Annotated in this window: 51 protein-coding genes and 1 pseudogene (1 of these 52 running past the window's edge); 22 read left to right on the forward strand and 30 right to left on the reverse strand. The window is 45.9% G+C overall.

From position 1 onward, the window contains the following. Positions 1-186 precede the first annotated feature (186 nt). From QUA03_RS14760 to QUA03_RS14770, 3 genes are all read right to left on the reverse strand, one after another. Positions 187-1083 carry an alpha/beta hydrolase gene (locus QUA03_RS14760; RefSeq protein ID WP_333213040.1) on the reverse strand — a complete coding sequence of 299 codons (897 nt, stop codon included), beginning with the start codon at positions 1081-1083 and terminating at the stop codon, positions 187-189. Between the two features lie 217 nt (positions 1084-1300). Further along, positions 1301-2743: a D-alanyl-D-alanine carboxypeptidase/D-alanyl-D-alanine endopeptidase gene (gene dacB / locus QUA03_RS14765; protein WP_445304762.1), complete on the reverse strand. Its 1443-nt coding sequence runs from the start codon at positions 2741-2743 to the stop codon at positions 1301-1303. 81 nt (positions 2744-2824) lie between these two features. Next, positions 2825-3151: a (2Fe-2S) ferredoxin domain-containing protein gene (locus tag QUA03_RS14770; RefSeq protein WP_333213042.1), complete on the reverse strand. Its 327-nt coding sequence runs from the start codon at positions 3149-3151 to the stop codon at positions 2825-2827. A 244-nt stretch (positions 3152-3395) separates the two neighbouring features. Here QUA03_RS14770 and QUA03_RS14775 point away from each other — a divergent pair, with 244 nt between their 5' ends. From QUA03_RS14775 to QUA03_RS14785, 3 genes are all read left to right on the forward strand, one after another. Then, positions 3396-3857, forward strand: coding sequence for a CBS domain-containing protein (locus QUA03_RS14775; RefSeq protein WP_333213043.1), 462 nt, complete (start codon positions 3396-3398; stop codon positions 3855-3857). A gap of 120 nt (positions 3858-3977) precedes the next feature. Next, on the forward strand, positions 3978-4652 hold the full coding sequence (nblB, locus tag QUA03_RS14780; RefSeq protein ID WP_333213044.1) for a phycobilisome degradation protein NblB: 675 nt from the start codon (positions 3978-3980) through the stop codon (positions 4650-4652). A gap of 511 nt (positions 4653-5163) precedes the next feature. After that, complete coding sequence (locus QUA03_RS14785) at positions 5164-6465, forward strand: CAP domain-containing protein (RefSeq protein ID WP_333213045.1); 1302 nt, start codon at positions 5164-5166, stop codon at positions 6463-6465. 324 nt (positions 6466-6789) lie between these two features. On the opposite strand, the gene QUA03_RS14790 is transcribed toward QUA03_RS14785, so the two are convergent. Then, on the reverse strand, positions 6790-8511 hold the full coding sequence (locus QUA03_RS14790; protein WP_333213046.1) for a bifunctional diguanylate cyclase/phosphodiesterase: 1722 nt from the start codon (positions 8509-8511) through the stop codon (positions 6790-6792). A 351-nt stretch (positions 8512-8862) separates the two neighbouring features. On the opposite strand from QUA03_RS14790, the gene QUA03_RS14795 reads away from it, so the two are divergent. Continuing rightward, the gene (locus tag QUA03_RS14795) at positions 8863-9393 is read left to right on the forward strand and encodes an adenylate kinase (RefSeq protein ID WP_333213047.1); all 531 of its coding nucleotides are present in this window, start codon (positions 8863-8865) and stop codon (positions 9391-9393) included. Between the two features lie 245 nt (positions 9394-9638). On the opposite strand, the gene murQ is transcribed toward QUA03_RS14795, so the two are convergent. Then, a complete protein-coding gene (murQ, locus tag QUA03_RS14800; RefSeq protein ID WP_333213048.1) occupies positions 9639-10553 on the reverse strand; it encodes an N-acetylmuramic acid 6-phosphate etherase in 915 nt (304 codons plus the stop codon). 189 nt (positions 10554-10742) lie between these two features. After that, positions 10743-11117, reverse strand: coding sequence for a DUF3110 domain-containing protein (locus QUA03_RS14805; RefSeq protein ID WP_333213049.1), 375 nt, complete (start codon positions 11115-11117; stop codon positions 10743-10745). A gap of 491 nt (positions 11118-11608) precedes the next feature. On the opposite strand from QUA03_RS14805, the gene QUA03_RS14810 reads away from it, so the two are divergent. The 5 genes and pseudogenes from QUA03_RS14810 (at position 11609) to QUA03_RS14830 (ending at position 20735) form a co-directional block, all read left to right on the forward strand. Beyond that, on the forward strand, positions 11609-18337 hold the full coding sequence (locus QUA03_RS14810; RefSeq protein ID WP_333213050.1) for a translocation/assembly module TamB domain-containing protein: 6729 nt from the start codon (positions 11609-11611) through the stop codon (positions 18335-18337). A gap of 140 nt (positions 18338-18477) precedes the next feature. Further along, positions 18478-19623: a clostripain-related cysteine peptidase gene (locus QUA03_RS14815; RefSeq protein WP_333213051.1), complete on the forward strand. Its 1146-nt coding sequence runs from the start codon at positions 18478-18480 to the stop codon at positions 19621-19623. Positions 19624-19785: 162 nt separating this feature from the next. Then, on the forward strand, positions 19786-20151 hold the full coding sequence (locus tag QUA03_RS14820; protein ID WP_333213052.1) for a hypothetical protein: 366 nt from the start codon (positions 19786-19788) through the stop codon (positions 20149-20151). Positions 20152-20268: 117 nt separating this feature from the next. Beyond that, positions 20269-20517 (forward strand): annotated as a pseudogene (locus QUA03_RS14825) (Rpn family recombination-promoting nuclease/putative transposase); the annotation flags it as partial. Positions 20518-20579: 62 nt separating this feature from the next. Further along, positions 20580-20735 carry a DUF4351 domain-containing protein gene (locus QUA03_RS14830; protein WP_333213054.1) on the forward strand — a complete coding sequence of 52 codons (156 nt, stop codon included), beginning with the start codon at positions 20580-20582 and terminating at the stop codon, positions 20733-20735. A 68-nt stretch (positions 20736-20803) separates the two neighbouring features. Here QUA03_RS14830 and QUA03_RS14835 read toward each other — a convergent pair whose 3' ends face one another. The 8 genes from QUA03_RS14835 to QUA03_RS14870 all read right to left on the reverse strand — a co-directional run bounded on the left by QUA03_RS14835 (position 20804) and on the right by QUA03_RS14870 (position 25039). Beyond that, positions 20804-21307, reverse strand: a complete 504-nt coding sequence (locus tag QUA03_RS14835) for a DUF2243 domain-containing protein (protein ID WP_333213055.1) — start codon at positions 21305-21307, stop codon at positions 20804-20806. Positions 21308-21325: 18 nt separating this feature from the next. After that, entirely contained in the window at positions 21326-21535 is a 210-nt protein-coding gene (locus QUA03_RS14840; protein WP_333213056.1) for a hypothetical protein, read from the reverse strand. Positions 21536-21560: 25 nt separating this feature from the next. After that, complete coding sequence (locus QUA03_RS14845; protein WP_333213057.1) at positions 21561-22043, reverse strand: type II toxin-antitoxin system HicB family antitoxin; 483 nt, start codon at positions 22041-22043, stop codon at positions 21561-21563. A 274-nt stretch (positions 22044-22317) separates the two neighbouring features. Beyond that, the gene (locus tag QUA03_RS14850; protein WP_333213058.1) at positions 22318-22524 is read right to left on the reverse strand and encodes a YgiT-type zinc finger protein; all 207 of its coding nucleotides are present in this window, start codon (positions 22522-22524) and stop codon (positions 22318-22320) included. 12 nt (positions 22525-22536) lie between these two features. Further along, the gene (locus QUA03_RS14855; RefSeq protein ID WP_333213059.1) at positions 22537-22761 is read right to left on the reverse strand and encodes a hypothetical protein; all 225 of its coding nucleotides are present in this window, start codon (positions 22759-22761) and stop codon (positions 22537-22539) included. A 77-nt stretch (positions 22762-22838) separates the two neighbouring features. Beyond that, positions 22839-23000, reverse strand: a complete 162-nt coding sequence (locus tag QUA03_RS14860; protein ID WP_333213060.1) for a hypothetical protein — start codon at positions 22998-23000, stop codon at positions 22839-22841. 154 nt (positions 23001-23154) lie between these two features. Further along, entirely contained in the window at positions 23155-24621 is a 1467-nt protein-coding gene (locus QUA03_RS14865; protein ID WP_333213061.1) for a GUN4 domain-containing protein, read from the reverse strand. 1 nt (position 24622) lies between these two features. Continuing rightward, complete coding sequence (locus QUA03_RS14870; RefSeq protein ID WP_333213062.1) at positions 24623-25039, reverse strand: Pepco domain-containing protein; 417 nt, start codon at positions 25037-25039, stop codon at positions 24623-24625. 337 nt (positions 25040-25376) lie between these two features. Here QUA03_RS14870 and ispG point away from each other — a divergent pair, with 337 nt between their 5' ends. Both ispG and ctpC read left to right on the forward strand, forming a co-directional pair. After that, a complete protein-coding gene (gene ispG, locus QUA03_RS14875) occupies positions 25377-26597 on the forward strand; it encodes a (E)-4-hydroxy-3-methylbut-2-enyl-diphosphate synthase (RefSeq protein WP_333213063.1) in 1221 nt (406 codons plus the stop codon). Positions 26598-26879: 282 nt separating this feature from the next. Beyond that, the gene (gene ctpC / locus QUA03_RS14880; RefSeq protein WP_333213064.1) at positions 26880-28235 is read left to right on the forward strand and encodes a carboxyl-terminal processing protease CtpC; all 1356 of its coding nucleotides are present in this window, start codon (positions 26880-26882) and stop codon (positions 28233-28235) included. A 491-nt stretch (positions 28236-28726) separates the two neighbouring features. Here ctpC and QUA03_RS14885 read toward each other — a convergent pair whose 3' ends face one another. Beyond that, entirely contained in the window at positions 28727-28933 is a 207-nt protein-coding gene (locus QUA03_RS14885) for a DDE transposase family protein (protein ID WP_333213065.1), read from the reverse strand. Between the two features lie 301 nt (positions 28934-29234). Between QUA03_RS14885 and QUA03_RS14890 the strand changes: the two genes are divergently transcribed. Beyond that, a complete protein-coding gene (locus tag QUA03_RS14890; RefSeq protein ID WP_333213066.1) occupies positions 29235-31859 on the forward strand; it encodes a heavy metal translocating P-type ATPase in 2625 nt (874 codons plus the stop codon). A gap of 197 nt (positions 31860-32056) precedes the next feature. On the opposite strand, the gene QUA03_RS14895 is transcribed toward QUA03_RS14890, so the two are convergent. Beyond that, positions 32057-32404, reverse strand: a complete 348-nt coding sequence (locus QUA03_RS14895; protein WP_190659999.1) for a hypothetical protein — start codon at positions 32402-32404, stop codon at positions 32057-32059. Positions 32405-32509: 105 nt separating this feature from the next. Here QUA03_RS14895 and tmk point away from each other — a divergent pair, with 105 nt between their 5' ends. The 4 genes from tmk to QUA03_RS14915 all read left to right on the forward strand — a co-directional run bounded on the left by tmk (position 32510) and on the right by QUA03_RS14915 (position 36335). After that, on the forward strand, positions 32510-33178 hold the full coding sequence (tmk, locus tag QUA03_RS14900) for a dTMP kinase (RefSeq protein ID WP_333213067.1): 669 nt from the start codon (positions 32510-32512) through the stop codon (positions 33176-33178). Between the two features lie 295 nt (positions 33179-33473). Continuing rightward, positions 33474-34436 carry a DNA polymerase III subunit delta' gene (locus tag QUA03_RS14905; protein WP_333213068.1) on the forward strand — a complete coding sequence of 321 codons (963 nt, stop codon included), beginning with the start codon at positions 33474-33476 and terminating at the stop codon, positions 34434-34436. A gap of 27 nt (positions 34437-34463) precedes the next feature. Beyond that, on the forward strand, positions 34464-34949 hold the full coding sequence (gene msrA, locus QUA03_RS14910) for a peptide-methionine (S)-S-oxide reductase MsrA (protein WP_445304760.1): 486 nt from the start codon (positions 34464-34466) through the stop codon (positions 34947-34949). Between the two features lie 549 nt (positions 34950-35498). Further along, positions 35499-36335 (forward strand): metallophosphoesterase, encoded by an 837-nt coding sequence (locus tag QUA03_RS14915; protein ID WP_333213069.1) that lies wholly within the window; start codon positions 35499-35501, stop codon positions 36333-36335. 249 nt (positions 36336-36584) lie between these two features. On the opposite strand, the gene rppA is transcribed toward QUA03_RS14915, so the two are convergent. From rppA to QUA03_RS14930, 3 genes are all read right to left on the reverse strand, one after another. Beyond that, positions 36585-37271, reverse strand: coding sequence for a two-component system response regulator RppA (gene rppA, locus QUA03_RS14920; RefSeq protein ID WP_333213070.1), 687 nt, complete (start codon positions 37269-37271; stop codon positions 36585-36587). Positions 37272-37329: 58 nt separating this feature from the next. After that, positions 37330-37974: a glutathione S-transferase family protein gene (locus tag QUA03_RS14925; RefSeq protein WP_333213071.1), complete on the reverse strand. Its 645-nt coding sequence runs from the start codon at positions 37972-37974 to the stop codon at positions 37330-37332. 501 nt (positions 37975-38475) lie between these two features. Further along, positions 38476-38733 (reverse strand): hypothetical protein, encoded by a 258-nt coding sequence (locus QUA03_RS14930; RefSeq protein WP_333213072.1) that lies wholly within the window; start codon positions 38731-38733, stop codon positions 38476-38478. Positions 38734-38931: 198 nt separating this feature from the next. Here QUA03_RS14930 and hisG point away from each other — a divergent pair, with 198 nt between their 5' ends. Beyond that, positions 38932-39576 carry an ATP phosphoribosyltransferase gene (hisG, locus tag QUA03_RS14935; protein ID WP_333076539.1) on the forward strand — a complete coding sequence of 215 codons (645 nt, stop codon included), beginning with the start codon at positions 38932-38934 and terminating at the stop codon, positions 39574-39576. Positions 39577-39848: 272 nt separating this feature from the next. Here hisG and QUA03_RS14940 read toward each other — a convergent pair whose 3' ends face one another. The 3 genes from QUA03_RS14940 to QUA03_RS14950 all read right to left on the reverse strand — a co-directional run bounded on the left by QUA03_RS14940 (position 39849) and on the right by QUA03_RS14950 (position 45302). After that, on the reverse strand, positions 39849-41306 hold the full coding sequence (locus QUA03_RS14940) for a response regulator (protein ID WP_333213073.1): 1458 nt from the start codon (positions 41304-41306) through the stop codon (positions 39849-39851). A gap of 226 nt (positions 41307-41532) precedes the next feature. Further along, positions 41533-43746: an ATP-binding protein gene (locus QUA03_RS14945; protein ID WP_333213074.1), complete on the reverse strand. Its 2214-nt coding sequence runs from the start codon at positions 43744-43746 to the stop codon at positions 41533-41535. Positions 43747-44588: 842 nt separating this feature from the next. Beyond that, complete coding sequence (locus tag QUA03_RS14950) at positions 44589-45302, reverse strand: DUF1997 domain-containing protein (protein WP_333213075.1); 714 nt, start codon at positions 45300-45302, stop codon at positions 44589-44591. Between the two features lie 121 nt (positions 45303-45423). On the opposite strand from QUA03_RS14950, the gene QUA03_RS14955 reads away from it, so the two are divergent. Together QUA03_RS14955 and QUA03_RS14960 are read left to right on the forward strand one after the other, a co-directional pair. Then, positions 45424-46083, forward strand: a complete 660-nt coding sequence (locus tag QUA03_RS14955) for an NAD(P)H-binding protein (RefSeq protein WP_333048015.1) — start codon at positions 45424-45426, stop codon at positions 46081-46083. A gap of 429 nt (positions 46084-46512) precedes the next feature. Then, positions 46513-47799 carry a glycoside hydrolase family protein gene (locus tag QUA03_RS14960; protein WP_333213076.1) on the forward strand — a complete coding sequence of 429 codons (1287 nt, stop codon included), beginning with the start codon at positions 46513-46515 and terminating at the stop codon, positions 47797-47799. Positions 47800-47907: 108 nt separating this feature from the next. Here QUA03_RS14960 and QUA03_RS14965 read toward each other — a convergent pair whose 3' ends face one another. Continuing rightward, positions 47908-48300 carry a hypothetical protein gene (locus QUA03_RS14965; protein ID WP_333213077.1) on the reverse strand — a complete coding sequence of 131 codons (393 nt, stop codon included), beginning with the start codon at positions 48298-48300 and terminating at the stop codon, positions 47908-47910. Positions 48301-48565: 265 nt separating this feature from the next. On the opposite strand from QUA03_RS14965, the gene QUA03_RS14970 reads away from it, so the two are divergent. Further along, positions 48566-48766, forward strand: coding sequence for a hypothetical protein (locus tag QUA03_RS14970; protein ID WP_333213078.1), 201 nt, complete (start codon positions 48566-48568; stop codon positions 48764-48766). Positions 48767-49020: 254 nt separating this feature from the next. Here QUA03_RS14970 and QUA03_RS14975 read toward each other — a convergent pair whose 3' ends face one another. Continuing rightward, positions 49021-49269 carry a hypothetical protein gene (locus QUA03_RS14975; protein WP_333213079.1) on the reverse strand — a complete coding sequence of 83 codons (249 nt, stop codon included), beginning with the start codon at positions 49267-49269 and terminating at the stop codon, positions 49021-49023. 171 nt (positions 49270-49440) lie between these two features. Then, on the reverse strand, positions 49441-49785 hold the full coding sequence (locus tag QUA03_RS14980) for a hypothetical protein (protein ID WP_015174589.1): 345 nt from the start codon (positions 49783-49785) through the stop codon (positions 49441-49443). Positions 49786-49991: 206 nt separating this feature from the next. Here QUA03_RS14980 and QUA03_RS14985 point away from each other — a divergent pair, with 206 nt between their 5' ends. Then, positions 49992-51497, forward strand: a complete 1506-nt coding sequence (locus QUA03_RS14985; RefSeq protein WP_333213080.1) for an SGNH/GDSL hydrolase family protein — start codon at positions 49992-49994, stop codon at positions 51495-51497. Positions 51498-51936: 439 nt separating this feature from the next. Here the strand turns inward: QUA03_RS14985 and QUA03_RS14990 are convergent, their stop codons facing one another. The 5 genes from QUA03_RS14990 to QUA03_RS15010 all read right to left on the reverse strand — a co-directional run bounded on the left by QUA03_RS14990 (position 51937) and on the right by QUA03_RS15010 (position 56583). Further along, positions 51937-52746 (reverse strand): MlaE family lipid ABC transporter permease subunit, encoded by an 810-nt coding sequence (locus tag QUA03_RS14990; RefSeq protein ID WP_333213081.1) that lies wholly within the window; start codon positions 52744-52746, stop codon positions 51937-51939. 207 nt (positions 52747-52953) lie between these two features. Continuing rightward, complete coding sequence (locus QUA03_RS14995) at positions 52954-53988, reverse strand: patatin-like phospholipase family protein (protein ID WP_333213082.1); 1035 nt, start codon at positions 53986-53988, stop codon at positions 52954-52956. A 93-nt stretch (positions 53989-54081) separates the two neighbouring features. Beyond that, on the reverse strand, positions 54082-54702 hold the full coding sequence (gene mtnB / locus QUA03_RS15000) for a methylthioribulose 1-phosphate dehydratase (RefSeq protein ID WP_333213083.1): 621 nt from the start codon (positions 54700-54702) through the stop codon (positions 54082-54084). 248 nt (positions 54703-54950) lie between these two features. Further along, positions 54951-55820 (reverse strand): HAD-IB family phosphatase, encoded by an 870-nt coding sequence (locus tag QUA03_RS15005; protein ID WP_333213084.1) that lies wholly within the window; start codon positions 55818-55820, stop codon positions 54951-54953. Next, positions 55753-56583, reverse strand: coding sequence for a Crp/Fnr family transcriptional regulator (locus QUA03_RS15010; RefSeq protein ID WP_445304759.1), 831 nt, complete (start codon positions 56581-56583; stop codon positions 55753-55755). The genes QUA03_RS15005 and QUA03_RS15010 overlap by 68 nt, the downstream gene beginning before the upstream one ends. Before the next feature lie 355 nt (positions 56584-56938). Here QUA03_RS15010 and QUA03_RS15015 point away from each other — a divergent pair, with 355 nt between their 5' ends. After that, positions 56939-57671, forward strand: partial view of a DALR anticodon-binding domain-containing protein gene (locus QUA03_RS15015; RefSeq protein WP_333213085.1) — the 5' portion only. Its footprint extends 248 nt past the window's final position; only the first 733 of its 981 coding nucleotides appear in the window; it begins with the start codon at positions 56939-56941; its stop codon lies off the right edge, out of view.

Consider the following 57671-nt stretch of genomic DNA (forward strand, 5'->3'; position numbering starts at 1 on the left):
CGTCCAAAAAGGACGGGCGGGACGCCCATCCCACAATAACAATTAAAATTGTAAGTTATTTAATTCGCGATCCTAAGTAGGGTGCGTCAGATATTAAGAACGGGCAAGATACCCGTTCCACAAAAATTCAATCTTCTTGTGGAACGGGCATCTTGCCCGTTCTTATGTGCAAGCGTTAATTTTTTTCTATGCCAAAGCCACAGAAGGATAAGAATTTCTCAGAAAACTCAGCAATTCTCGATTCACCGTTTGCGGCGCTTCCTGCTGAATCCAGTGACCACAGTTAGGAACTAATTTTAACTTAAACGGAGCCGTAATTAATCTGTCTAAACCTTCTACAAGTTTGTGGCTCAAAAACGCATCTTCTTCTCCCCAAAGTACCAAAGTAGGCACTGTCACAGGTTCTAATTTCTGCCCCAAATTCCAAAGCCTCTGCGGGTGAAACATCTGCCGATAATAATTGATAGCGGCGGCTAATACTCCCGGCTTTTCTAAAGCAGTCTGATAAATCTTAGTTTCCTCAGCACTAAAAGATCCTTTGCGAACAGCTTGTCCTTGAAAAACATTGTGAACAAAATCTTTCAAGTTTTGCCGGATCAACAATTCCGGAATGCCCGGAACCTGAAATGCCAAAACGTACCAACTGCGACGGATTTGATCTAAATTGCTCGCCATTTCCTGCACGAATCGCTGCGGGTGCGGAGCGTTTAAAATTGCCAAGCGGTTGAGTTGTTCAGGGAATTTTTGAGCTAAGTGCCACGCAATCGCCCCTCCCCAATCATGACCTACAACGTGAGCTTTTGTATAACCGAGGCTCGAAATCAAACCGCGAATATCCGCGCTCAGCGTATCTAAATCATAGCCGCTTTCCGGCTTGTCGGAATCGTTGTAGCCCCGCAAATCCGGCACCACAACCTTGAAATGACGGGCTAAAGCAGGGATTTGATGACGCCAAGAGTACCAAAACTCTGGAAACCCATGCAGGAGGAGAACGAGCTCGCCTTCTCCTTGAGAAACGCAGTGCAGGCGGATGTTATTGGTTTCGACAAAGATGTGTTGCTGTTCGGAATCTAAAGAATTCATAGTTGGAAAGTTAGACTTATTTTCGGGAAGTACAGAACCCGCCGACTGGTAGCAGGCTGAAACGGCCCAATGCTGTTAATTTTTCTACTTTTATTGTAGCTGATTTTCGAGCCCCGCCACTGCAATCTAATTAAACTTAAAACTTGTAGGGTTTTTGGGTGTCCGGTGTTTTAGGTGTAACTACTGAGCTTAACTTTCTCACCTTAAATGTATTGTTTTAACAGCGGCGCAGGCGATTCAATAATAGCACAATTTCGTCCGTTGCCGATCGCATTTTTGCAGTCGATAGGTCAGATTGATTGACGATAATGCTAAACACCAGCGGTTCGTAATTCGGAACTTCGATATATCCCGACAGCGCCGAAACTCCGCTCATAGTTCCTGTTTTTGCTTGCATAATTACGCGATTTGGTGTAGTATTAAAGCGATTTTTCAAAGTGCCGCTCTCACCAGCGATCGGCAGTGACTGGCGGTAAATAGATGCAGTAGGTGAATTGGCCATAAATCTCAAAGTTTGCACCAAGGCTTCTGGAGTAATTAAATTGTGCCGAGACAAGCCGGAACCGTCGGCTAATATGTAGCTGTTTGGATTTACTCCTAATTGAGTTAAAACTGCCTTTACCTCTTTCAAACCGCTTTCACCTGTATCCTCTTGTGGCACAGGCACCTTGTCTGTAACTTTTCCCAGCAATCTCAATAAAACTTCTGCATAAAGATTGTTGCTTTCGCGATTAGTTTCTCTCACCAGTTCCGCCAGCGGCGGCGATTCAACGGTCGCTAATTCTTGATTTAAATTGCTAGAAGCCGATGCAACTAAAGCCTGTTTAACAGGAATTCCCTCAGCCGCCAGGGCTTGTTGAAAATACTGCAAAAAATTATTAGCGGGGTTGACAACTGCGACATAAGCTGATTCAGGTTCTGCACCAACTTTCAACTGTCCGCTGACTCGAATTATAGGTCGATCGAACTCCCGGCCAACTTCAATAAACTCGGATTCGTTTTCGGCGACTGTTACTGAATTGTTCTGAACTTGCCACTGATTTGCCAGCTTTGGTTCGGCAAAAGTAACTTTCAGAGGTTGCCCCAGAGCCTGTGGGGACAATAAAAGGTCGATCGCGTTTTGATTGAAAATTAAACTGTTAATCGGCGCTCCGTAGCCAGCTTGCGCGTCTTCCCATTCCCAATTCGGATTGACTGCACTACCTTGAAAATAGCTGTCATCGCCAATCAACTGGTTAACTTGACTGATTCCCCGCTGCTTCAACTGCTGCGCCAAGGATTTCAACTGAGCCTCAGCAATGCTCGGATCTCCCCTGCCGGCCACGTACAAACTGCCATTTTCGCCGCTGTAAACCGATGTCTTAATCCGAAAATCTGCACCGAGTTTCTGCAAAGCAGCCGCTGTAGTTAGCAGCTTGGCATTTGATGCTGGAATAAAATATTTTTGGGCGTCGCGGCTGTAGAGAGTAGTAGTAGAAGATAGAGGTTGAATCAAAATGCCCCAGCGCGATCGACTAAATTCGGGACGGTTGGCGATCGCATCTACTTGCGCCCCCAATTCCCCCGGACAAATATCCCCAGCAACCGCCGACGTTTGAGCAGCAACCGCCGATGGACGCCCCAGAATTAGGACTAACAAACTAAGCGCAATTCCTTGGATTTTCAAAGTGTCAGTTCCTTAGCAATAACTATTAAAATTAGATGCGCCCGATCTTGGAAGTTTCACGGAATCAAGTCAATATTAATAATAATAACGCGCATGAATTCTCGGATTGAACAGCGCCTCTACAGGTTTTCCCCCTTTGAGGTGCTCTTCCACAATTAACAGTACATCACTCGGTTTAACTCGACAATACCAAATTTCGTCTGGGGTAACTCGTACAGTCGGGCCAGTGGTGCACTGTCCCTGACAGCTACAGGCTTCCACTTTCACCCCGGCAACTTGTTGAGCTTCAAAAGCAGCTAGCACTGCTGCTGAACCATTTTTCAGGCAAGATTGATACTGGCAAACCAATACACAGCGCGCTTCTGGTTGGGAGTCTGGTTCTCTGGCTGGAGATTCTGGCATTGGTAAGGATTTATCCGCTATTTAAGATATCTTAACAATCTTGTCAGGTCGATCGCCCGCTGGAGTCCGGCAAACGGCAGAATTTTATAGTGCGATCGAAAAAACAGCAAAATTCTGGCATTCAAACTTTTTCCTTCTTTACTACCTTCAAACCAATCCTTTCAGCAGAGCTGCCTTTCTTCAGTCTGTGTCACGCTTTGCCTATATGATCGATAAGGAGAGATAACTCAATCAACCGCTAATCATGCCAAAAACAGTAGCCGATGTAATGAGCCGCGAGCCGATTTTGGCGCGACCCGAAATGCCCTTGAACGAAGCGATTAAAATTTTAGCTGATCGACGCATTAGCGGTCTTCCCGTCGTAGATGAGAATGACTTGTTGGTAGGAGTCATCTCCGAAACCGACTTGATGTGGCGGGAAACCGGCGTAACTCCGCCCGCTTATATCATGGTGCTCGACAGCGTAATTTATTTGGAAAATCCCTCTCGTTACGAGCGAGAACTCCACAAAGCTTTAGGACAAACAGTAGGAGAAGCGATGAGTACAGACCCAGTTACCATCGGGCCCGACAAATCTATCCAAGAAGCTGCCAAACTGATGCACGATCGCAGTATCCATCGATTGCCGGTGGTCGATTCGGCGGGCAAAGTAATAGGCATCCTCACTAGGGGAGATATTATCCGATCGATGGCTGCGGAATCTTAATTAACTTTTGCAGTTCCAGGAGTGTATCAGAAAATGAGTCGATCACTCCTTAAATCTCGCTTGCTTTTGGCAATTACCAAATCAAAAATCAAAAATCAAAAATCAAAAATCAAAAATCCGATGAGCATTACCCCTGAGTCTGTCGAACAATTGCTGAATTCCGAGGATTTTGGCGAAAGACTGCGAGCAGTCAACCAACTGCGGCAACTAGAACCCGCGATCGCTTATAAACTGATTCAAATTGCGATCGGCGACAAAAACGTCCGGGTTCGCTACGCAGCAGTCAGCCAATTATCAACCCTCGGCACGCAGAATCTGGCGAACGCTTTAGAGGTACTGCGAAATAGCCTGAACAACGACCCCGAACCCGACGTGCAAGCAGCAGCAGCGGATGCTTTGGGCGCATTGAAATTAACTGATGCTTTAGAAGATTTGCAGCAAGTTTATAGCAGTACCTCTGAATGGCTCGTACAACTGAGCATCGTCGCGGCTTTGGGAGAAATGGGAGATCCGAAAGCCTTTCCGATGTTAGAAAATGCCCTGACTTCTGAAAACGAATTGATCCAAACCATTGCCATCAGCGCATTAGGTGAATTGGGAGATAAACGGGCGCTGCCGCTGCTGCTTCCCTACGCTTCCAATGCAGATTGGCAGATCCGTTACAGAGTCGCCCAAGCTTTGGGGCGGTTGGGCGGTGCAGAAGCACAGACAGCTTTGGAAATTCTCGCCAAAGATGAGGTTGAGCAAGTTGCTCAGGAGGCTAAAGTCGGACAAGAAAATGGTTTGAAATCTTGAGATTGCTTTTGTGATCGCGAACAAGCCTGCGCGGTTGTGAATTTTGAATGAATTTAGAATTTTTTGTGAGGATTCTACTAAAAACTCTGTTCGCGATCGCACACATATTTCAGAAACCCGGTTTCTTCCTATATTTCTTGTTCCTCTCTGCAAAACTCCTAGAAACCGGGTTTCTAGCCAGCCAGCCAGCGGGCTGGTTGCGTAGCGTAAACCTTACTGATCAGGAAAAATCTAAAATCTAAAATCTAAAATCTAAAATTGTATTGATGCCACGGGCGATCGCACATTCCTTTGAAACTCTCCTTAAATTCGAGCGTACTCTTCCCTTTCCCAATCAGAGCCAGCCTCTTGACATCCACACTTTGACAACAGCTATAATCAAAATAGATACAGCAGCGGCAGGGATTAACACAATTATTGAATTGTGTCCAGCCACCGATCGGGGAAACTATCGTTAAGACGGTAAGCCATCTACCAGCAAAACCAAGTCTTAAAACTGTTGATCATCCCCATGCTTGAACAATTACCAAATTCAGGTTCTCAGTCCTCGGACATTTTAACAGGAGAGCGATCTGCCTCTCAAATTGCCCCAACTTCAACCACCAATCAAAACTTTATTTATAGAGTTTTAGAACTTACAAACATCGAACGCGGCAAATTGAGTTTATCACCGCTAACCTTAAATACTCAGTTACTAAATGCGGCGGAAAATCACAGCCAAAACATGGCACTGCAAGACTTCTTTTCGCATACCGGAAAAGATGGTTCGTCATTCACCAGTCGCATTACTACAACGGGCTATCAATTCTCAGCGGCAGCAGAAAATATTGCTGCGGGTTCTTCTACACCCGAACAAGTTGTATCCTCTTGGATGAACAGCAGCGGCCACCGGGCTAACATTCTTAACCCGAATCTCAAAGAAATTGGGATTGGTTACTATTTCTTAGCCGACGATACTGGCACAGAAAATTTCAATCACTATTGGACGCAAGTTTTTGCGACTTCTCTTGACGGTAGTGTCAATCCCGCACCGACACCTACTCCCACACCTACACCGACACCTACTCCCACACCTACTCCCAACACATTGGTATCGATTACTTCGCCAATACTCAATGCTATAGGGGACGGCAGCCCGACGACAGCACCCAAAAATACAGCCAGCGACGGCAATTATTTCCTATCAGATAGTGCCGATACTCAAATACCGACAAATGCTGCGGGATTGCCAATTTTTGCCCTTTCCGGCAAAGACAATATCACGGGGGGAGAAGGTGCTGATAGCATCAATGGAATGCAAGGTGCGGATACAATTAATGGCGCAGGCGGCAATGACAGCTTATCGGGTGGCAAAGAATCGGATTCAATTGATGGCGGTGTTGGCAATGATTTTATCAGCGGAAACAACGATAACGATCGACTAATCGGATCTGACGGTAACGATATTATTCGCGGCGGCAAAGAAGATGATGTCTTGATTGGCGGTAACGCCGACGATTTGTTGGCGGGCGATCGCGGTCAAGATATGCTGACCGGCGGTGCTGGAAATGATACGTTTATCCTAGCAGGAGGTTTGTCTGCGGCGGCTACTTTAATAAGTGCAGATGTAATCGTCGATTTTGGGGCTGGGGATAACATTGGCTTGACGGACGGTATCGGGTTTGCCAACTTGACTTTTGAAGCTGTGAGTTTGCAGTTGGATGGAGGGGCAAGTGTCGCTTCTACGGCGATTAAGTCGGGGAACAATTATTTGGGCATCGTGCAAGGTGTCAGTCAAAGTCAGCTTACATCTTCTGTTTTTGTCAATGCCTAAAAAACAGCATACCCAGATTCCCGACTTTTTGAAGAAGTCAATCGATTTTAGATTTTAGATTTTAGATTTTAGATTAAAGAATTGAAGCATTGACCTCACGGATAAATTAGGGGGCTCCTTTATCGGATACAGGTTTTTTATTTCTGGACGGATGAATCTGGGGGCTTGTATCCTGGATGCTTTCGGTCAACTCAACCGCAGGCATGGGTACTGAGTTTACGATCGCATTATCAGTGAAAGCCAACTTAATCCGGTCAAGTCAGAGGTTTTTGCAAGCTGCCGTCATACCCTTCGGGTTGACGGTGAGTTCTTGACTGGTGCAGCTTAAAAGTGGGTAGCAAGAGCGATAGATGCTGCATCAGACTGAAACGACTCATTTAGCAGTTTGGCGATCGTATCAGCGTTAGCAGGGCGACTGAAGTAAAACCCTTGACCTTCATGGCAGCCTCGCGCTTGCAGGTAGTCACGCTGCTCCTTGGTTTCAATGCCTTCTGCGGTGATCGTTAATCGCAGACTTTTTGCCAGAGCAATGATCGCATCAGTAATGGTGGCGCTGTCCGGGTTAGACAGTACATCTTGGACAAAGGATCGATCGATCTTGAGCATATTAACCGGAAACCGTTGCAGGTAGTTGAGGGAAGAATAACCTGTGCCAAAGTCGTCTAGGGCAAGGGACACGCCAAGTTCTCGCAGTTGCATTAAGGTTTTGACCGATCGCTCGATGTCAGTCATCAAGGCAGTTTCAGTCACTTCCAGTTCTAAATACGCAGCTTCGAGTTCGGTCTCTGCCAAAACTTGGCGAACCATCTCAACCAAATTCCCCTGCTCAAATTGTCGAGCCGACAGATTCACCGAAATCCGCAGCGCTGGCAGCCCAGCCAGTTGCCAGCTACGGGTTTGAGCGCAAGCCGTTCGCAAGATCCATTCACCAATAGGAACGATCTCGCCATTGGCCTCGGCGATCGGAATAAATTTTGCCGGAGAGACCAAACCCTCTGTAGAATGCTGCCAGCGAACCAGCGCCTCCGTTGCTGTCACCTGTCCGCTGTCGAGGTCGATCAGCGGTTGATAGTAAACCAGTAGTTCGTTACGATCCAGCGCTCCGCGCAGGCTATTTTCTAGGGTCAGTCGCTCCTGTAACTGAAGGTTCATTTCTGGTGAATAAAACTGATATTGACTCCGCCCTTGCTGGTTTGCCTGATGAAGTGCGAAGTGAGCTTGCTGGAGAAGTTGCTCTGCAGAATTGGTATTTTCTAAATGGTTCAATGTAATGCCAAGACTGGCGGTGAGGTGGATCGGTTGGCCCTCTACAGAGAAAGGTTTTGCTAGTGTACTCAGCAGCAGTTGGGATAGCTTGACCACACTCTCCAGCGAGGGGAGGTCGCTGCGAGCGATCGCAAACTCACCATCGCCCAAACGCGCCAAGACATCTGACCGATCCATGCACTGTACCACCCGTTGGGAAACGGCTCTAATTAGTAAGTCGGATATCCCAGGCTCCAACGCATGGCGCATCCCTGTGAAATCATCGATACCCAATACCAGAACTGCGACCATGGGTGAGTGATTTTGGGATCGGGTTTCATTCAGGCGATCGCAGAATAAATCACGATTTGGCAACCCAGTCAGTTGATCGTAGTGGGTAATGTAATCAATCAATTCATCTAGTTTGTAAAGCGTTTGTGAGGAATTTGCCATCAGCGTACCAACTTCATCATTAAACTCTGTGGGTAAGTGCGGCAATATTCTTGTATCGAGGTAGTTTTGTAGAGCCTCCGAGGTTAAGATTACCGGAACCAGGAGGTAGCGTAGCGTAGAAAGCGTTACTGCCGTACCCGCTAATGTCGCCAGCAGAGCAATCAGCAGAACCCGGACTGATGTCTCTACAGAGTAAGCGTTTGAGGTAAGAAACCAGACCATTAAGGTTAGCAAAGGAACGTGCGTGCCTAAAAATGCAACCACCATAATTTTGGCAGTGTAGCTTTTTTTTAGCCAGGGGAGATGCCCCAAGGATGAGTATAGGTTAAGGTTAGGCTTTTGTTGCATAGGACTCGGTTTAAAATTTTAAAGTTGGTAGAGTATCCAGCAGTCTCGTACTAGGTGCGTTGGCTCCAGAAACGGCTTTTTTAACTAAGGAGCGATCGCCTTAGATTTGACAGATATTTTACAAATCGATCGGCAATACCGGGCTACGATCGCTTGTCTGATAAAATATCCAAGTGATCGCTAAACAACAAATATATGTACTGACCCTAATCGCCTTTTTCAAAAACGTCAGTGATCCGCGCCACAAATCACAAAGTTGATTTTTCAAAAGCTACAAATTAGCTTGACATTCAGCTTTTAGTCCGCTACTGATAACTAATGACTACTAACTAGATTACTAAAAAGGGAACTATGAAAAAAGTAGCCGTGTTTGGCAATGCAGGAGGCGGTAAATCAACTCTCAGCAAGAGGTTATCTGAAATCACTGGTTTGCCACTTTACGCCTTGGATAAGATTCAATATCAATCTGGGGGTGCTGAGGTTCCAAATGAAGAATATAAACATATCCATGAGAAAATTTTGGCTACTGACCGATGGATTATAGACGGGTTTGGTTGTATGGAAACCGTCTGGCTTCGACTCAACGAGGCGGATAGTCTGGTTTTTGTTGATTTGCCACTATACGTGCATTTCTGGTGGGTGACTAAACGGCTGATTACAGGTAAGTTTATACCCCCAGAAGGCTGGCCGGAAAAGAGTCCTATCTTAAAGAGTTCAATTAATAGTTACCGTGTTCTTTGGTTGTGTCACAAATATTTGACTCCCAGATATCGGGATTATGTCGATCGCGCTCAAAATACCAAAAGTGTTTATCACATCAGATCCACTGAAGAGATTTCACAATTTTTTGAATCGATAGTGCAAATAACAGTTGACAGTTGACAGTTGACAGTTGTTAGCTGCTACCAATAACCAATAATATCATGTCCGATCTAGTCACCGCGATACCTTCGTCGGGGCGGGTTTATCGCATCTCTCATTGTTAATATAGATCGTTCCTTAACCTACTCCTACAGCAATTATGGGCGAAGCGAAGCGGAGGGAATTGACCGGACACGATCTAACTAATAATCAATAACTAATCGCCAATAACTAAGGACTACTGACTACTGACTACTGACTACTGACTACTGACTAATTGATGCCACAGCCAATCGCAAATTCCCTTGAAATTCTCCCAAAATGCGATCGCACTCTTCCTTCTCCAAATTAGTCCAGTGCATCATCAAAGCTAATTTAACCGACTTGCCACTTTTTTCGAGCAAAAAACCCGCCTCATCCCGGTTCAAATCAGTTAAATCCTGCAACATCCGCACAGCCCGATCGCGCAATTTCTTATTAGTCACTGCCACGTCAACCATTCGATTGCCGTAAACCTTGCCCAGCTTCACCATTACCCCAGTCGAAAGGATATTCAAAGCCATTTTTGTGACTGTACCGGCTTTCAAGCGCGTCGATCCCGCCACTACCTCCGGGCCAACCAACAACCGAATATCAACATCAGCCTCAAAATTCACTTGTTCGACGGGTACGCAAGCCATAAACACAGTTTTCGCCCCCCGCTGGCGCGCCGCCTGCAAAGCGCCCGCCACAAACGGCGTCGTACCTCCAGCCGTAATGCCGACAACCACATCTAAGTTGGTAATTTGACGGTGGGCGATCGCCTCGGCCCCATCCTCAGCCCGATCCTCCAAATCCTCCGAACTCCGCACCAAAGCCCCCGCACCCCCGGCAATTATGCCCTGTACGAGTTCTGGTGGCGTGCAGAAGGTGGGGGGACACTCGGCCGCATCCAGCACCCCCAAACGCCCGGAAGTACCCGCACCGACATAAAACAGGCGACCTCCTTGACGCAGAGACTCGGCTGCAATGTCGATCGCTTGGGCTAACTGTTCGCGGGCACGGGCGATCGCGCTTAAGGTTTCGGCGTCTTCCCGGTTGAACAAGTCCACTAATTCGATCGAACTGAGTTGGTCTAAATTCTCGCTGTTGGTATTCACCTGTTCAGTCAGCAGATGGCCCCGTTCTTCCAAATTCTTCATTTTTTGTTAGTTGTTAATTGTCAGTTGTCGGCTAGTCCGTGGAGGGGGTAGGCACGGGGACACTACCCCTACAAAACGATGATTTCCCTGAGAATGAAACCGCCCTGCCTTCTTCCCTTTTCCGTCTTCACCTCGAATCTCAATATCCATCCGTTAAATCCCGTATACTACTCGTTGCCGAACTTCCTATTACAAAAGTCCTTCGAGTCGGCGGCGAATAGAATCCAGTTCGTTTTGGGAAACCTCAGAATCAGGTTCGGGTTCGGGCTCGGACTCCGGCTGCCACTGAGTCTGTGTTACATTGTCTTCTGGCGGAATAGCCAGCGCGCCCGCGGGGACAAGTTCCCAATCATAATCAACACTGTCGCAGAACTCCTTAATTTCCTCCTCGTCGATCGCCTCGACAGTGGGCTCGGGGAAATCCTGAGCTTCCAACATCACGCCAAAGCGGGTGGCGTCGTCTTCTGACTCAAACATCAGAACTTTGTTGCGATCGCCGAGTTGAATGGTATGAATTCCCTCATTCTCGGTGCGGGCATTGAAGAGTAAGACGAACACTCGCATAAGTTTTAAAGACCTTCTTAACCACCGTTTTTTTATCTTAGAAGCGATCGTGCGATTTTAGATTTTAGATTTTAGATTTTAGATTGACTGTCGATTTTAGGTGGTGTTGCGTGTTTTGATTAAGTTCGGTAAAGGTTTCTAGAGTCTACTCTGGAGTGGGGGCGTGTTTAGATTTTAGATTTTAGATTTTAGATTTTAGATTGACCACCGATCCTGCACTGCGGGGGGAATCTAGAGGATTTGGAGGAGTTGGAGGACTTGGTTTTAGGTGGTGTTGCGTGTTTTGATTAAGTTCGGTAAAGGTTTCTGGAGTCTACCCTGGAGTGGGGGCGTGCCTTTTGCCTGCGATCGATCCGGGGATCGGCACTTCCGACCTCACTTCTGAGTCTACCAAAGGCAGAAGCCACCCTGGCGAATCACAGAGATTATACCTGTCTAAAATCGGCTGATTTCCTATAATTCCTGAATTCTCTGATTTTTGAGAAACACCCATGACTAACTCGGACGATAACAAAAATCAACTCGCACCCCGTCCCCATCGCCGCTGGTGGCGTCTGCTGCTGCTTAGCGGTACGGGATTAAGTATTCTCGCCTTGGTGGGGGCGGCGGTAGGATACCAGTGGGTGCGGGAAAAGTTAGCTCCTTTGGTGGAAACGGAAGTCAGTCAGTTGCTGAAGCGACCTGTGCAACTCGGACGTTTGGAGGGATTTTCTCTGACAGGTTTGCGGTTTGGCCGATCGACTTTACCTGCAACTCCTACCGATCCCGATTACGCTTCTACAGAAGCAGTGGAAGTGCAATTTTCAATCTGGCCACTGCTGTTCAACCGCACTCTCAAATTAGACATTACCTTAGTTAAACCCAGCGCTTATATCGAACAGGATGCTCAAGGCCGCTGGGTTAATATTCCAACTAGGGAGCAAAAATCTCCGGGTTTATTTAAAACTGAAGTTGAGGCAATTCGAGCTGAAAATGTTGGCGCAGTTTTGGTCCCTAGTCCCGCAGTCGGACAGAAAACTTCGGCTCCTATTTCTGTAAATCTGAAAAATGGCAGTGCTCTATTTCGCGACCAAAATCAGCGCGTTCTCTACGAAGTAAACGGTCAGTTTACTAACAGCGATAATTTTATACTTAAAGCTGACTCTATGTTACCTGCAGCTCAAACTAACCTGCAGTTGCAAGGTCAAAATTTGCCTTTGCCCGACCTCGCTCGCTTGCTAAAACTTTCCAGCATTTCTTTACAAAAAGGTCTTGCTAATGGCAATTTGACCGTGCAAGTGCGAGACAATAAAGTATCGGGAATTACCGGAACGGCTAGTTTTGGAGGAGTGCAAGCGAGTATTCGTCCGCTGAAACAAATCATACAAAATAGCAGCGGTCAGTTGCGGTTTCAGGGAACTAATTTTATTGTCGATAGTCTGGCGGCTAATTACGGTCTAATTCCGCTGAGAATAGCAGGCACTGTTGCCACGGGAACTAATTTTAATTTGGAGAACGCTAGCTTCAATCTAACAACTAATGTGCAACCAGTCGCTTTTGCAAGTGTTGTCAGCGCGGTGGAGACAGAGTTAGGGCAGAAAGTTGTATTGCCCGTTGCTGTGGCGGGGGAAGTGAAGGCGGATGCCAAGCTGACTGGAACAGTTGCAATGCCGGTGCTGACAGGTACGATCGCCTCGACAAAACCCGCTACGGTCGATCGACTGCAATTAAACAATATTAGCACTAATTTCAAATTGGAACGGGGGAGAATAGCTCAAACCCCAACTCCCAATTCTAAATCTTCTATTCCCCCGTTTTCCTCTTTAGGTTTGACTTTGAGCGATATTTTGCTAGTGCCGGCGGCGGGGGGTAAAATTGGTGGCAAAGGTGAAGTTGATATTGCCTTGGGAAGTGAGAATTCGCGATCGGGTTTGGTGTTTGACTTCCAAGTTGAAAATGTACCCGGAGACGCGATCACCCAAATTTACGCTCTCCCAATTCCTGCTGGTGTTAATATTGGCAATGTCTCCGCAAAAGCTCAAATTTTCGGCCCGTTAGACAACATTCAAGCGAGAGTTCAATGGCAAGCACCGCAAGGAACTTTCCCCGCTGCAGGCGAAATTCGAGCCGCAAGGAATTCGGCTGATTTGCAAAATACAGTTGTGAAAATTGGCAACGCTTCTGTTAACGTGGATGCTGCGCTAAAAGACCGTCAGTGGCAAGCTTTGATCGAGGGCGATCGCGTGGATCTCAACAGTTTGCAGCAAGTGCTGCCCGACCTTAATTTGCCTCCTGAACTAACCGGTTTGTTCAGCGGAACCGTCGAAGCTGCGGGAACTCTGGACGATTTGAGTTTAAATGCGATCGCTGCGACAGGCAAAGGAAGGTTGAATATTGCTGACAGTATTGTTGATGTTAATGGCGAACTAGAATCGGGGAAATGGCAAGTTTTTGGCAACACTGAAAAAGTAGCTGTCAATCAATTAATTGATATTGGATTGCCGTTTTTAGCACGGGAAACGACCGCAGATATAGACAATCTAAAATCCAAAATCGAAAATCTAAAATCGTTAGGCGGGCAGCTAGCAGGTGAATTTCGAGTGGGGGGCAATGTTGACAATTTGACTGCTGGCGGAATCAATGTTAATGCCAACGGTAGGCTCAATTTTGCCGACAGCAATGTGAATTTAAACGGAGAATTGGTGGCGGGAAACTGGCAAGCAACAGCACAAACAGATCGCACTTCCATCGACCGCTTAGTAGATTTGACACTGCCGATTTTAGATGTGGCTTCAGCATTCAATCCCGAAAATCAGCAATCTGCAAATCTCAATAATCTAAAATCCAAAATTCAAAATCTAAAATCGATTGACGGACTGCTATCGAGTCAATTTACAGCATGGGGAAGTCTTGACAATTTGACGGCTAGCAGTATCAATGCCAGCGGCAGCGGCAGACTCAATCTTGCCGGCAGCAATGTTAATTTTAAAGGAGAATTGGTGGCCGGAAACTGGCAGGGAACGGCAGAAACAGATCGCACTTCCATCAGCCGCTTGGTAGATTTAGGATTGCCGATTTTAGATGTGGCTTCAGCATTCAATCCCGAAAATCCCCAAACAGTAGCCAACATCAACAATCTAAAATCCAAAATCCAAAATCTAAAATCGTTAGACGGACAAATATCTAATCAAATTCAAGCCAGCGGTAGTCTTGATAATTCAACCGCCGCCGACATAGGTGTCAGCAGCAGCGGAAAACTCAATATAGGGGACGGTACTCTTGCTTTTAGAGGTAAATTAGAAGACAGACGCTGGCAAGCTTTCGCCGATGCCGATCGAGTTATTCTCAGTCGCTTAGCACTAGATTTGGGAATACCTATTTTAGATGTAGCTTCAGCATTTAATCCCGGAAGTCAGCAAACTGCCAACATCAACAATCTAAAATCCAAAATCCAAAATCTAAAATCGATTGACGGCAGAGTTAACGGCGAATTCCAAGCAGCGGGTAGTTTGGATAACTTGACAGCGAAGGGAATTAATGCTAGCGGAGAAGGAGTGATTGTGGTCGATCGACTCGGGGCGATCAATACTACAGCAAAATTGGAAAACGGCAACTTGCAAGCATTGCTGGAAACCAACGGAATTGCCGTCAGTAATTTAGAACAAACCCTCAAACAAACAGGTTTGCTGACAGCGGATTTACCACCAGAAATTAACGGAACCCTCGACGGCCAAGTCCGCATTTTGGGAACAGTAGATAATCTAACCGCCAACGGCATCACCGCCAACGGCGACGGACAAATTCGACTCGCCAACGGCGGAGGAATTGTCAATGCTAAAGGCAGCGCCGCATCGGGGAATTGGCGCGCGTCAATTGAGGGCGAGCAAATTGCTCTAAGTCGCTTCCAGCAAGCTTTTGAGTCGCAGCGACAAAGCTTGCAAACCGGAGGTGTAGTCTCTGGTGTCCAAAATCTCCCCCAGCTTGGAGGGCTGTTTAACGGCAATATCAATTTATCCGGCCCGATTGCGGCGGGCACGGGGGCACCGCCCCTACAAAATGTTCGCGCCGGTGGCAGTTTCCGCATCTCGGAATTGCCGTTTTTGAACCAACCTTTTGAGGCAGTATTTAATTGGGACGGCAAACGGGTGGAAATTGAGAACGCTACAACTCCGGGTTTGACAGCAAACGGCTTTGTTAACGTCGAACTCGAAGGTAGAGGAGGGCCCTCAATTTCCAACTTAGATTTGGATGTCAGACTCGCCAAATTTAACCTGGAAGCCTTACCAGCAGAACAACTAGGATTTTTGTCTACAATTGCGGACAAAAATTCCTCACAGCAAAACCCACCCCTGCGCGGCAATGTAGATTTTACCGGCAGCCTTACCGGAACCCTCGCCGCCCTCAGCTTAGTTGGCGACGTGGAAGTCCGAAATTTAGCAGTAAATCAAATCGCTTTTGACCCGGTACTGGCGGGGAGTGTGAATGCGGATGCTGGGAAAAGTGTAGATTTGCGTTTGGCCGGTCGCCAAGACAAAATCGAAGTAGCTTTAAATCAATCTTTTCTGCCGACATCTTTCTTAATTCAACGCGGGGAATCCGTGGCTAGAGGCCAAACCGAGGGAGAAACTTTGCGAGTTAATTTAAGCGATTTTCCCCTCGCTGCTTTGAATCTATCACCCGGTAAAGATGCTGGTTTGGGGCCGATAACTGGTACGGTTTCGGGACAAGTAAATGTGCCCGGTTGGAAGATGCCGTTAAATCCGGCGACTTTGCAAGCAAGTGGACAAATTGCGATCGCCCAACCGGCGATCGGCTACATTAAAGGTGACAGTTTCCAAGCCGAATTTAGCTACGCTAACGGCAGCGCCACTCTCACAAATGGCATATTCCGCCAAGGCAGCGGTCAATACTTAATTTCCGGCAATGTTCAAACAGGCGCCAACCCGCAATTTGCCGGGAAAGTTAACGTACAGCAAGGCAATTTGCAGCAGGTTTTAACCGCTTTGCAATATTTCAATTTAGGCGACTTGGCTAGAGGCCTAAAACCTCCCGTTTACGCTAGCGCCGCCGACGTGCAAACTGTAGGAGTGGGAGAACCAGAAGCCCCGCTAATCGAACAGTTGCGCCGCTTGGCAGAAATAGAAGTAATTTTGCAGCAGCAGCAAGCAGTGGAAACATCAGAAAAATTGCCTCCCTTATCCCAATTGCAAGGCACTTTTGGTGCGGAAATTGCTGTCGCCGGTTCTTTGCAAACGGGTGTGGAAGCTCAATTTAATGTGAAAGGTGATAACTGGCAGTGGGGAGAATATGTCGCTGAAACGTTCAGCCTTGAAGGCAGTTTTCAGGACGGAATCTTAACTGTTTTGCCTTTGGAAATTCGATCGGGCAAAAGTGCGATCGGCTTTTCGGGACAAATCGGGCAAAAAGCTCAATCCGGGCAGTTGCGGGTAGAAAATGTGCCCGTTGAAGAGTTGGCAGAACTGGTGGAATTGCCTTTTGTGGATGTCACGGGAAATTTGAATTTACGGGCGAATTTGGCCGGCAGTTTGGAAAACCCGCAAGCCACCGGGGAATTGAGTTTGGTTGACGGTACGCTAAACGGAGAACCGATTAAACAAGCCGACGGCAGTTTCAGTTACAGCAACGCCCGCCTGAATTTTGGCGGCAGCGCTTTGGTAACTCAAACCGAACCGATTGAAGTGCAGGGAAGTTTGCCTTTTGAGTTGCCGTTTGCAGCCGTGAAAGCTGACAGCAATCAAATCGATTTGAGGGCGAATTTGCAAAATGAAGGTTTGGCAATTATTAATGTATTGACTCCGCAAGTTGCGTGGGTCAGCGGTCAGGGACAGGTGCAAATTCGCGTGGGAGGAACGCTGCAAGACCCTGTAGCGCAAGGAATTGCGAATTTTGACAATGCAACCGTCCGCGCGCAAGCCTTCCCAGAACCGCTGACGGGGCTGACTGGGACGGTGCGCTTTGAGGGCGATCGTATTCGGGTAGAAGGAATTCGGGGACAGTTGAGTCAGGGAGAAGTTGTCGCCCAGGGCGTGATTCCGCTGTCTGTGCCTTTTGCGGAGGGCGATGTCGATGTGGCTAATCCTTTGACTGTAAATTTAGACAAGTTGGCAGTGAACCTCAAAGGATTGTACAGCGGCGGCGTAGTCGGTCAAGTGCAGGCAAGGGGCACGGCTAGGCGTCCGCAGTTGAGCGGTAATATTGAACTGTACAACGGCGAAGTATTTCTCCGAAGTCCCGGCGGCGGCCGAACTGAGTTAGCTTCTTCCTCTTCTGCTTCTGATTCTGATTCGACATCTTCCCCTTCCCCTGCGACTGAGGTTTCTGATTCCCCTTCTGCTGCGACTTCCCCTTCCCCTTCCCCTTCCCCTTCCTTTGAAGTTGGATTGAACGATTTACGACTGAATTTGGGCCGGGGAATTCGGGTCACAAGTGCGCCGATATTGAGTTTTCAGGCGACTGGGGGCTTGACGGTGAATGGAACTCTAGATGACCTTCGCCCGGAGGGTACAATTCGGTTGACTTCCGGGTCGGTGAATTTGTTTACAACGCAGTTTAGACTCGATCGAGGATACCCGCAGACTGCTACCTTTGTACCAACACAAGGACTCGATCCGACGCTGGATGTGAGATTAGCAACCTCGGTGCAGGAAGTAACGCGGTTCCGCACTCCCGGCACATCTGTAGCCTCTGAAATCGCAGACGAACCGACAACTTTCGGCAGCGTGCGGAGTGTCCGAGTTCAAGCGTTAGTGCAGGGAAGGGCTTCTCAGTTGGGAGAAAATCTGGAGTTAAGGAGTTCTCCGAGTCGATCGGAAACAGAGATTGTAGCGCTCTTGGGCGGCAGTTTCGTGCAGACTTTGGGACAGGGAGACAGTACACTGGCGATCGCAAATTTAGCCGGTGCGGGTTTATTGAACAACCTTCAATCGGCGATTACCAACGCCACAGGATTGAGCGAATTTCGCTTATTTCCCACTCGGATTAGAGGCAACGAAGCACAAAGTGCTAGTTCCAGTTCAGGTGCGGGTTCTCTCGGTTTAGGTTTAGAAGTTGGGTTTGACATCACGCGCAATATTTCAGCATCAATCATTCGAGTTCTGTCAGCAAATCAACCGACTGAATTTACTGTGCGCTATCGATTGAGCGATAAACTTTTACTCAGAAGTTCCAGTAATTTTCAAGGAGACAATCGCGTCACTGCTGAATATGAATTGAGGTTTTAGTTAGCAAAAAATACAGTCTAAAAAAAGCTGAATATCCTCAATCAGGAGCCGAACAAGTGAAAAGGAGAGAAGCACTAAAATTGGTAACAGTAAGCATGAGTTCTTTAATAGGGACAATATATTACTCGGGAGACCAATATATGCTTGGAAGTACGGTCAAAAATCATTATGACTGGATATTACTATACTGGATGCCCTATGACAATAATCTCTCAAGATTCGGGCAACCAATTATTCAAATGCTAAGTAAAGGTGTAAAAAATGACAAGGTTTTGGTAGTAGTACAATCAGACTTTAGTGGAGCAGCACAAGTTTCTAGAACCATCATTAGCCAAGGTAAAGTTGATACCCAATACTTAGAAACAGCAGATAGTAGTAGCCCAGAAGTCTTGAGTGAGTATCTGACTTGGGCACAATCTCAATTTCAAGCCAAACGCTGGGCTATTGTGTTTTTAGGTCATAGTGGAACGCTTATGGAAATCAGCCCCGACGAACATCCCACCTCCCCTTTAATTTCAGAAATTAGATGGATGAATCTTCAAAAAATAAATCAAGTTATCTTTAATTTTAACCAATCTGTAAAGGGAAATTTAGAATTATTATTTTTCCAAAATTGTAATAAAGGAAATATTGAAGTACACCATACCTTCCAAAATACTGCTAAGTATACGCTTTCATCTCAGCTAGAACTTGGAGCGCCCAATTACTATTATGAGAAATTGTTAAGTGATTTGAGCGATTATCCAGACATTGATGGTTCTCAGCTAGCTAAAAAGATTATGGATTATGAACAGCCTAATATGTACCATAGTTTGACATTAACTAACAATCATTATTTTCGTTATTTGCAGGAAAAAGTTAATGTTGTGATTGATTCTATTTTGCAAGCAGATATTGCACCTGTGAAAGTTTTTATCTCCTCAATTTTAGGGTCGGGAGTCAATTTTCCCAATAACAATACTGTAGTAGTTTATCGTAACTTTGGAGAAACCTTTGTTGATTTCGGAAAGTTTTTACAAAAACTTACCCAATTATCAGGTGCAAGTCCGTCAGCTTGTAACGATTTACTGTTATTTTTAAATAATTTTCTCATTCAGAGAGTGCAACAGAATGGTGAATTACTTGACTTAAGAATTAGACATAAGTATAAAAACTTATCAGGATTAGGTTTATTCTTACCTAGAAATCGGCAGAAACTGGAAAAGTATTTGTATTTATCGGTTTATTCAGACTTAAAGCTTGTAGAGCTTTTTGAGGCAGTTGTATTCGAGACAAAAAAGAACTAAAGATATTGGGGATATTTTACTTTCCCGACTTCACAGAAGCAGTCTGGGAGGTAAAAGAACAGCCAGCATTCGCTCCCAATTCCCACTTCCCAATGCTATAATAGTAACAGCAGCAAATTGGTGCTGCAAACCCCGCACACAAGGTTATAGGAGTTAAGTCAAATGGCAAACAAACTCCAAGTCAATACACAGCCGATCGGCTACAGCGACTTTTACTGGAACCGCTTTAGTCCGAGAGTTGCGACTATCAGCAGTGTCCGCAACGCCAATCACTGGGACGGCGGATTTATCACCTATATTGCATTTCCCACAAAAGTAGAAGCTACAGCAGCAATGAAATATTTGCTCTTGAATCAAAAAGCTGCTGATGTCGATATGCGGAAAGCCAAGCGAATGAAAGCAAAAGGCATTCGGTGGGAACTCAAAATTCGGGGTTTAGCTTTTAATGAAGTGCTGAAGCTTGCGACGATGGATATAACTGGAAAGCTAGTTATGTCGCCTGCAGCTACTACTCAAGCCACAGGCTGATAATTGAAAAACTTCGTAGTTGCGCTAAGGGTGGTAAAGCGCAACTACCACCTAAAAATCTCTCACATATTGCATTTTCCTTCTTCCTTCTTCCTTCTTCCCCCTTCCTTCTCTAATATGCGTTTCATCAGCCCCAAAACAGACTTTGCATTCAAAAAAATATTCGCTTCTTCCGAACATCCAGAAATTCTCATCAGCTTCCTAAATGCAATGCTGTATAACGGAGAACCAACCATCCAAGAATTAGAAATAATTGACCCTTATTCAGCAGGAAGCGTTACAGGATTGAAAGACACTTACCTGGATGTCAAAGCCAAGATTACCGGCAACAAAACGGTGATTGTGGAAATGCAGGTACTAAACGTCGCCGCCAAGGAATCGAACAAGGCATCGAAAGGGGTAAAATTGAGGGGGAAATAGGATTAATTATGCGTCAGATAGTCCGGCGGGTGGGTGAGGTTACACTGGAAGTTCAAACTCGCATCGAGGGGTTATCTGCGGAAAAGTTAGATGATTTGGGAGAGGCTTTGTTGGATTTTAGGAGTCAAGAGGATTTGATGGCGTGGTTGGAGTCGGCGGGATGAACTGATGAGTTAAAAAGAGAGTCAGGGGTTTTTGCGGATTTGGTATAATTCCCAATCTCTGGATTCATTTAAACTTTAGTATCTGCGGGAACTTCCCTCTGTACCAGCATCCAACCTAACACCGCTAAACTAACTCCAAGAGCGAGAAATCCTAAATCCCAAGCTAACTCGTTGATACCGGGTTTGACGTGGTGGATTCCCAAAATTTGATGGTCAACAATGCCTTCAACAAAGTCAAAAAATCCAGCACCAATTAATATTGAACCAAAAAAAGTTTGAGTTGACAAAGGAACATCTTTGCGCTTAACCGCACGCCACAAACAGAAGATTCCCGCCACTGTTACCAACCAATCCGCAGCGTGAAACAATCCATCTCCGAGGGTATTTAATTCTAAACCGGCAACGGTAGTATCGGTTTTAACGCTGCTAAACATATGGTGCCACTGGAGGAGTTGGTGCAGCACAATGCCGTCAAAAAAGCCTGCTTGACCGATACCGAGGAGAATTCCTGCGATAATTAGAGGTCGGCGGTTGTTAACAGCGGTGGCTGGTGAGTTTGTGCGATCGTCCAATAGAAAACCTCCGATGTTTTAAATGCTGAGCCTGGGTCTGTGAAGGGATTTGCCAGTACATTTTTCAGTTTTGCTGCCCAGGGCGGGACATCGCATCATCCGCGAGATAGATTTGTCGAGTGAAGTGCGATCCTCTTCGAGGGCTTCGCTAACGCGCGTTGATTTTTGATGGATGATTGGAAAGTGCGATCGAATCTTGCCTGCAATAACTTCTAAAACACCATCCACATACTAATTGATAGTTTTCATTACATTAAACTTCAACATATTTGCATAAAGTCCTGGCTTCAGGAATAGAGGAACCAGATTGACGCAACTCTTCTAAATGAAAAACTATGGCTGCTTTAATTTGCTGTTCGACTTCCTCGATAGTTGTACCTGTTGCTACGCATCCGGGTAAATCTGGAACATAAGCAGAATAATTGCTTTCTGATTTCTGGATGGCAATTGCATAACGTATAATTCTGCTTTGACTATCTGCTTTTGGGTTTGCCCACACCATAGACCCTTCTGGCGTCAATTCCCATCTGTCGCGAGGCGAATTAGTTTCTACATATCGTTGAACCAAGCCATCAGCAGCGAGTTTTTTTAAGACCACCATCATGTCAGGTTCTCGCGGTACATCTCGACGGGAAAGTGCATTTGCCAATTCGTACCAACTCCACTTTCCTTGACCTTTAGCTACTAATTCCAGCAGCACTAATTCAAGCTGGGTTAATTGAGTTAGGTTTTTCATTCTTTTTATCGTATAACTGTAAGGATTCAGGTCTAAAAACTTGCGGCTCCAACGCTTGTCGGGTAAGGGTTTTAGGGCAAAATAAGGGTTTTTGTCTTTCGTGGTTAATTGTCAATAAACGACGACGAGTGACAGTTTTTCGTGGTTTATTGAGAAGAGAGATTGATTTAGTATCAAGCTCCATATCTAAAGTCTTTGCCCAGCAAGGAGTTCAGTGACCTGAATCCTTACGTATAACTTATCCAACTCGAAAAAACTGCCCCATCGCTTGAAATTATTGAGTCTCTTCTCGCTGTAACTGCTGTCTAATTTTTGCCAATTTCCTAACTGTTTCCACAGAGTACAACCGTTCTCCACAGCTTAGGCAAACTTCAGCGGATACTTTTAAGATAGCAGTATGGTTGCCGCCCCGTAAAAGTTTCTTGACTTCTTTGATAACTATTTCACCGCCGCAATTAGGGCATTTTTCTACAGAGTTCATTCGGAATTTATGCTATGCAAATACTGCTGCTACGGCTTTCGGCAATGCGATGGGTACGAAATATGCGACTGGATACAAATAATCTTCACCGGATTCGTCAATAACTCGGATAAATTGATGGTCAGCAGCGCGATTATCCGGTATTATTTGGTAGATTTTTCGCACTTCTAAGGATGCTTGATAGTCTTGATTGTTAATGCAAACTACAAATTGTGTTTCTAAGTTATGGGGATTCATGACTCCTCCTATAAAATATATTTGATTTTGATTTCTTTTTTTCCAATGCCGTGTGCTTCGTACCAATGTAGCTCAGCTTAGCAGGCTATACCATCAGTAAGGATAATTGTTACAATTCCTTTGAGTTTTCTCCAACGTCCATTACCATAATTTTTCTGCAAACGTTCCACTTCCCGAATTGATTTACCTACTGCTTTTGTTTCAATATTAGTAATGTTTCCGATAATTTGAAAGTTCATTCGACATCAAACATTATGTTAACAATTAGTATCACTGGTAGCCTTTTAGCCCAGTCCGGTGAGGGCCAGCTATCGGAAACGTAGAAGTGGCGCGGTTTCGTGGTTAAAGCCTCTGTTATAAATCTTCACAAAACTCTGTAACCCTTAGATGTTGTTACACTCTACAAGTCTCGACGCGAGAGAAGAGAGCACCCACACCCCAACCCCCCCAACCCCACCCACACCCCCCCCCCACAGGGAGGTGGCCAATTTGTGCTTTGGTGTTAAATTTTAGATCTTTGTAGTACAACCTATCGTTATTCACACGCCAACCCACCCGATCGCCAAAAGCTTCCCAAATTTCCCGATCGTATTCTCTGCTTCCCCCCAGACTTTCATAGATGCGTTTCTGCACCGAAAAGCCGAAACGTCCGTTACTGTATTTTACCCAAAGTTGGTCAATAGTTCGTAAGTCTTCACAGGGGAATCGATCGATATCTTCAATGCTGAGCCACCTCTCCTCTGTTCTGCCTGCTGCTTCCAGCATCTTATTCGTCGTTTCCTCATCTGCCTTTTGCCATTTTCCAGTTGCCAGTAAATCGCGCAACTTAGTGTAGTCTACTCCGCGTTCTGACTTGAGGGGAACATCCGGCTCAATAGCAGTAAAACTATGAGGTGCAGGTTGAGGGGATTTTTCGGTTTTAGCACCATTTTCCGAACTCGGTTGATATGATATAGCTGTTGGGTGTGTCTGTGAAACAGCAATTCTTTTTATTGCTTTAATCGCATCCATATCACCAGGAAATGCAACTAATACCCGAATCCACAACTGTTCTGCCAAATCTAGATTCTTGTTGATTTCAGCCTGGGAAGCATCATACTTGAGCGTCAGCATATCAGCTAAAGTGGCGTATTTCGGCAAAAGAATTAGGTGAGATTTTTCAATAGGTTCAGCAATAGTTAGAGGTGTTTGCTTGGGTTTCCCACATTGGCGGTTGAGTTCGGGTACTCGATGGATTAAATATTGATTCAATCGTTCAACAGTCGCACATTTACCTTGAGTACCCAATCCTTCTAGTAACGCACGAGTAAAACTACCTTGTTGTAAATCTTCAATTTCATAAGATATCTGATTTGGACTACAGGAAGCAATGCTGATGACTCCCATTTGCCGCGCTTGTTCAGCGGTTTGACGGCCAATCCCCTCAACTGACTTTCCCTCATCGCGGCAAGCATCCAAAATCAAAATAATATTATCAGCCCCGCAGCGTCGCAAGCGTTGGATAATATAATTAACTGAAATATTACTATTTGCAATATCTTCGGGAAAACCGTCACTCGGCATCAAATAATCCCACCCATTTTGACGAACTCCGTGACCGCTGAAGAAAAACCAAAAGTTATCTCCCGCACTCATAAAAGGCCGTTCAAACATAAGGTGTAACAACCGCATCACGTTCGATCTAGTAGGCAGCAACTGTTTGTCCGATGAGTCTTCCGAGAAATGGTAAACTTTCTCAAATCCCGCCTCATTGCAGAGAAAATCCCGCATTAATTCTGCATCCCGCTTAGCATATTTCAGCGGACGTTGCAGGTGCTCGTATTCATTAATACCTATGACAACAGCCCAATTTTTCGCCATTTCACTTTGATTGTTCCCGTTTAAACTTGAGCTTTATCGCTCCTTTTCCTCCCGCTGCGGCCCCGTTACCGATGATGCTAATTTGTCCCTGACCGTTAATTTCCACCGATAGCTCAATTTCCTCTAACTCCATCTTAGACTTGCGATCGCGCTTCTCTTCACTGCGGATTAGGAGTCGATCGACAACTGCCAGCAAATGAGCCATTTCTTGCTCTAATGTCTCTACACTGACATTATGAATTCTAAATTCACCCGTGGCATCGGGAAGTTTTGGCGGTTTAGAAGACTTTGACGGTGATTCCATATCCAAGAAAGGTGCTCCCCCCATTCCCAGACTTTTGCCACCATCAGCAGTAACGACTTGAGGCGACTCGCCCGGAATATCGCTGGTCACAATCCTAATCGTTTCATCTGGCATAAGTGTTTAAGACTCCAAACTATCGAGATATTTTTGCTAAATGCGATCGCCCACAATAATTTTATATTCTACCTGAAATTTATCAACTGTTAAACAAGCCCCCGGATTCATCTGTGGAATGGGCATCTTGCACGCCCGAAATGTTAAATTTTAATACTAAAAAATCGATCGCCCGCTCGCCCAAAACTACATAATGTGACTTACAAGTTCGATCGTACTTCTATCAAAAATCCTAAATCCCAAAACCTCATTGCCCAAACAGACCCTTTCTATGGCAACCTAAAAAACAGCAGACACATTTTTATAGACCTTAGTAACAAAACTCTAGCAACCAGTTATGCAAACTCTGCCGAACCCCACTAAAACCCTCACCACCGAACCAACCTTCGACACCACCATCAAACGCCGCAAAACCCGGCCCGTCAAAGTCGGTAGCGTCACGATCGGCGGTGGCAACCCCGTCGTCGTACAATCGATGATTAACGAAGACACCCTCGACATCGACGGTTCAGTCGCCGGAATTCGGCGCTTGCACGAGATTGGCTGCGAAATCGTCCGCGTCACCGTGCCCAGCATGGCCCACGCCAAAGCTTTAGCCGAAATCAAGCAAAAACTGCACGCCACCTACCAACCCGTGCCCCTCGTCGCCGATGTCCACCACAACGGTATGAAAATTGCTCTCGAAGTGGCTAAACACGTAGACAAAGTGAGAATCAATCCGGGACTTTACGTGTTCGAGAAGCCGAAAGCCGACAGAACCGAATACACCGACGCCGAATTCGCGGAAATTGGCGAAAAAATCCGCGAAACCCTGGAACCTCTAGTGATTTCCCTGCGCGACCAAGGCAAAGCTTTGCGAATCGGCGTTAATCACGGTTCCCTCGCCGAACGGATGCTTTTTACCTACGGCGACACGCCCGAAGGCATGGTGGAATCCGCCCTGGAATTCATCAAAATTTGCGAATCCCTCGACTTCCGAAATATTGTAATTTCCCTGAAAGCCTCCCGCGCGCCCGTGATGGTGGCTGCTTACCGCTTGATGGCGCACCGGATGGACGAACTCGGCATGGATTACCCGCTGCATCTGGGCGTCACGGAAGCAGGAGACGGCGAATACGGCCGCATCAAATCCACCGCAGGCCTGGCACCGCTGCTGACTGACGGCATCGGCGACACCATCCGCGTCTCGCTGACAGAGGCCCCAGAAAAGGAGATTCCCGTTTGCTATAGCATTCTGCAAGCCTTGGGACTGCGGAAAACGATGGTTGAGTATGTCGCTTGTCCTTCCTGCGGTCGCACTTTGTTTAATTTAGAGGAAGTGTTACACCAAGTGAGAGAGGCGACCAAGCATCTCACCGGTTTGGATATAGCAGTAATGGGCTGTATTGTCAATGGGCCCGGAGAAATGGCTGATGCTGATTACGGCTACGTCGGGAAGCAACCGGGTTATATTTCGCTGTACCGGGGCCGGGAAGAAATTAAGAAAGTCCCGGAGTCGCAAGGTGTGGAAGAATTGATTAATTTGATCAAATCGGACGATCGCTGGGTCGATCCTTAATTGCTGTCGATCGTCCCTAGGGAGTGTTTTAAACCCGGAGATCCCCCCTAGCCCCCCTTAGTAAGGGGGGGACAAGAGCGCTCAAAGTCCCCCTTCTTAAGGGGGATTTAGGGGGATCGAGACTTTGATACAAACGAAAGAGATAGAGGGTTTCAGTCTTAAGTTGACACCGCAGAACTCGGCAAAATGGAATAATATATGTACGCCAAAGGCGAGCAGGCCTTGCCTGTGTTAGATTGAGCGTAATTATTGTGAACTCTTTTCCTCCCGCGCGTCACACAAATGGTTATAACAAAACGAGGGCTTGTTCTAAGTGCAGCAGCGGTGGTACTCACTGCCGTAACTCTTGCGAACACTGGTTGCAGTTCTAAATCTCTGGCTTCTTTTAGGGGAAGCCCTAAAGAGTTAGTTGATGAAGTTTGGCAAATTATTGACAAAAGTTATGTAGATGGCACTTTTAACCAGGTTGACTGGAAAGCGGTGCGGAATGATTATTTGAACCGGACTTATACCAGCGACGACGAAGCTTACAAAGCAATTCGGGAAATGCTGAAGAAGCTGGATGATCCTTATACGCGGTTTATGGACCCTCAAGAGTTCAGAAATATGCAGGTTGAAACTTCTGGGGAACTCACAGGAGTTGGGATTCAGTTGACTCAAGATGAGGAAACTAAGAAGTTGGTGGTGATTTCGCCGATCGAAGATACCCCTGCTTTTAGTGCTGGTATTCTGGCAAAAGATATCATTACTAAGATTGACGGCAAGAGCACAGAAGGCATGGATACGAATCAAGCAGTAAGTTTGATTCGCGGTCAGGTGAATACTGAGGTGACGCTGACGATTTTGCGGGGAAGCAAAGAATTAGAATTTAAGCTGAAACGCGCTAAAATTGAAATTCATCCTGTGCGGAAGTCGGTGCAGAAAACTCCCATCGGAGAAGTCGGCTATATTCGCTTAAATCAGTTCAGTGCGAATGCTGCATCGGAAATGCGATCGGCAATTAAGGATTTGGAACAGAAAAAAGTGACGGGCTATATTTTAGACTTGCGTTCCAATCCCGGCGGGTTGCTGTACGGAAGTATTGAAATTGCTCGGATGTGGCTCAAAGAAGGTACGATCGTCTCGACGGTCGATCGAGTCGGTGAGGCCGATAAACAAACGGCAAATAAGGCAGAACTCACAGACAAACCGTTAGTTGTACTCGTAGACGGCGGTTCAGCAAGTGCTAGCGAGATTCTATCCGGTGCTTTGCAAGACAACAAACGCGCGGTTTTGGTGGGAACAAAGACGTTTGGTAAAGGTTTAGTTCAGTCAGTACGCGGCGTGGGAAATGGTGCCGGTTTAGCGGTGACAATTGCCAAGTATTTTACTCCCAACGGCACTGATATCAACCACGCCGGGATTGAACCGGATTTTAAGGTAGAACTCACCGACGCTCAAAAACAGGAATTGAGGCGCGATCGCGATAAAATCGCTACGACGGCCGATCCGCAGTACGCAAAAGCTATGGAAGTTTTGACACAGCAAGTTACTGGTAAAACTGGGAACAATAAGGCGGAGGCCAAACCGAATGCTGCGCCAGCTAAACCAAATGCAGCGCAAGCAAAACCGAGTGCAGCACCTTCTAAATCTAAATAGAAAACTTGTGTAGGTGTCAGTTCAAAAAAAGCATTCGGCGAAGATTTACGGCCCAAAGCCCAGATTTTCAACTCGAATGCTTCGGTATTTTTTGCAATCCGTCATTGCGAGTCAGATCAAACCCAGTCAACACCCAACAATCTCGGACGGTGCAACCGAAATTAATCTAATTCATCTGCGTTAATCTGTGTTTGTCTGCCCTCATCTGCGGTGAAAAAAAGAGAATGTATTAACCGCCCCGGACAAGGGATTGACGCTGATTTACGCAGATGAATAGAAGAGAGATAGGAATAATTTTGATGCTAAAATATTTGATATCACGTTAGCTTTCGCGACGGGGAGGAAAGTAATATTAATATCAACTCCGCTAGCATCGGAATTGTAAAATCGAATCAACAGTCAATACTCAACTATCATTCAGTTTTTCAACCCCTCCTTCAACAGTCAACAGTCAACAATAATTCCGGTGCAACCAGAATTGATATAATTCCTCATTGCGGCTGGCATTTGCCGGCGCGAATTAATCCGATGCGGCGGGCGATAGCATCTTCGGGCGAATCGTAAGGGCCCCACTTTTCAATAATAGTGGGGTTTTGTTCTTCGAGTTGCGCGATCCTCTGCGAGGGTTCCGCCAACGGCAAAATTTCGCAATTACCGGCAGGACGTTTGATAATATAAAATTTGGGTGTGGCTGTCATAGCTAAATTGGTCAAATAAAATTTGGATACTAACTAGGCAATTGGGTCATTATACCAAATAGGGAAACGGCACTGCCGTGTCCAAACCGTGTCTTAGCATTAAACTCGCATTCCGACAGTAGTTGAAACCCCTGCCGGACTAAGGATTTAACAGCGGGGAACTAATAAGAATTAAAAAAAACTAACACTTTTGGAAGATGCCACAATATTTATCTATGATAAAAATATAGACATTTGTCTAAACAGTGCATTAAATCCTTTCAGAACTACCCAAATATTCTAATCAATACCAAAAAAAAACATGCAATTTTTGCCCAAAACTATTACCGAAATTCAAGCAGAAATCCTACCAGTTAAAGACTCACCGCCAGAACTTGTTACTTTCGATGTCGGCGGGATGAAATGTGCCGGCTGTGCGAAAGCTGTGGAACGTCAACTCATGCAGTATTCAGGCGTAATTTCAGCTTGCGTTAACTTGGCCGTAGAAGTCGCGACGGTTGAGTGTCAACCGGGGACTGTCGATGCAGAGGCTTTAGCGAAAAAGTTGACTGATAATGGATTTCCCTCTCAGTCTCGTTTAGGTGAAAATCACCGGGAAGCAGAAGCGACAACAATTGAACGACGGCGACAAGAAATTCGACAGCAAATCAAGCAATTGACGATCGCCCTTATCCTAATTATTCTATCCGGTTTAGGTCACGTACTCGGCACAAAAGCCCCAATTCTCAGCAATATTTGGTTTCACTGGGGACTCGCTACCCTAGCTTTGCTGCTACCGGGCCGCCCGATTATCGTTGACGGGTGCCGCAGTTTGTGGCGAAATGCACCCAACATGAATACTTTGGTAGCTTTAGGCGCTGTCACAGCTTACACCGCTAGCAACGCGGCGCTGCTGTTTCCACGGATGGGATGGGAGTGCTTTTTTGACGAACCGGTGATGCTGCTGGGCTTTATTTTGTTGGGCAAAACTCTCGAACAGCAAGCCAGACGCCGCGCTGCCTCTGCTTTGCAAGCTTTAATGGCATTGCAACCGGCAAAAGCCCGCTTAGTTGATTTTAAACTTTCGAGTTTGGATTTGCGATCGCAAGAATTGCCTTTAAACTCGACATCTGCGGTCTACGATCCACAATACATTGAAATTCCAGCCGATCGCGTCCGAGTCGGAGAATGGCTGCAAGTTCTGCCAGGGGAAAAAATACCGGTAGACGGTGAAGTCTGCGAAGGCAAAACAACAATAGATGAGTCGATGCTGAGTGGCGAATCGATGCCTGTTTTGAAGCAACCAGGAGATACAGTTGCCGCCGGAACTATCAATAAATCCGGCGCAGTTGTGATGCGGGCAACTCGCACCGGTAAGGAAACCACTGTAGCTCAAATGGTGGCTTTGGTGCAGGCAGCCCAAACTCGCAAAGCGCCGATTCAAAATTTAGCTGATACTGTGGCGGGATATTTTGTTTATGGGGTAATGGGGATATCGGTTTTAACTTTCCTATTTTGGTATTTTGCCGGCACCCATATTTGGCCTTCTGTGCTTTTAGGACACGATATGGGGCATGGGGCATCGGGCATCGGGCATGGGGCAATGGGCATCGGGAATGGGGCATTGGGCATGGGAAATCACTTATCAGTTACCGATTATCAATTGCCAATTATCCATTATCAATCGCCTTTGCTCTTAAGTTTGAAATTGGCGATCGCAGTTTTAGTCATTGCTTGTCCTTGCGCGTTGGGACTGGCTACCCCAACTGCAATTTTAGTCGGTTCTGGCATCGGGGCGGAGCGCGGACTTTTAATTCGCGGTGGTGATGTTTTAGAACGGGTGCATCAATTAGATACTGTAGTTTTTGACAAGACTGGCACTCTGACAACCGGAAATCTCACACTCACAGATTATTTGCCGATTTTCCAGAATTCGGAGTGGGATTTCAACTCAGATATTAATGTTGGAAACAAACAAGAGGTTTGTCCCACAATTGATGGGGTTTCTGGAAACAAACAAGAGGTTTGTTCCACAATTGATGGGGTTTCTGGAAACAAACAAGAGGTTTGTTCCACAATTGACTCAAAACTACTGCAAATTGCGGCGGCGGTGGAAAGGGGCGCTTGTCATCCCATCGCTGCAGCGATTTTGCTGGAAGCTCAACAGCAAGGTTTGCCGCTGCTAGCTGCTGAAGATTTCTGCACGGAACCGGGCTTGGGGGTTTCGGCTTTGGTGGAGGGCCGGCGGGTGTTCGCGGGAAATGCTGAGTGGATGAAAGAGCAGGGGGTCGCTGTGGCGACGGAATTGTCGGAGTCTTTGCAAGGCAAAACGGCGGTTTACGTGGCTTCTGGCGGCGTTTTGCTGGGGGTAATCGGGCTAAAAGATACTCTGAGACCGGATGCTAAGGCGGCGGTGGAACGTTTGCGGGGCATGGGATTGCGGGTGATGATGCTGACGGGGGATACGGCGTCTGCGGCGGCGGTGACGGCGCAGCAGCTAGGTTTGGCGGCGGCTGATGTTTTGGCCGAGGTGCGGCCGGAGGGGAAGGCGAGGGCGATCGCGACTTTGCAAGCCCAAGGCTGTAAAGTGGCTGTGGTGGGGGATGGCATCAATGACGCCCCGGCTTTGGCTCAAGCGGATGTCGGTATCGGTTTGCACTGCGGTACGGATGTCGCAGTTGAGACTGCTCAAATTGTGTTGATGCGAAATGCTTTGATGGATGTTGTTGAGTCGATCGAACTGGGGCGCGCTACTTTTAATAAGATTCGCCAAAATTTATTTTGGGCTTTTGGTTACAATACTCTGGGAATTCCGGTTGCAGCGGGTCTTTTGCTGCCTGCAACCGGAATTCTACTCAGTCCTGCGGCGGCGGGAGCATTTATGGCGTTTAGTTCTGTTAGCGTTGTGACAAATTCTTTGTTTTTGCGTCGGGGATTTCGAGCTTAAATTTAGGGATGACAGATAAATGTCGGAGGTCATCGGTCATTAGTTAGAAATTAATGACTGATGACCTCATACCAAGAGGGAAACAAACCCCTCACACCAGGAGTCGAGAGCCAAGAAGTTTCCACGTTAGTTAGAACCCCCTGATTCATCTGTAGAGTCAAGCGAAAATCTCACACCTCAAATTGACTGACTGATGGCTACAGTGCCATACTTTCCAAAAGTCGCCAGTTATTGTTGTTCATAATTGAACGACTCACTAGCTCGAACATTTGACGGCAGTGGTTGTTGGTTTGCAGGGGCAGTTCCTCGTTTTTAATCACGAAGTTCATGCGAACCTCTGAGTCGCTAGCCGTGTTTTTCTCAATTAGGACTTCTGCGGTGACAAGTTTGGCAATCGAAACTTGACCGGGAAGTTCGCGAGCCATGACGGAATCTCCTGTATTGTAGATAATATCAAGATTGCATGACTCTAAAATTTCAATCAGGGATTGACGGAGACGGTCGATCGGAACGGCAACGATAAAAAAACCAGTATAGCGAGCCATAGACAACTCCAGCCGTGAGGCATTTAGACTTTATTATCATACCGAACCTAGAACAGATGAACAGAACAATATGGATTTATTTTATTCAGGTGGAAAGTTAGGGCAATGAAGGGCAAACTTATCGTGTTTGAGGGGGTTGAAGGTGCGGGTAAAACTACGCAAATGCAGCGCTTGATACAGTTTCTGCAAGCAAGTTGCTGTCTGAGAGTCCGGTTGGTGGCTACTCGCGAACCGGGGGGTACTGAGTTGGGAAGGGGACTGCGACATTTGCTGCTGAAACAAGATGGGGGCGAATCTGTATCCGATCGAGCAGAATTACTCATGTATGCTGCCGATCGCGCTCAACACGTCGAAACTTTTCTCAAACCCGAGTTATTGAAAGGAACGATTGTTTTATGTGATCGTTTTACTGATTCTACGATCGCTTATCAGGGCTACGGCCGCGGTCTTAAGTTAAATTTAATTAAGCAGTTGAATGACATTGCCACCGGCGGCTTGGAAAGCGATCTGACTTTGTGGCTGGATATTAATGTGGAAGCGGGTTTGGCTAGGGTAAGGGCCAGGGGAGGGTGCGATCGGATCGAGCAAGCTGATTTGAAGTTTCACCGCCTTGTGCAGCAAGGTTTTGCGGAGTTAGCCGAGGCAAATAAATCTCGAATTGTTCGCATAAATGCCGATCGGCCTGAATATGAAGTCGCTCAGGAAATTCAAGCTATTGTAACTCGCCGGTTAGAAGCTTGGGGATATTTAAATAATACCAATTCTGAAAAGTAAGCTTACATAGATAGCCAGAAACCGGGTTTTTTACGAAATATTTGCTAAAAATCCTCAAGTTCGAGGAAAAACCCGGTTTCTTCGTTGTAACTAACTCACCATAGGGTAGCGGGGCAAAATTCTTGAATAGGTAGTCATTACATTCAGCGCCCCTTACGCACCCTACAATAACTTCCTTCTGTCAACTGAATACTGTCAACTGTCAACCCTTCGACTGCGCTCTTCGGGCAAGCTGTCAACTGTCAACTGTCAACTGTCAACTGTCAACTGTCAACTGTCAACTGTCAACTGTCACATGAATTATTTCACATCATTAATCGGACAAGAGCGACCAGTAGAATTGCTAACACAAGCAGTCGAGCGAAACCGAATTGCTCCTGGTTATTTATTTGTCGGCTCTAACGGCATCGGCAAAAGTTTAGCTGCTCAATGTTTCATCGAGCTTTTATTCTCAGCCAATCTTCCCGAAACCAAACTCGTAGCCTCGGTACAAAATCGCGTGCAGCAGCGAAATCATCCAGACTTACTTTGGGTAGAACCCACTTACATGAACCAAGGCAAACGGCTTACACCAAAGGAAGCAGAGGAAGCCGGTTTAAAACGGAAAGCACCACCACAAATTCGTTTAGAACAAGTTCGAGAAATCGGTGATTTTCTCAGCCGACCGCCGCTAGAAGCTGCGCGTTCTGTCGTAGTTTTGGAACAAGCAGAAACAATGGGCGAGGGAGCCGCTAACGGCTTGTTGAAGACATTGGAAGAACCGGGAAAAGCAGCCCTAATCTTAATTGCTCCGACAGTAGAAGCTTTGCTGCCAACTTTGATTTCCCGTTGTCAAAAAATCCAGTTTTCTAGGCTGAATCCCGAAGCAATGGCACAAGTTTTGCAGCAAGCCGGATTCGCGCAGATTTTGGATCATTCCGAGGTACTGGGGATGGCTCAGGGTAGTCCTGGGGAGGCAATTTCAATTTGGCAGCAACTGCAATCAATACCCGATGATTTGCTGCAAAAGGTGAAGCAGTTGCCTCAAAATCTGCGGTCTGCTTTGGAATTGGCAAAGGAAATTGATAAAACTTTAGATACTGAATCTCAGTTGTGGTTAATCGATTATTTACAGCACTGTTACTGGCAACAATTTTTGGCAGGGGGAATTAGTCGATCGCCCTTAGAACCATTGGAGAAAGCACGGCAATATTTGCTAAACTACGTACAGCCGCGATTAGTTTGGGAATGCACACTTATGGGAATATGTCAAGTATAATTTATTACCAAGTTTGAGCGCAATACGATGAGTAACACGATGGAAAAAGCCACATTTGCCGCCGGTTGTTTTTGGGGAGTTGAACACAAGTTTCGCGCCGTTGCGGGTGTCGTCTCAACGGCTGCGGGCTATACAGGAGGTCACTGGCCCAATCCTTGCTACCTCGATGTTTGCGCCAGAGTGACTGGTCACGCTGAATCTGTGCTGATAGAGTACGATCGATCGCAGGTGAGTTACGAAACACTGCTAGATGTATTCTGGAACTGTCACGATCCAACCCAAATCAATCGCCAAGGCCCCGACAGAGGCGAACAGTACAGGTCTGTAATTTTTTATCACAATTCCGAACAAGAAAAAGCCGCTCGCATCTCCAAAAACAAATTGCAAAGTTCCGGTAAATACGACAAAGATATTGCCACAGAAATCAAACCTGCTAGTGAATTTTATATGGCAGAGGATTACCACCAGCAATATATTGAGAAGAAGCGGCTTTCGTCAGAAGTTATTAGTTAACAATTAGGCAGACGCGACAAAAAAATAAAATATCCTAGGGGCGGGTAAGGCAATAACATATACTAGCCACAGTTTATTATTAATGCAAAACTCGGCTTCCCCCACGCCATGTTTATTTCCACCTACTCAGTAATAAATCATTAATAATGAGATAGTGTTTGGTAGGATCAATCCCCCTGTGGTAAGCCGATGCGATGGGGATCGGCACCAATCTCAGCTTTGACAATTGCTAAAAGAATATAGAGGCGGGGAATGCCAGTATGAAGAGAATTGATCGGTTTTAAACAGCTTGTTACGGAAGTCATTATTTTATAATAAAAATGCTGTATTAGTTGGGCGCGTAATACCGAAACAATTTTGCAAGAAAGCCTAACTAAAAATTGGGCATTTCTGTTTGAATTCTCTTGAGGAAATTCCAATTTTTGCGTCCCGGACTGTAGTCATTAGTCAGAGGATATAAGGAAAAGGGAAGAATGTCTAGTTTTGCAGTCTTGCCTGTTTATTTGCTAAGCTAGAGGTGGCGCTCTGTAACCAATAAACCTTAGATTTATGCACAGGTTATTAACTGGAAAACTGCGAGTAGAGTATTTAACAATACCCATCGCCAATCTTCCAGCAAATCTATCCGGTACTAAAATTGTACAGCTTACAGACTTTCACTATGACGGGGTGCGACTGTCGGAATGGTTGCTAGAAGAGGCGATTGCAGCAGCCAATGAAGCCGAACCAGACCTGATTTTTTTAACTGGTGACTTTATTAGCTATGACCCCGCACCTATTTACGGCTTAGTGCAGCGATTGAAAAACTTGCAAAGTCGGGTGGGAATTTACGCGGTTTTGGGCAATCATGACCACTATTGGCCGGAGGCAAAAAGAGAGGTTACTAAGGCTTTAAATAGCGTCGAAATTCGGGTTTTGTACAACGAAGCAATCTATCCTTTGGGGTCAGAATTGGCTTTAGTTGGTTTGGCAGATTTTTGGTCGGGCGATTTTGCGCCTAAACCTGTAATGACATCCATAAATCCCGCGATTCCTCGGATTGTCTTGTCTCACAATCCTGACACTGCTGAAAAGCTGCAAAATTGGCGGATTGATTTGCAGTTTTCTGGCCACACTCACGGTGGTCAAATTGTTATTCCTGGTATCGGCCCTTTGTACGCTTGGGTCAGAAAAATTGGCTATTTTATTCCTAAACGAATCCGAAAGTTCATTCCTTTTCTGTCGGCTTGGGATCGAGTAGTTACTCACTGGGAATGGGCTAGCGGTTTGCATCGGGTTGGGAGTAATTTGCTGTACGTGAATCGCGGTTTGGGGACTTATGCGCCGGGAAGGCTATTTTGTCCGCCGGAGGTGACAGTAATTACTTTGGTTTGTCAAGATACGTAAGGGCGGATTTAGGGTGCATACTTCCCCGATAATAGATAATATAGCAGAAGGAAGAGGGAAGTTCGGCAACGGATTCTGTAACGGATTTAACGGATGTCATGGATGTCAGTCCGATGGAAGAGGGAAGTTCGGCAACGGATTCTGTAACGGATGTAACGGATTTAACGGATGTCAGGAAGAACGAAGAAGGAAGAAAGAAGAAGGAAGAGGGAAGAAGTAAAAATGATTTTTGTACAATTTATATTATTTTTAATTTGCTTCTCCAAAGCGATAGCCTCTGCCGTAGACTGTGTGAATTAGGACAGATTCGCCAGGGGTTTCTATTTTTCGGCGCAGCAGGCGAATTTGAGCGGCTAATACATTGCTGCTGGGTTTTTCTGTTTCACTCCACAAATATTGGTGGATTTGTTCGTGTGTTAGCAATTGACCGGGATGACGCATTAAGTATTCTAATAACTGACATTCTTTTTCTGATAAATCAATTGTACGATCGCCCCGATAAGCTAATTGATTGTCGTAGTCTAGCTGTAAATCTGCAACTTGCAGCCGCCCGACAGCAACCTCGGCATCAAAAGTAGGAGGCCGCCGCAGTAATGCGCGGACTCTGGCTAGCAGTTCTCGCAGTTCAAAAGGTTTGACTAAATAGTCGTCTGCACCGGCGTCGAGTCCTTGTACGCGATCGTCTACGGTATCTTTGGCGGTGAGAAAGAGCACTGGTGTATTCCGTCCTTGCGATCGCAACTTCTGGCAAATTGCCAGTCCGGTTTGTCTCGGCAGCATCCAATCCAAAATTAGCAAATCGTAATTGCCCTGCATCGCTAAATTGCTGCCACTTGCTCCGTCAAATGCCACATCAACTGTATAACCTTCGCGCGTTAAGACTCGACTCAAAGGGTCAGTTAACTCAACTTCATCATCAACTAAAAGAATCCGCATCCTGATTTTAAATTTGAGATTTGAGATTTTAGGTTAAGTAAACTGATTTTTGCTAAATTTAAATGTGTGGAATACTTTCCGTTTCGCTGCAAGCTGCTGCTACCCATTCCTGGATGGCAGGCAAGGCCAAAATCGCATCCACATAAGCTTTTGCTGATGAATCTAGTTTGACTCCGTAGGTGACAAAACGCATGACAACGGGGGCAAACATAGCGTCAACAATTGTGAATTTTCCGAACAGCATATTGCCGCCTGTCCCGAATTTTTGGCGGCATTCGCGCCAAATGGAAAAGATGCGATCGATCTCTGCTTTGACACCGGCAGTCATCCCTTCTCCCGGATAGCGGTTGCGGCAGTCCATCGGCATATTGTCGCGCAAATTTTGGAAACCCGCGTGCATTTCGGCGCAGATGGAACGGGCGATCGCCCGTTGGGCTACATCTGTCGGCCACAAATCATTTGCAAAGCGTTCTGCAACGTATTCGCAAATTGCTAAAGATTCCCACACTTTCAGATCGCCGTCGATTAAAACTGGCACTTTTCCCGAAGGAGAATAGCGCCGAATTTCTTCATGCGTTGTCGGCCAGTCTAAGGGGATTCTCACCTCGGCAAATTCCAGTCCAGCTTGTTTCATCGCCAGCCAAGCGCGCAGCGACCAAGAGGAATAATTTTTGTTGCCGATTACCAGAGTCAATTTGGTCATAATGTAGCTGTTAGCTATTTCCGATCGCCTGTGCAATTTTAAGTTTTAGAGTCGAATATACAAAAGCGTGACACACAATGGCGATCAGGCGATCGGCTCGTTGTCTGCACCAGTCTCTGCAAGCATTTTACCAAAAAATTGGGTCTAAAGCCCCGTCCTTATAGGACGACTTTTTATTCTTGGTCGTGATAATATTGTAATGTGGCTAGGGTATTCAACCACATTAAAAACCCAGTCGCCTGAAGGCAACGCACCTTGAAAACTGAAGTTATGGGGTTCCGCGCAGAAAAGCTTGCGCGGGTAAAAACTTCGAGCAACAAGTACCAGAGAAACCAGTATTTTGGGTTTTGAATTGTACCGTGGGGCACACGAGAACAAGACTCTGCAATGAGTCGAAAGCTTGAGGACAGAACCATCTCTGGTAAGTACAGGAAGCTGTACTTATTAAGTGGACTGAATGATACAAGAATCTCTGCCCTTCTAGGGCGGAGAGTTGTCAAATTAACAGCCTCCCAGCGTTCCGCGTTTTTCTGCAAACTGCGATCGGGGGGCGCGATCGAACACGCTGGATTGCACATGAGATAAGAAGCCTCTGTCCCTGGGAACCCTGGTCTGCTTAGTGTTAGGTACAGCAACTGTATAGTCCATTTCCTCCTTCTCTACACCACCGCCTGAGAGGATTTCATCTACTGTAATCTTTTTCAGGGAATCCTGGTCTACACTGTGAAAATTTTCATCCAATTCTTGATTGTTTTCCATACCGAGCGCCCTTGAAACAAGTGACTCACTAAAAAATTACTAAATATAATATATCCTCAAACAAAGGATCGAGCAATACCAGAAATTTATTTTTTGCTATTAACTCTATGTGTTATTCTGAGTTTGGTAAAAGCTGTTTCTGCTTAGACCGCGATCGCCCCCTTCCCAACTTGAGAAAATTACACTCTAAAAATTGACATGATTACTGTTGCACTTCCCAAAGGCGGATTGTTAGGAGATAGCATTCGGCTGTTTAAATCGGTTGGATTAGACTTCAGTGCTTTTCTCGATTCATCTAACCGACAACTTCAAATATATGACCCGACAGGCACTGCCAAAGCTTTGCTAGTAAGGACCCACGACGTGCCGGTTTATGTGGAATACGGTCAAGCGGATTTGGGAATTGCTGGCTATGATGTTTTGCGGGAAAAAAAGCCAAAAGTTGCTAATTTAATTGATTTAAAGTTTGGCAAATGTCGGCTGTCGGTGGCGGTGAAGGAATCTAGTTCTTATCGAAGAACTGTGGATTTGCCTCCTCACGGTAGAGTTGCTTCTAAGTTCGTACACTGTGCAAGAGAATATTTTCACAATTTGAATTTGCCGGTGGAAATTGTGCCGCTTTACGGTTCTGTGGAGTTAGGGCCGATTACAGGAATGTCGGAGGCAATTGTGGATTTGGTTTCGACTGGCAAAACTTTGCGAGAAAATGGTTTGGTGGAAATTGATGTTTTGTTTGAAAGTTCAGCTTATTTAATCGGTCATCCTCTGAGTTACCGTTTGAATGCGGGAGGTGTGAATGAGTTGATCGGGAAATTGAGAGAGCAAGTTTTGACGACTGTGTGATGCGAACTCCAATTACTGTAGACTTATTGCATAAATCCTTCATTGATAGGGAAACCATAGACGCAACGCAGGATAGTAGGGGACTTTTGCAATAAGTCTAAACTATTGTAGGGTGGGCTTGTAGCTGGGAGCATCTCATATTTGTAAAAACACTTCTTCTGGCTCCTTCTTTCTTCCTTGTTCCTCTTTCCTCCTGACTCCTAACTCCAATTTCTAGCTTAGCTGCTTTCATTGAGATGCTCCCCTTGTAGCCCGCCCTAAAAGTTAAATCTTTATGAAGTGCTATTTGCAGGTAGTAAACCTAGTTTTTCCTGGCAGCGATTTATATAAAAACGGACGACTGTATCAGCAGGGTTTTGTTCTATTAGTTGCTGAAAATATCCCAAGGCTGCGACAAATCGTTCAGATTGCCATCCTTGAATTCCTTTGTCAAATAAACCCTGGGTAAGCTGCTTTGCCTCCGAGTCGGGACAGGAGGCTGCCCAGATTTCGTAGATTTCAATAGCTTGCTGCTTGCCACGCGGGGTTACTCGATCGATCCAGCGATAATAATAATTGTTGCTGGGCAAATGGCTGTCAGCAGCAGTCGCCCCAGAAGTAGAAATAATACTCTCCTGTGTTTCTAATTCTAAGTCGCATTTTAATAATAGACCTTCTTTTGAGTGGGAGTTGGAACTTATGCCATTTAGAAATTCTCTTGCACGAACAATGGCATTTTCGCTAACAATAATTTGGCAGCCGTATATTTTAGTTAAATTTTCTAACCGAGAAGCTGTATTTACGACATCACCGATGACTGTAGAGTCCATGCGACGATCGGAACCTAAAGTGCCGATCATGCCGATACCTGTGTTAATTCCCGTACCAATATTGACGGGAGATTCTAAATTGTATTTGTGGCGAGTGGCATTAAATTCTTGCAAAGTTTCTTGCATTGCTACTGCGGCTTCGATCGCATCCATAGCGTGAGAATTAGGCTTGTCAAATACTGCCATGATTGCATCGCCTAGGTATTTGTCAATAAACCCGCCGTGAGACGTGATGCACTCGTTCATTTTAGTAAAAAAAGCGTTCAACCATTCAAAAGTCTCGCGAGCTTGTTGAGATTCGGCGATCGTAGTAAACCCGCGAATGTCGCAAAATAAAACAGTCAGCTCTTCTTCTGTGACATTGCCCAACTGAATAGATTCTATTCCTTGTGGCGCAATTCGTTCGAGAAGTTGCTCTGGCACAAATAGCTGAAATTTTTCTGAAAGATATTCGTTGGCTTCCCAAGCTGCGGCGATTTGGCGTTTGCTTTGCTCTTTTACCTGCTGGTTGAATTGGGAAGATACAGCTTGCGATCGCATTTGACTCAACTGCAAAATATTTTCAACTTTTGCCAGCAACAAACGACTGTTAAAAGGTTTTGTCAAATAATCATCGGCCATCATTTCTAACCCTTTGATGCGAGACATATCGTCATCAAGGGCAGTTAAAAAAATCACCGGTACAGTTTGCAATGCCGTATCCTTACGCAGGCTTTCGCACACATCAAAACCGTTCATCTCCGGCATCATAATATCTAATAAAATTAAATCGGGTCGAGAGGCGCGGGCAATGGAGAGGGCTTCAGCGCCAGATAGCGCTGATACTGTAGCGTATCCTTTCATGAGCAATAACTCTTCCAGTAAAATCAGATTAGCTGGCTCGTCATCAACCAACATGATGCAGGGCGACTTGTTTGACATGGAATATGATATAATACATTGAATTTAGCTCGGAAGTTGCGCGTGGGGAAGCTCGAAAACGGGTTAATTGATATATTTCTCCTTACTAAACTCAATATTTTTCCTAGGAACAGGCTTTCTGAGGCAAGTGCGGGCAAGTCATATAGATATTTATCTACTATTGAGTTTAACCTTTGTTGTTATCAATTTTCATAAATGGCAGTGCTGGAACTGCAAATAATTATTGTTAACCGAGAAAAGAACGGACAGTAGCGATCGTCAAATTCAAATCCAGTGGCTTACTCAAATAAGCAGAAGCGCCAGCTTCCAAACATCGCTCACTGTCACCGGGCATCGCCATCGCCGTCACCGCAATCATCGGTACCGAATCCCAGACAGGATCTGCTTTAACTCGGCGCATCAACTCAAAGCCGTCAACATCCGGCAACTGAATGTCCATCAAAATTAAATCCGGCAGCAACTCCGCGGCTACTGAGGCGGCGAGAATACGATCGGCCATCGCCTTCCCATCCGCAAGTATCTCTACCCCGTACCCCTCCAATTCCATCACCTCAGAAATTAACATTTGGTTAAAAGGCTGGTCTTCGACAACCAAAATCCGCTTCCTGGCAATTGGTAAAGCGATCGCAGAAGCAGGAACTAACTTGGTATCCAAAGCACAAGAAGCAAAGTTTCCCAACTGTTGACGCATCTCCGTCAAAGGCAGCCAAACGCGGAAAAGACTTCCCCGATCGCAAACAGATTGAAAAGAAACAGTTCCCCCGTGCAATTCTGCCAATCGCTTAGTCAAAGCCAAACCCAAACCTGTACCTTCGTGGCGCCGAGTCAGGGAAGAATCCACCTGTTGAAAAGGTCGAAATAGCAAGTGCCAGCGGTCTTGAGGAATGCCGATACCGGAGTCTTTTACCTCTAAACAAAAATAAGGAGTGCTGGCATTTACAGGAGAACAATCCGGCCGGTAGTCGCCGTCTATTTCGCTGCCGTAGGCCAGACGCCCGCTGAGTTTAACTTGTCCCTGTTCGGGGGTAAATTTGATGGCATTGGAAAGTAAATTAATCACAATTTGTCGCACTCGCCGTTCGTCCAGCCAAACTTTAGTAATGCGGTAGTCGAGTTCTAAAGACAACCCGATCCGCTTTTTGTCTGCCCGAGGCTGAATCATTTTCAGACAGTCTGTCGCGAGTTCGTGAACGCGAACCGGCTGTAAACTTAGCTCTACTTTCCCCGCTTCAATTTTAGAAAGATCGAGAATATCGTTGATTAGCTGCAACAAGTGCTGGCCGCTTTTTTCGATCAGTTCTACATAGTTGATTTGTCGATCGCTCAACTGTCCGGCCGTTTGTCGCAGCAGCAAGTCAGAAAAGCCGAGAATGCTGTTGAGAGGCGTCCGCAATTCGTGGGACATTGAGGCTAAAAACTCGGATTTCAACTGAGAAGAATACTCTAATTCTTCGTTAACTTGGCGCAGGTTCTCTTGTGTCTGAGCCCGCTCGATCGCCGCCCCCAGAGTCCGGCAAGCAGCCTCCAGCACTTCTTGGTGGACGGCGGCTTGCAGTTTTTTGATGTTGCGGGACTCCAGCGTCAGCACTCCGATGATCGTGCCGTTGGTGGCTGCGATCGGAAAAATACCCAGTTGTCCAATTCCCGGATGCCGAAATTCCGGCACGGCATTGGGGTGTTGGGCATAATCCTCGACAAACAAAGGTTTACCAGTTTTCACCACTTCCCACAGCAAACCGATGCCGTAGGGAATGCCTTGGTCGAGCAATTCTTGCATTCCTGCGACTACGGGTTCCCCGTAAGTAGCCAAAAATTGACTAGAAACTTGGTTGCAAATCCCCGACGCTTGGCGGTCGTTTCCCTTGCCGTTAATTACCTTGACATCTCCGAAAGCTGCATTCATTGCCTCTACTAAATAGGTGAGGGCAAACTGACCTATTTCTTGCAAACTGTCAGACTTTTGCAGGCGTTCGGTTAAACCTAAAAGAAAGCTCAGACGCCTGACTTCTGCGTTCAAGCTAGCTTGGGAGTTTCGGTATACCGTAACGTCTCTAAAGGTAAACAGCCGTCCGCCGCTGTTGGTAATCGTGGCGCACACCTCCAAACAAACCGCATTGGCTTGCTCGAAATAAAATGATAAACTTTCATGCTGAGATTTTTCAAGTGCTTGCTGAAACTCTTGCCACTGCTGAAGGGACAAGTAACCCCGATCGACAATTTCCGCAAACAGCAAGTGGCACTTCGGTTTTGTTTCCAGCCATTCTGGGGACAGTTGCCAGATTCCGGCCAATTTTTTGTTAAACAAAACTAAGCAGTCAGACGAGTCGAACAGAGCGATCGCATTGTCTACTTGGTTGAGAATCAGTTCTTGGTCTGCCCTCAACTGGTGCAAGTCTCTCTCCATTTTCTCTGTGTGGGTAGCTCTTAGTTTCGTTGTCATAACTTTCTAGGGATATGGCAAGAGTTATTTTATAACCCCTTACTTAATCTGACATAATTTTATGTTTTTGGGCAGTGAGGGGGATCGATCGGCTTTGTGATCTGAGACACTTGTGGTTTCCGAGGGCGATCGTAACCACCTTTGAACTGCGTCGGCTACATTGCTTAATCATGAGGAAATTAGGAGGGAAATCCTGATGACAGAAGCAGAATTTTTTAATAACAATGCTCTCGAACTTGATGGGATCTGACGTGAAACTATTGTGTCTAACCCTGTGCTAAATTGACCCATAATAAAAACTAATTTTTGTGATAAGAAATCAGCATATAGCAATCCTAAATAATTTGTGAATTTCCTACGGACTCCCAGCGGGTTGGGGGAAGGTTGGGGTGGGGTAAAAAAATTACGACTCCTGCAAGGATTGCTATATGTCAAATGCAATCATGACCTTACCCTTAAATTTTATTAGCAATAACTTGGTTATTTGGATTAACTGCTCAAGCAAGTGTTGGATTCAAAAACATAGGCATAAGGCGCGCCCTAAGAACCCGGAGACCGTGATATCAGTTTTAAAAAAGCAACTGTATACTCGTGATTCCAACCCATACACAATCAGTTATTCCTAATAATTTAATCTACAATTGTGCGAGTGAACGTTCACGCCGAAGTCTAACTTATGAGTAATGTGTGCAGTACACACCCTACAAATGTGAGTTAAGCTAATCCGCATTTAAATTGCAGAGTAAAATAGATCTTTACTCTTGTGGGGAGTAGGGGTTGGGCAGGAGATCCCACACTTAACATACAATTTAAATGCAGTACAGCTTAGAGCGTAAGTCTCCTTAATGTTTCTTAGGATTTTTCGGAAAAGGAATGCCCAAACTTTCGTGAAAAACAACCTGAGTTTTATAAGTCAAGCGCCGGTTAACTTGTTTGATGATTTTTTCCAAAAGCGCATCGCCGGTTTTTTCTATTAAAGGTTGAGACATCGATCGAATAAACTTAGGAAAGCAAACTCCCACAGCCAAATCCAGCTTCCACGTAGTAATGGTAATCGCAGGCGGCAGCTTAGCACGTTCCGAGCTCGGCCAATCGGCGGCAAATTCCTGAGACGGTATCTCCACTAGCTTCATTGCCGATCGAAAATCCACTTCATACCCAGGCGAGGTATAATCGGGAACCGGAATAGTCTTAATCAAATAGCAGCCTTCAGCATCCGGCGGCAGCAACTCTAAACCAATTCTCGCTTCAACACGGTAGCCGAAAGCCCCAAAACGCCCGATTAATAAATCATAGCCGTTTTCTCCAAGCGGCTCGGCCTTCATCGGCGAAGCGCACTGGCAAAACCAAGTCTTGTGGTTGTTCAAATGCGTTGCCACCGTCTCCGCATCCGCGTACATCTCCATGCTGTCTTCAAAATGCGTGTGAAACCAAATCGGCTCAACTTCCTCTCCTGCATCCGCGCTTCCACTTTCGGGCTGTTGGAAACTCGCATCTGGGTAGTAGTTTTCGTCAGAAGCTTCAACAGTTTGATATTCAGCGGAATCCTGCTTCATCGTATGCTCTCCTGTTATACACGCCAATCAATCTGGTTGGGGATGTGTTAAGGAAGTTTCCTCCCTACAATTGAGAAATTGATAGTAACAAAACTTACCCTAGTTCAGCATAACTCGACTTATGAAAGCATTTGTAGCAGGAGCCACAGGTCAGACTGGTCGCCGAATCGTCGCAGAATTAGTCAAGCGAGGTATTCCCGTGCGCGCGTTAGTCCGAAATCTAGACACAGCTAGACAAATTTTACCACCGGAGGCTGAGTTAGTGACTGGGGATGTATTAAATGCGACTTCCCTGGGCGATGCGATCGGCGATAGTACGGTATTGCTGTGCGCGACAGGGGCGGCCCCTGGTTTTGACCCCACAGCGCCTTACAAGGTGGATTTTGAAGGTACTAAAAATTTGGTGGATGCAGCTAAGGCTAAGGGAATTGAGCATTTTGTGCTTGTGACTTCTCTGTGTGTCTCTCAGTTTTTTCACCCGCTGAATTTGTTCTGGCTGATTCTAGTTTGGAAAAAGCAAGCCGAGGAGTATTTGCAAAAAAGCGGCTTGACTTATACGATCGTCCGTCCGGGCGGCCTCAAAAATGAGGATAATTCAGATGCGATCGTCATGACAGGTGCGGACAAAATGTTTGAGAGCAGCATTCCCCGCACCAAGGTAGCCCAAGTGTGCGTAGAGGCGCTATTTCAGCCGACTTCTCGCAACAAGGTTGTGGAAATTGTGGCGAAGTCGGAGGCTCCGCAAAAGAGTTTTGAGGAGTTGTTTGCCGGCGTGGTTTGATTGAATTAGCCTCGCTTGAGTTCGGTGCGTCAATCGATTTTAGATTTGAGATTTGAGATTTTAGATTGAAGCATTGACCCCACCGATAAATTCGGGGGCTCCTTTATCGGATACAGGTTTTTTATTTCTGGACGGATGAATCCGGGGACTTGTATCCTGGATGCTTTCGGCCAGACAAAAAACCATTTGATTTGGGTCTTAGATGTTGCACCATTGTCCAGAACAGGCTGTCCGGCCTGTTCTACAAAAAGTGCATTTTCTTGTGGGGTGGGCATCCTGCCCGCCCAAAAAAGGCTTAGCGAGAATGGTGCAAGATGTGATTTGGGTCAAAGATTGGGGCTGACGCAGCCTACAACAATTTTCCGATCGCCAAATCTGGCAAAATCTTAATAGTTTTACGATTCGCCGTTGAAATTTCCCTCTCTCAGCATGAAAACTCTCAAGTGGCCAGGTTGGCTCCCCTATCCGATTTCGTGGTTAAGGGCATTTGCTCTCGCTCAGAGTTTTAGTTTTGTCCTTCGCAGGGGCATTCCTTTTGTCAGCGACAATATCGGCTTTCTGACTCTACTGCTGGCGGCTTGGCTAATTCAGTTGCCTTTGTTTTTTGTGTTTCACTTGTTCGCCGTCAAAATCTTAAATCCCTTACTAATTATGCTGCCGGAGCGCTTTCGCGTTGCGCGCAAGTTCAAGCGCAGGCACATTGGTATTCGATCGCACTTGCGAGAAGGCTTGAATGCTGTTGTAGTGATTTTTTTTGCCTTTAATCTGTCGCTGTTGGTGCAACTTGCGATTTTTTATTGGCCAGCGCGATCGATCGATCCGGCCCAGTTGCTAACAGGAATATCTACTCTAACAAATGTTGCGGTAGCCGGTGAATTAGATTTCTGGCTGAGCAAATTGGCGGGGATTTTATCGAGTCTAACGCTGGTAGCCGCGCCGCTATATCAATACGATTTTCGGGTGCGCCAGATGCGGGCGGCGCGAAAATTAGCCGAAATTTCGGAAATGGAAATGAGTTGGCTAGAAGCTGAGAAATTCGGCCGTCGCAAAAGAGGTTTGCTGAGGCGATCGGAGATTCAAATCCTCGGATTTATACTTTTAATCGGCGCTGTGATTGGCGGCGGTGTTTTTTTGGTTGACAGTTTGCGGGGAAATCAGCAGTTATCGCAGTCGGTAAGCGGGGTGGGAAAATTCCCGCCGCTGGCTATGAAAACCGGCGATCCTTATATTCGGGCGCTGATGCGTACTATTTCTGCTAGCGAGTCGAATGTTGCTCGGCCTTATCACGTGGTTTACGGTGGCAAATACATATTAGATTTGAGCCGCCATCCTGACTGGTGCGTGAAGATTGTTAATGGCCCGAATCTAGGTAAGTGTACTACCGCTGCGGGCAGGTATCAATTTCTGACTACGACTTGGAAGGAGAAGGCTAAGCGCTATCAGGCGCGTCGTGCTAATTTTTTATTCTGGGAAGATTACAGTTTTGAACCAGAAGATCAGGATGCTGTGGTTTATGCTTGGTTGAGCGATCGCAAGTTTTGGAAAGCTGATATTCCTGAGATGTTGCGCCAGGAAAGATTAACTGATGTATTGCGGATGCTTTCGGGAACTTGGACGAGTTTGGGATATGGAATTGAGAACAATTCTATGAGTTCTCGTTTGCCGAAAGTCTACCGGGAAATGCTCCGGGAAGAATTGGAAAATGCTGGTTCTTAGGGAGTTAAATGTTGACGGTTGACTGTTCACTGTTCACTGTTGACGAATGTTATTGGTTATTAACCAGCCAAAGCAATTAAGGAATAACCACTAAGAAGTAACGAATAACTAATTCTTCAATTTTGGTAAAAATGCGGTCAAACATTTGTACAATTCTAATCCAGGCCCTGCTTGCAGTGGATAAAGCCTGTCGAAATTAATGGGGTTTCCCGGTGCTAATTTCCACTCGGTTTTCTGTGGTGTTTTTGGGAAAATTTCGATTGCTACCGTGATGTTAATAATGTTGTTGTGCTGGGGGATGCCCCGGAAGCAGTAACTTTTGCCCGTGCGTTTGTCTGAATCGCTGCCGGTGATGTATCTGTCTTGTTTGCGAAATTGGATTTCTCGAAAAGGTCGATCGATCGCAAAGGAGTCTCGGTAGCGGTAGTCTCCCTCGCGCAAGCTTTCGACAGTCGGCTGGATTTGACTTATAACTGTTGCTGTACTAAGAGTTAGCATCATTGATCCGCGTTCCTCCTGTAAAATCGGTGATTTTGATTGCTGGTGTCTGTGTCGTCGCGGGCGATCGGCTTAAACAAACCAGCCGTGTAACAAATTAATAAAAGCCGTTAAGCAGTTTAAGTTGATCCCTAGCTATCGTGAATAATTATTTCATGATTTCATCTCTGTTACCTATCTGAGTAATAATAGAAACATACAGCAAGCCGTGAGAAATTTTACGGGCGCATATTTAGGGATTAATTGACGATACTGCGAGGATACTGCTATGTTGTGCGTGACGCGAGAAACAAAAAATTTAGGGCGGCTGGAAACCGACAATTCCCAACGGCGAGGCTCTTTCACCTCTGCGTCTAAAAGTACCCGTATTCTGCGATCGCGAGTTTACAAAGATGAGGCTCTGGTGTCGGCTGCGCTAGCGGGACTGCCAGCTCTTTTGGCATCCCTCGAAAGCTTTCGCGAGGAGTAGAACCTGGCATTTTCTATTGCTATATATGGCGCGTGGATGCTTGTGATAGCGGCTGCCAACCGAGCAAGGGCTGTTTTGATTGCACCTAAAATCCTCCTCGATTTGAGTAGAGTTTTGCTGTGCTGAACTATTACAAGACTCAGAAACCTGGTTGTTTATACACAAACATTTTTACAGCCCTTTGTTATGGTATGAAAAATGGTATAAAAACCAGGTTTATTGGTATGTGTCCGTAAGTCTTGTGTTTACAAAATTTATTTGTCAGTGTCATCGGGTGCGATCGATGCCTCTACCTCTTGGGAGGAACGGCTTAACATAGAGTCGTGCAGGTGTTCGTTGTGCTGCCTTTCTTGAGCCATTAATTCTCTGGCCTTTTCTTCAGCAATTCCCTCCCCATGTGTTTCTAGCTCGTGGGAGGAACGGTTGAGCATAGAGTCGTGCAAGTGTTCGCTATGCTGCCTTTCTCGTGCAATTAGTTGTCTAGCTTTTTCTTCGGCGTTCATGGTAGTCTCTCCAAGTTTTTATGAGAACTGATTCTTATATTAAGATGCCACAATTCGAGGGTAAATGTAGCAAGATTAACATAAATTTTTACAAAAAAATGTAGAAAAAAATTGTAGAAAAAAATTGAGTTTGCTGGCGGTGGGTATTGGGATCGGTCGTTGCTGAGCTAATTATTGCCAGACGCCAGAAAATATATTCTTGACTGCGATCGCAATTCGATTTAAGTCTTCCTTCAGCAGGGGTGGCCAAGAAACTCCTCTGCGGAGTCCAGCTTCAAATTGCTGCAAACCTTCTACTGACAGTAAATGCAGTGCCGAGATTAATTGTCGATCGAGCATTGGAGATTCTTGCAGCCCTTCAAACAATATTTTTAAAGCTAATAAAATCGATGTCACCTGTCCGGGTACGGGCGGTTGACCTTGTTTGAGACGCATCAGGAAGGCGTCGGGATTTTTCTTGGTTTCCAGGGCGGTTCCTTGGTCGATCAGAAAACTGCGGGCTGTTTTGTAATCCATTTGACGTGCGATCGATCGGAGTGCAATTAATTAGCAGGTATTATATCACTTTTTGTCGCGCTCAATTTGGTAATATATTTCCATACAGCCTACACTACAGCTACTCGTGAGGTGCGCCCATAAGCAGGTTACAGCTACTGATAGACGCGAGCATTCATCCCACAGCCACCTTAAGCGAAGTGAAACGGACAGGGAAAAATAAAACAATGGCCAAACAAGGAAATAGCAGAAAATCCAAAATTTATCGCTACTTGTGGCTGATTTTTTTGTGTCTGAGCTTTCTGTTAGTTCCGCTCATTAAAAAAATAGCTGCCGATACGCCATTCCCCCCACCCGCTCCTATTGCAAATAATGCTACTTTTGGAGCGAGGATTCAAAGGACGATGGGGTTACTTGCAGCTAGCACTCCAACAGACCGCCGCCAAGTGCGTATTCTATTCTACGGTCAATCCATCACAGAACAAGATTGGTGGAAAGATGTAGTAAAGGATTTGAGACAGCGATTTCCCAATGCAGATTTGATTGTGGAAAATAGAGCAATCGGAGGATTTTCCGCCCCGATTTTAATCCGTCCCAGCGAACACGATTTGTATCCTTTTTATCCAGACTTGCTCATTTTTCACGTCTACGGAGGCGGTGAAGATTACGAAGCCATAATTGCCAATGTCCGCAGCCGCACTGCTAGCGAAATACTCTTGCATTCAGACCACATCGACTGGATGCCGACAGGCAACAGCGACGATCCAAATTCAGTCAGCAGATACGAATGGCACAACACTCATTCTACTCAATGGCTGCCGGAGTTGGCCGATAAATACGGCTGCGAAATTGCGGAAATTCGCGAACCTTGGCGCAGGTATTTGAAAGATAATCGCTTGCAGCCCAAACAGCTATTGAGGGACAGCATTCACCTCAACGATTGGGGAAACTTTCTCCTAGCTGCTCTGATAAAACCGCATCTGCGATACAAACCAAATTCTCCTCAACCGCCGCAGGATTTAGTGAAAACCTATACGGTTGGCAGCGATATTAAGTGGCAAGATGGCAAGTTGGTTTTAGAATTTGAAGGGAATAGAATAGATGCGATCGCCGATAAAACCTTCAACGGCAAGGCAATTTCTGCTAGAATTGCGATCGACGGCAAAAAACCCTCAGAATTTTCTGAACTTTACACCATCACCAGACCTAGCCTTAGCCTTGGCGTCTCTTGGCCCGCTATTCTCCAAGTATCCAGCCAAAAACCGCTAATCGTCGAAGATTGGAAAGCCATAATTACTGAGATTAACAGCGACGCTAGCAAGTTTAAATTTGACGTTGTAGGTTCTAAAACAGGTTACGACGGCAGCGGTACAAACGACGAAATGTTTGTCTCAAACTCTGGCCGCGTCGTGATTGAGTCGAGAAACTGGTGGCTGAAAAATTCTTATGAAGAGTCTAAAAAACCGACGCCTAAAGGCTTTGAAATTTCCTGGCAGGTGCGACCAATGTTTGTTGATTCATACGTTCCTCCACAAATTACAGATTCAAGCCGCGAGTATTATACAACATTGGCTCAGAATTTGAGCAACTCCAAACATACCCTCGAAATCGTTACCGAAACAGATGGGAAAGTGCCTATTCAGGCAATTCGAGTGTATCGCCCTCCTTTCTCCAATCTCCCATCGGAAGTTGAGAGTTTTAAACCGCAGATATCAGCGGATGAACACGGATGAACGCTGATAAAATTGCATCCGCGTTTATTTGCGTTAATCTGCGGTTTAAAAAATCTTCATGTTGATTTTATAGCAATGGCCTTGGCGGCGTAGGCCGTTGATGATTGTTCAAATCATTAATATTTAAGCATCTTGAGCGAAAGCATCCAGGATACAAGCCCCCGGATTCATTCCGAAAGCAGACTCAGGACCCAGAAATAAAAAACCTGTATCCCAATACGCTTGGGTTAGCGCTTTCAGACGAATTTCATTTCACGCATTTATGAGAGTTCCCGACTTGTGAAAGGAAATCCGATTATTCTTATGTGAACCGTATTGACGTGTATCCAATAAAAAAGCCCCCGAGTTTATCCCTGGGGTCAATGGTTCAATTCTTTAATCTAAAATCTAAAATCTAAAATCTAAAATCGATTGACTCCTGCTATAATCGCCAAGATTATCAATTTCTAGGAATCCCCAACTCCTGAGACATCAACAGCGATAAACATAAATCCGCCATAAAAATCAACACCCAAGAAGTTACCACCGCCGCCGTGGCAGCTTGGCCTACTCCTTTCCCTCCGCCCACCGTCGTCAATCCCCAACCGCAACCGACAAGGGCAATTATCAACCCAAAAATAAAACTTTTAATCGCCACAGTTACTAAATCCCAAGGCGCCAAAAAAGTCCGCACTGATTCCAAAAATACCGACGGTTCCAAATTATAAAAATTAACCGCTACAAATAGCCCGCCCAAAATCCCCACCGCTACCGCAAAAATTGTTAGAATCGGGAGCATGATGCAGCAAGCTATCACCCTCGGCACCACTAAATAATCAACCGGATTTGTTCTTAACATATACAGGGCGTCTATTTGTTCCGTCACCTGCATTTCTCCTATCTCCGCCGCAAAAGCCGAACCTACTTGTCCCGCCACCACGCCCCCCGTTAAAAGCGGTGCTAATTCCCCACAAAATGCCACAGCAAAAGGACCTCCCACCGCCTCAACCGCCCCAAAGCGAACCAATTCTCGGGCGGATTGAAAGGTAAAAATCATGCCCCCAAAAAAGGCTATTAGCAGCACGGATCGCAAAGAATCCAAGCCTACCGTTACTAAATGTTCCATGATTTTGCGGCGGTCAATTTTGCCTTGGACTATGCGTAGCAGCACTTGGCCACCCAGGAACAATGTCACCAAAAAACGCTGAAACCACCTGTTATTGAAGGTTTCATCTAAATGTCGATCGTGTTCTTGGTCTTTTTTAACCAATGACTCAGGGCTCGCGATTAATTGCAAACAGGGCGAAGCACTGCCACCTACTGATTTTCGGCAATCCTACAGCAATTATTGCACGATTTGTCAACATATATTTTCAGTCTGCCTGCCCTGCAGTTGGTGGGTTGGGCGCGGTTTAAGATTTATTTATTGGTGACTTAACTTAATCGCCGCGCCTAACCCACCCTACAATATGACTGACTACTGGGCAAGCAACAACTCGATAAACTTATCCAACTGTTCATTATTCTTTTCGGTTTGCTCTTTGCCAATTCTCAGCAGGTCTGATATTTTCTCTTCCGAGGCATCATCAATCTGCAGCGGTTGTTCATGGCTCAAATCGGGAGTAATTCTCAAATATTGATTCGGTCTTTCAACCGCATCATAAATCTGGATGAGTTGATAATTTACAGTTTCCGCAACTCCCGTCATCATGATATTAATTAAAGGCTCAACCCACTCAACTTGACCCCAATTTTTTACTTCTTCATAGGGGAATTTTTTCTGAGCTTCTCCTGTCCCCAGCGATAAAATTACCATATCTTTTGCTGTCGGGCTTTTGTCGAGGCTATCGTCAGGAATACTGAATTTATTTCTAACTTCAGCATAGGCACAAAGTGCCGGATTGTTGGCGAATACTCCCCCGTCAATTAAAGCGTAGCGTTCGTTAGTCAAAGAGTAAATTTTTGGAACTTCAAAATATGAGGGAGCGGCAGATGTGGCTCTGGCGATATCTCTGATAAAATAGTCTTCGGCTGGATATTGTTGAGCATCTATTTGATCGAAAAAGTGAGCTTTTCTTCTTTCGATGTCGTAACTGGAAATCAAACAAGGTTTTAGCAGTTGGCTGAGTTTGCAATCTCTAAAGTTTTCCAAAAATAATTTTTCTAAGCGATCACTCGCATATTTCTCATCTATCAAACCATCTAGAGATCTGACTTTTTGCCAAAATGAAGTCTGAAAAACGTCACGGCCACTCTTAATCGAAAAATTAACAGCGTCTTGGGCCGCCCAGCGAGGTCTGCTTGGATTTTCGCCATCTGGACACAAATAGATGCAAGTTAAAATTCCTCCCGCACTCGTGCCGGCGATTAAATCAAAATAGTCAGCTATTCTCGCATCTGGGTTGCCACTTTTTTGTTGCAGCTTTGACTCAACGCTAACTAAAATTTGCGCGGGAATAATTCCTCTAATTCCGCCTCCATCTATGGATAAAATCCGGGTATATTTAGCCATAACTGTTGTCTATTCTGGACGTTTGCTCGTTTCCTAATTTCAAATCCCTAAGCCTCGGAATTCATGCACCGCTCAATCTCTCCTCTCAAATCTTCAATCTAAATTTAATTGGCGGGCTGCGATCGTATAGCGAAAAATGTATTCTACAATTTCTACGTAATTGTAGGCGGCGGCTGGCGAGTCTGCCCAGACTGTGATGCCGTGATCGCGAATTAATAAAGCGGGTACAGAGGGCGCACAAATGGCAAAGAATTCGCAAATTTCCTTGGCTATCTTAGGGACTTCCAAATAATTTGTAAAGAGGGGTATCGACACTTGCGGGTTTTCCTCCCAAACCCCCAAGCCTTTCAGCATTTCGATCGCGGGTAAAGGCACTGCATCTCCTACAGTCAGCCGAGAAACTAAATTTGCCTCGATGGAGTGGACGTGATAGCAAGCTTTAGCGTCTGGAAAACAATTGTAAACGGCTAAATGAATGCTGGTTTCGGCCGAAGGGCGGCTGTCGGCAACAGGTTGCTCGACAATTGCGCCGTCTGAGCTCATTCTGATAAAATCTCGTTCAGTTAACTGCCCTTTCGCACGGCCGCTAGCAGTAATCCAAAAACTGCCATCGGGTAAGCGGGCTGAAAGATTGCCAGCAGTCCCAACCATCCAACCGCGATCGTAAAAATGTTTGGCTGCTGCAATTAAATCTGATCTTAAATCGCCACTCATTCTTTACAAATCCTCAGTTTTTAATCTACTTTTTGCGTTAATAGGAATTGTGCTGGCCTATCTAAACGTAGGGTAATCCGTACACACCTTATATCAAATTCGATCGCATCGGACTTATCTGCACGGGGGCGGGTTTATTATATTGTTTATTATGGGCAATTATTGTGGGTGAACCCTCCCCTACAAAATTTAACATCATACAATACCGATGCAAACGGAATTTATATTACCTGAGAAAGGCGATAGTTTCAATTCCATTTTTGGGACAAATTTTCCAAAATGTCAAAAAAATTATCCCATTTAGTATAAGGCTTTTGTTGTTCGTCTAGATACTCGGCAAGCCGATCGCGCGCAAACACCGACGAAGCCTGCAAAGCCATATTAAAATCCGTCAGCGAATCTCCTATCGCCACTTGTTCCTGGGCCGGGTGCTGGCCCATCACCCGCACCTTAGACACCAATTCCTCATCTCCTTCAAACTTAGAATTGACTTGCAAGCGAGGGCCACTAGCGTCCACATCCACAGCGTAAATAACGCTCGCCCGCTTTACCAAATCGCCCATTACCGTCTCTACCATAATCCGAAGACCGCCGGACACGATCGCAAAATCTACCTTTTTCTCGTCCAAAAAATCCAGCAATTCCACCAATCCCGGCCGCATCAGCTTTGCCCTAGAAAATTCCACAATTTCCCCGTAACGTTCCGAGGGAATAGACTCTAGTAACTGCCGCACTCCCGATCGCAAACTCAACCTTCTAGCGTATATTTCAGGCATCAGTTGAGACGACAGTTCCGGTGCGAAATGCTTGAGCATTGCCACAAAAGTTTCTTCAACAGTTATCGTGCCGTCAAAGTCGCAGAATACCACCCGTTGCTGATTGTTCGGGATTGAAGATTTTTGCTTGTCATCGGTCATTGTCAGTCGCACCTTTCGAGAACGGGAAAAGTTTACACAATTCATCCTACACTGTCGAGTGATCGAGCGCGACTGCCCAAAACTAATCGTGACGCGCTGTTTGTTAGCAATTTCCCGCCGGATTTTATGCAGATTATTCGAGAGAATCTTCATCATCCAGGGAATCATCCAGGGAATCTTCATCTTCCAGGGAATCTTCATCTTCCAGGGAATCTTCCAAGGAATCTTCTACGTCCTGCTTTTGGTTTTTTGTCTTTTGGGGGTTAGACTTAGCCGGCAAACAGATTAAATTATCATCCTCAGTATTAATCAAACCTTTCGATCGCAACTTACCCATCAGCCGCGTCACCGTCACCCGCGTTGAGCCGATTGCGCTGCCAATTTGAGCGTGCGTCAAAGTCCAAGGCAGCCGGTAGCCCCGAACCACCTCTGGTTCGTCGTCACCTACGTAAGGTTCGCCGAACTCCTCGATCAATAAAGTGAGAAACCCCAACAGTCGGTCGATCGTCCGGCGCTGTCCCAAAGTGCTCAGCCAGAGCAGTTTCCGCTGGTGTTGGTAACGAAACGCATCCAAAATTTCTCTACGAAAGTGAGGCCAATTATCCAAGTCGTGCCAATACATCCACACTACGTGAGTTTGATCGGCATGAGCGTAAGCTTGGAGAGTAAACGGAGACTGAGCAACCAGTTCAAAGGGCTGACCGGCGCCGACGAAGCCCAAAAAAGCTTCTTCTGTAGTTTTCTCAGCGGATTTCGACTTCGTCGCCGCAGCGCTAACTTGAGCGCTGCCTACGAGCCGCACAGAACCTTTCTGGACTAAATAGAGCAGTCCGGGTCTTGCCGGAATCCGCTCGTCTTTGCTAAAAGTCCGGCAGCGGTAGTGTTCCTGGGCCCAGTCGATAATTCGCTGCCAAGTGATAAAAGGTCGATCGATAGTCTCTAGATGTGTGGAAGTTGATTGCATAAGTGAGGCTCTGGGATATATTTAATAGTGAGAAAAACAGCTTTTGCCAGCAGTGCGATACCAAGTGAGACAACCAACCCCCGATCAAGCTTGCACGCTTCTTAACTGTGCTGACTTTTCTTAGTTTTACCGAAAAATTTAATGTAGCAAAAAATACATCAAAATGGTAGAGTTCAGCAAAAAATTTGTCGTAAATTATTGTATATTTAGCAAAAAAATCCCTAGAAAGCCTATTAATTCGATGTAGCCCCGATCGGGGGAGCAGATCGACTATCTCTGACATCAGCAGTTTAACGTACAAGAACAGTGGAAGTGGTAACACTCGATAGTTGCTCTTACGTTAGGATGAGCCGATATGGATACAGCAAATATGGAGCAGTGCCTGGAAGTTACAGTGAAGTGTTTCTTGCTTTCCAGGTTCCAAAGCGCGATCGCCCAGCAAGAGGCACTAGGGAAAATTCCATTAAATCTCATAGGTGACACCATTCTCAAGAACGGGCAAGATGCCCATTCCACAAGAGATGAATTTTCTTGTGGAACAGGCAAGATGCCTCTTGCTAAACAAGTAATTGAGAATGGTGCAATATTTCCGTTAAATCGGAGTAAAGATAGCGCGCGGGTGCTGTACGTGTCTGCGATCGCCCTGAAATTGGCTAAAACTTGGCAGCAGACACCGCAGACAATTGCGACCGAGTTGGCCGAAACTCTCGAACCCCTGTGCTACCCAGATTTCGCCGTTAAAGTCGCGCCGGCGGGAATTATTGAGCTGGAGTTGACTGATGCAGGTTTAGCCGTCTGGTTGCAGCGTTTAGCTCAAACGAACCTCCCAATTCCCGAATCTAGAATATTATCCCCTGTTGTGTCTGCTGATCGACTGTTTCCCATTCAGTACAGCCACGCGCGCTGCTGTTCCCTGCTGCGAATGGCCCACCGCGATCGCATAATTGCGATCGCCCAGCCAGATGTCACTACAGCGCCACAAATTTGGTCGCTGGCGAGTCCAAATCCTATCCCTTGGATTGACGAGGGCGATCGAGTGCGGTTAGTGCATCCAGCCGAACGCCGTTTAATATCCCAACTGTTAACAG

The sequence above is a fragment of the Microcoleus sp. S36b_A4 genome (assembly GCF_036700645.1).
In the GTDB taxonomy this organism is placed as follows: Bacteria; Cyanobacteriota; Cyanobacteriia; order Cyanobacteriales; family Microcoleaceae; genus Microcoleus.

Excerpts from the sequence above, each read along its gene's own strand:
- QUA03_RS14760 (WP_333213040.1), bottom strand. The coding sequence starts at position 1,083 with ATGAATTCTTTAGATTCCGAACAGCAACACATCTTTGTCGAAACCAAT.
- QUA03_RS14770 (WP_333213042.1), bottom strand. The coding sequence starts at position 3,151 with ATGCCAGAATCTCCAGCCAGAGAACCAGACTCCCAACCAGAAGCGCGC.
- QUA03_RS14775 (WP_333213043.1), top strand. The coding sequence starts at position 3,396 with ATGCCAAAAACAGTAGCCGATGTAATGAGCCGCGAGCCGATTTTGGCG.
- nblB (WP_333213044.1), top strand. The coding sequence starts at position 3,978 with ATGAGCATTACCCCTGAGTCTGTCGAACAATTGCTGAATTCCGAGGAT.
- QUA03_RS14785 (WP_333213045.1), top strand. The coding sequence starts at position 5,164 with ATGCTTGAACAATTACCAAATTCAGGTTCTCAGTCCTCGGACATTTTA.
- QUA03_RS14790 (WP_333213046.1), bottom strand. The coding sequence starts at position 8,511 with ATGCAACAAAAGCCTAACCTTAACCTATACTCATCCTTGGGGCATCTC.
- QUA03_RS14795 (WP_333213047.1), top strand. The coding sequence starts at position 8,863 with ATGAAAAAAGTAGCCGTGTTTGGCAATGCAGGAGGCGGTAAATCAACT.
- murQ (WP_333213048.1), bottom strand. The coding sequence starts at position 10,553 with ATGAAGAATTTGGAAGAACGGGGCCATCTGCTGACTGAACAGGTGAAT.
- QUA03_RS14805 (WP_333213049.1), bottom strand. The coding sequence starts at position 11,117 with ATGCGAGTGTTCGTCTTACTCTTCAATGCCCGCACCGAGAATGAGGGA.
- QUA03_RS14810 (WP_333213050.1), top strand. The coding sequence starts at position 11,609 with ATGACTAACTCGGACGATAACAAAAATCAACTCGCACCCCGTCCCCAT.
- QUA03_RS14815 (WP_333213051.1), top strand. The coding sequence starts at position 18,478 with ATGCTTGGAAGTACGGTCAAAAATCATTATGACTGGATATTACTATAC.
- QUA03_RS14820 (WP_333213052.1), top strand. The coding sequence starts at position 19,786 with ATGGCAAACAAACTCCAAGTCAATACACAGCCGATCGGCTACAGCGAC.
- QUA03_RS14830 (WP_333213054.1), top strand. The coding sequence starts at position 20,580 with ATGCGTCAGATAGTCCGGCGGGTGGGTGAGGTTACACTGGAAGTTCAA.
- QUA03_RS14845 (WP_333213057.1), bottom strand. The coding sequence starts at position 22,043 with ATGAAAAACCTAACTCAATTAACCCAGCTTGAATTAGTGCTGCTGGAA.
- QUA03_RS14850 (WP_333213058.1), bottom strand. The coding sequence starts at position 22,524 with ATGAACTCTGTAGAAAAATGCCCTAATTGCGGCGGTGAAATAGTTATC.
- QUA03_RS14855 (WP_333213059.1), bottom strand. The coding sequence starts at position 22,761 with ATGAATCCCCATAACTTAGAAACACAATTTGTAGTTTGCATTAACAAT.
- QUA03_RS14860 (WP_333213060.1), bottom strand. The coding sequence starts at position 23,000 with ATGAACTTTCAAATTATCGGAAACATTACTAATATTGAAACAAAAGCA.
- QUA03_RS14865 (WP_333213061.1), bottom strand. The coding sequence starts at position 24,621 with ATGGCGAAAAATTGGGCTGTTGTCATAGGTATTAATGAATACGAGCAC.
- QUA03_RS14870 (WP_333213062.1), bottom strand. The coding sequence starts at position 25,039 with ATGCCAGATGAAACGATTAGGATTGTGACCAGCGATATTCCGGGCGAG.
- ispG (WP_333213063.1), top strand. The coding sequence starts at position 25,377 with ATGCAAACTCTGCCGAACCCCACTAAAACCCTCACCACCGAACCAACC.
- ctpC (WP_333213064.1), top strand. The coding sequence starts at position 26,880 with ATGGTTATAACAAAACGAGGGCTTGTTCTAAGTGCAGCAGCGGTGGTA.
- QUA03_RS14885 (WP_333213065.1), bottom strand. The coding sequence starts at position 28,933 with ATGACAGCCACACCCAAATTTTATATTATCAAACGTCCTGCCGGTAAT.
- QUA03_RS14890 (WP_333213066.1), top strand. The coding sequence starts at position 29,235 with ATGCAATTTTTGCCCAAAACTATTACCGAAATTCAAGCAGAAATCCTA.
- QUA03_RS14895 (WP_190659999.1), bottom strand. The coding sequence starts at position 32,404 with ATGGCTCGCTATACTGGTTTTTTTATCGTTGCCGTTCCGATCGACCGT.
- tmk (WP_333213067.1), top strand. The coding sequence starts at position 32,510 with ATGAAGGGCAAACTTATCGTGTTTGAGGGGGTTGAAGGTGCGGGTAAA.
- QUA03_RS14905 (WP_333213068.1), top strand. The coding sequence starts at position 33,474 with ATGAATTATTTCACATCATTAATCGGACAAGAGCGACCAGTAGAATTG.
- msrA (WP_445304760.1), top strand. The coding sequence starts at position 34,464 with ATGAGTAACACGATGGAAAAAGCCACATTTGCCGCCGGTTGTTTTTGG.
- QUA03_RS14915 (WP_333213069.1), top strand. The coding sequence starts at position 35,499 with ATGCACAGGTTATTAACTGGAAAACTGCGAGTAGAGTATTTAACAATA.
- rppA (WP_333213070.1), bottom strand. The coding sequence starts at position 37,271 with ATGCGGATTCTTTTAGTTGATGATGAAGTTGAGTTAACTGACCCTTTG.
- QUA03_RS14925 (WP_333213071.1), bottom strand. The coding sequence starts at position 37,974 with ATGACCAAATTGACTCTGGTAATCGGCAACAAAAATTATTCCTCTTGG.
- QUA03_RS14930 (WP_333213072.1), bottom strand. The coding sequence starts at position 38,733 with ATGGAAAACAATCAAGAATTGGATGAAAATTTTCACAGTGTAGACCAG.
- hisG (WP_333076539.1), top strand. The coding sequence starts at position 38,932 with ATGATTACTGTTGCACTTCCCAAAGGCGGATTGTTAGGAGATAGCATT.
- QUA03_RS14940 (WP_333213073.1), bottom strand. The coding sequence starts at position 41,306 with ATGTCAAACAAGTCGCCCTGCATCATGTTGGTTGATGACGAGCCAGCT.
- QUA03_RS14945 (WP_333213074.1), bottom strand. The coding sequence starts at position 43,746 with ATGACAACGAAACTAAGAGCTACCCACACAGAGAAAATGGAGAGAGAC.
- QUA03_RS14950 (WP_333213075.1), bottom strand. The coding sequence starts at position 45,302 with ATGAAGCAGGATTCCGCTGAATATCAAACTGTTGAAGCTTCTGACGAA.
- QUA03_RS14955 (WP_333048015.1), top strand. The coding sequence starts at position 45,424 with ATGAAAGCATTTGTAGCAGGAGCCACAGGTCAGACTGGTCGCCGAATC.
- QUA03_RS14960 (WP_333213076.1), top strand. The coding sequence starts at position 46,513 with ATGAAAACTCTCAAGTGGCCAGGTTGGCTCCCCTATCCGATTTCGTGG.
- QUA03_RS14965 (WP_333213077.1), bottom strand. The coding sequence starts at position 48,300 with ATGATGCTAACTCTTAGTACAGCAACAGTTATAAGTCAAATCCAGCCG.
- QUA03_RS14970 (WP_333213078.1), top strand. The coding sequence starts at position 48,566 with ATGTTGTGCGTGACGCGAGAAACAAAAAATTTAGGGCGGCTGGAAACC.
- QUA03_RS14975 (WP_333213079.1), bottom strand. The coding sequence starts at position 49,269 with ATGAACGCCGAAGAAAAAGCTAGACAACTAATTGCACGAGAAAGGCAG.
- QUA03_RS14980 (WP_015174589.1), bottom strand. The coding sequence starts at position 49,785 with ATGGATTACAAAACAGCCCGCAGTTTTCTGATCGACCAAGGAACCGCC.
- QUA03_RS14985 (WP_333213080.1), top strand. The coding sequence starts at position 49,992 with ATGGCCAAACAAGGAAATAGCAGAAAATCCAAAATTTATCGCTACTTG.
- QUA03_RS14995 (WP_333213082.1), bottom strand. The coding sequence starts at position 53,988 with ATGGCTAAATATACCCGGATTTTATCCATAGATGGAGGCGGAATTAGA.
- mtnB (WP_333213083.1), bottom strand. The coding sequence starts at position 54,702 with ATGAGTGGCGATTTAAGATCAGATTTAATTGCAGCAGCCAAACATTTT.
- QUA03_RS15005 (WP_333213084.1), bottom strand. The coding sequence starts at position 55,820 with ATGAAGATTCCCTGGAAGATGAAGATTCCCTGGATGATTCCCTGGATG.
- QUA03_RS15010 (WP_445304759.1), bottom strand. The coding sequence starts at position 56,583 with ATGCAATCAACTTCCACACATCTAGAGACTATCGATCGACCTTTTATC.